Origin of the sequence: Thermosyntropha sp. (assembly GCF_017656155.1) — a bacterium.
Taxonomy (GTDB): domain Bacteria; phylum Bacillota; class Syntrophomonadia; order Syntrophomonadales; family Syntrophomonadaceae; genus Thermosyntropha.
The window spans coordinates 57,672-115,342 of the sequence record NZ_JACDOH010000003.1; the positions used below are offsets into that span (position 1 = coordinate 57,672).

General features: G+C 39.0%; 52 protein-coding genes, 1 tRNA gene and 1 other annotated feature (2 of these 54 cut by a window edge). Of the genes, 12 read left to right on the plus strand and 41 right to left on the minus strand.

What is annotated here, in order from left to right; translation table 11 throughout:
- The 11 genes from H0Z36_RS03850 to H0Z36_RS03900 all read right to left on the minus strand — a co-directional run.
- A protein-coding gene (locus H0Z36_RS03850; RefSeq protein ID WP_296863933.1) for a CoA protein activase crosses the window boundary here: on the minus strand, positions 1 to 940 show its 5' portion. Its footprint begins 170 nt before the window's first position; 940 of the gene's 1,110 nt are visible here — the first part of the coding sequence; it begins with the start codon at positions 938 to 940; its stop codon lies off the left edge, out of view.
- Complete coding sequence (locus tag H0Z36_RS03855) at positions 912 to 1,898, minus strand: acyl-CoA dehydratase activase-related protein (RefSeq protein ID WP_296863934.1); 987 nt, start codon at positions 1,896 to 1,898, stop codon at positions 912 to 914. The genes H0Z36_RS03850 and H0Z36_RS03855 overlap by 29 nt, the downstream gene beginning before the upstream one ends.
- Positions 1,895 to 3,400 carry a spore germination protein gene (locus tag H0Z36_RS03860; protein WP_296863935.1) on the minus strand — a complete coding sequence of 502 codons (1,506 nt, stop codon included), beginning with the start codon at positions 3,398 to 3,400 and terminating at the stop codon, positions 1,895 to 1,897. The genes H0Z36_RS03855 and H0Z36_RS03860 overlap by 4 nt, the downstream gene beginning before the upstream one ends.
- Positions 3,401 to 3,417: 17 nt before the next feature.
- Complete coding sequence (gene spoVAE / locus H0Z36_RS03865) at positions 3,418 to 3,762, minus strand: stage V sporulation protein AE (RefSeq protein ID WP_296864125.1); 345 nt, start codon at positions 3,760 to 3,762, stop codon at positions 3,418 to 3,420.
- A 28-nt stretch (positions 3,763 to 3,790) separates the two neighbouring features.
- Positions 3,791 to 4,804: a stage V sporulation protein AD gene (gene spoVAD / locus H0Z36_RS03870; protein ID WP_296863936.1), complete on the minus strand. Its 1,014-nt coding sequence runs from the start codon at positions 4,802 to 4,804 to the stop codon at positions 3,791 to 3,793.
- A gap of 32 nt (positions 4,805 to 4,836) precedes the next feature.
- Positions 4,837 to 5,298, minus strand: a complete 462-nt coding sequence (gene spoVAC, locus H0Z36_RS03875) for a stage V sporulation protein AC (protein WP_296863937.1) — start codon at positions 5,296 to 5,298, stop codon at positions 4,837 to 4,839.
- Between the two features lie 116 nt (positions 5,299 to 5,414).
- Positions 5,415 to 5,609, minus strand: a complete 195-nt coding sequence (locus H0Z36_RS03880; protein ID WP_296863938.1) for a dodecin family protein — start codon at positions 5,607 to 5,609, stop codon at positions 5,415 to 5,417.
- 52 nt (positions 5,610 to 5,661) lie between these two features.
- A complete protein-coding gene (locus H0Z36_RS03885) occupies positions 5,662 to 6,393 on the minus strand; it encodes a SigB/SigF/SigG family RNA polymerase sigma factor (RefSeq protein ID WP_296863939.1) in 732 nt (243 codons plus the stop codon).
- A 13-nt stretch (positions 6,394 to 6,406) separates the two neighbouring features.
- On the minus strand, positions 6,407 to 6,853 hold the full coding sequence (gene spoIIAB, locus H0Z36_RS03890) for an anti-sigma F factor (RefSeq protein ID WP_296863940.1): 447 nt from the start codon (positions 6,851 to 6,853) through the stop codon (positions 6,407 to 6,409).
- Between the two features lie 35 nt (positions 6,854 to 6,888).
- Positions 6,889 to 7,221, minus strand: a complete 333-nt coding sequence (locus H0Z36_RS03895) for an anti-sigma factor antagonist (protein WP_296863941.1) — start codon at positions 7,219 to 7,221, stop codon at positions 6,889 to 6,891.
- A gap of 76 nt (positions 7,222 to 7,297) precedes the next feature.
- Positions 7,298 to 8,452: a D-alanyl-D-alanine carboxypeptidase family protein gene (locus H0Z36_RS03900; protein ID WP_296863942.1), complete on the minus strand. Its 1,155-nt coding sequence runs from the start codon at positions 8,450 to 8,452 to the stop codon at positions 7,298 to 7,300.
- A 336-nt stretch (positions 8,453 to 8,788) separates the two neighbouring features.
- Between H0Z36_RS03900 and H0Z36_RS03905 the strand changes: the two genes are divergently transcribed.
- On the plus strand, positions 8,789 to 10,162 hold the full coding sequence (locus tag H0Z36_RS03905; protein ID WP_296863943.1) for an NAD(P)/FAD-dependent oxidoreductase: 1,374 nt from the start codon (positions 8,789 to 8,791) through the stop codon (positions 10,160 to 10,162).
- 48 nt (positions 10,163 to 10,210) lie between these two features.
- On the opposite strand, the gene H0Z36_RS03910 is transcribed toward H0Z36_RS03905, so the two are convergent.
- Positions 10,211 to 11,626: an MATE family efflux transporter gene (locus tag H0Z36_RS03910; protein WP_296863944.1), complete on the minus strand. Its 1,416-nt coding sequence runs from the start codon at positions 11,624 to 11,626 to the stop codon at positions 10,211 to 10,213.
- A 239-nt stretch (positions 11,627 to 11,865) separates the two neighbouring features.
- On the opposite strand from H0Z36_RS03910, the gene H0Z36_RS03915 reads away from it, so the two are divergent.
- Together H0Z36_RS03915 and H0Z36_RS03920 are read left to right on the plus strand one after the other, a co-directional pair.
- Positions 11,866 to 13,176 (plus strand): NCS2 family permease, encoded by a 1,311-nt coding sequence (locus H0Z36_RS03915; RefSeq protein ID WP_296864126.1) that lies wholly within the window; start codon positions 11,866 to 11,868, stop codon positions 13,174 to 13,176.
- Positions 13,177 to 13,225: 49 nt separating this feature from the next.
- The gene (locus tag H0Z36_RS03920) at positions 13,226 to 13,372 is read left to right on the plus strand and encodes a hypothetical protein (protein ID WP_296863945.1); all 147 of its coding nucleotides are present in this window, start codon (positions 13,226 to 13,228) and stop codon (positions 13,370 to 13,372) included.
- Here the strand turns inward: H0Z36_RS03920 and H0Z36_RS03925 are convergent.
- Together H0Z36_RS03925 and H0Z36_RS03930 are read right to left on the minus strand one after the other, a co-directional pair.
- Positions 13,369 to 15,654 carry a DNA internalization-related competence protein ComEC/Rec2 gene (locus tag H0Z36_RS03925; protein ID WP_296863946.1) on the minus strand — a complete coding sequence of 762 codons (2,286 nt, stop codon included), beginning with the start codon at positions 15,652 to 15,654 and terminating at the stop codon, positions 13,369 to 13,371. The genes H0Z36_RS03920 and H0Z36_RS03925 overlap by 4 nt on opposite strands.
- The gene (locus tag H0Z36_RS03930; protein WP_296863947.1) at positions 15,642 to 16,244 is read right to left on the minus strand and encodes a helix-hairpin-helix domain-containing protein; all 603 of its coding nucleotides are present in this window, start codon (positions 16,242 to 16,244) and stop codon (positions 15,642 to 15,644) included. The genes H0Z36_RS03925 and H0Z36_RS03930 overlap by 13 nt, the downstream gene beginning before the upstream one ends.
- A 277-nt stretch (positions 16,245 to 16,521) precedes the next feature.
- On the opposite strand from H0Z36_RS03930, the gene H0Z36_RS03935 reads away from it, so the two are divergent.
- Complete coding sequence (locus H0Z36_RS03935) at positions 16,522 to 17,808, plus strand: thiolase family protein (protein WP_296863948.1); 1,287 nt, start codon at positions 16,522 to 16,524, stop codon at positions 17,806 to 17,808.
- Positions 17,809 to 17,870: 62 nt separating this feature from the next.
- Here H0Z36_RS03935 and H0Z36_RS03940 read toward each other — a convergent pair whose 3' ends face one another.
- Positions 17,871 to 18,059 (minus strand): DUF1540 domain-containing protein, encoded by a 189-nt coding sequence (locus tag H0Z36_RS03940; protein ID WP_296863949.1) that lies wholly within the window; start codon positions 18,057 to 18,059, stop codon positions 17,871 to 17,873.
- A 285-nt stretch (positions 18,060 to 18,344) separates the two neighbouring features.
- On the opposite strand from H0Z36_RS03940, the gene H0Z36_RS03945 reads away from it, so the two are divergent.
- Positions 18,345 to 18,420, plus strand: a tRNA-Ala gene (locus H0Z36_RS03945).
- Positions 18,421 to 18,524: 104 nt separating this feature from the next.
- Positions 18,525 to 20,996, plus strand: coding sequence for a leucine--tRNA ligase (gene leuS / locus H0Z36_RS03950; protein ID WP_296864127.1), 2,472 nt, complete (start codon positions 18,525 to 18,527; stop codon positions 20,994 to 20,996).
- A gap of 120 nt (positions 20,997 to 21,116) precedes the next feature.
- Here the strand turns inward: leuS and rsfS are convergent, their stop codons facing one another.
- From rsfS to nadD, 3 genes are all read right to left on the minus strand, one after another.
- Positions 21,117 to 21,482 carry a ribosome silencing factor gene (gene rsfS / locus H0Z36_RS03955; RefSeq protein WP_296863950.1) on the minus strand — a complete coding sequence of 122 codons (366 nt, stop codon included), beginning with the start codon at positions 21,480 to 21,482 and terminating at the stop codon, positions 21,117 to 21,119.
- A gap of 112 nt (positions 21,483 to 21,594) precedes the next feature.
- Positions 21,595 to 22,164: a bis(5'-nucleosyl)-tetraphosphatase (symmetrical) YqeK gene (gene yqeK / locus H0Z36_RS03960; protein ID WP_296863951.1), complete on the minus strand. Its 570-nt coding sequence runs from the start codon at positions 22,162 to 22,164 to the stop codon at positions 21,595 to 21,597.
- Positions 22,164 to 22,784, minus strand: coding sequence for a nicotinate-nucleotide adenylyltransferase (nadD, locus tag H0Z36_RS03965; protein WP_366508856.1), 621 nt, complete (start codon positions 22,782 to 22,784; stop codon positions 22,164 to 22,166). The genes yqeK and nadD overlap by 1 nt, the downstream gene beginning before the upstream one ends.
- Before the next feature lie 180 nt (positions 22,785 to 22,964).
- On the opposite strand from nadD, the gene H0Z36_RS03970 reads away from it, so the two are divergent.
- Both H0Z36_RS03970 and cysK read left to right on the plus strand, forming a co-directional pair.
- Positions 22,965 to 23,585, plus strand: coding sequence for a hypothetical protein (locus tag H0Z36_RS03970; RefSeq protein ID WP_296863953.1), 621 nt, complete (start codon positions 22,965 to 22,967; stop codon positions 23,583 to 23,585).
- A 27-nt stretch (positions 23,586 to 23,612) separates the two neighbouring features.
- Positions 23,613 to 24,647, plus strand: a complete 1,035-nt coding sequence (cysK, locus tag H0Z36_RS03975; protein WP_296863954.1) for a cysteine synthase A — start codon at positions 23,613 to 23,615, stop codon at positions 24,645 to 24,647.
- A 26-nt stretch (positions 24,648 to 24,673) separates the two neighbouring features.
- Here cysK and H0Z36_RS03980 read toward each other — a convergent pair whose 3' ends face one another.
- The 12 genes from H0Z36_RS03980 to H0Z36_RS04035 all read right to left on the minus strand — a co-directional run bounded on the left by H0Z36_RS03980 (position 24,674) and on the right by H0Z36_RS04035 (position 37,746).
- A complete protein-coding gene (locus H0Z36_RS03980; protein ID WP_296864128.1) occupies positions 24,674 to 25,918 on the minus strand; it encodes a glutamate-5-semialdehyde dehydrogenase in 1,245 nt (414 codons plus the stop codon).
- 47 nt (positions 25,919 to 25,965) lie between these two features.
- Positions 25,966 to 27,093: a glutamate 5-kinase gene (proB, locus tag H0Z36_RS03985; protein ID WP_296863955.1), complete on the minus strand. Its 1,128-nt coding sequence runs from the start codon at positions 27,091 to 27,093 to the stop codon at positions 25,966 to 25,968.
- Between the two features lie 14 nt (positions 27,094 to 27,107).
- The gene (gene obgE / locus H0Z36_RS03990; RefSeq protein ID WP_296863956.1) at positions 27,108 to 28,370 is read right to left on the minus strand and encodes a GTPase ObgE; all 1,263 of its coding nucleotides are present in this window, start codon (positions 28,368 to 28,370) and stop codon (positions 27,108 to 27,110) included.
- 4 nt (positions 28,371 to 28,374) lie between these two features.
- Complete coding sequence (locus H0Z36_RS03995; RefSeq protein ID WP_366508857.1) at positions 28,375 to 28,818, minus strand: Spo0B domain-containing protein; 444 nt, start codon at positions 28,816 to 28,818, stop codon at positions 28,375 to 28,377.
- Positions 28,819 to 28,904: 86 nt separating this feature from the next.
- The gene (gene rpmA / locus H0Z36_RS04000) at positions 28,905 to 29,201 is read right to left on the minus strand and encodes a 50S ribosomal protein L27 (RefSeq protein WP_296864129.1); all 297 of its coding nucleotides are present in this window, start codon (positions 29,199 to 29,201) and stop codon (positions 28,905 to 28,907) included.
- 2 nt (positions 29,202 to 29,203) lie between these two features.
- Positions 29,204 to 29,533, minus strand: a complete 330-nt coding sequence (locus H0Z36_RS04005; protein WP_296863958.1) for a ribosomal-processing cysteine protease Prp — start codon at positions 29,531 to 29,533, stop codon at positions 29,204 to 29,206.
- On the minus strand, positions 29,533 to 29,847 hold the full coding sequence (rplU, locus tag H0Z36_RS04010) for a 50S ribosomal protein L21 (protein ID WP_296863959.1): 315 nt from the start codon (positions 29,845 to 29,847) through the stop codon (positions 29,533 to 29,535). Before rplU ends, H0Z36_RS04005 begins: the two co-directional genes overlap by 1 nt.
- An 11-nt stretch (positions 29,848 to 29,858) precedes the next feature.
- Positions 29,859 to 29,936, minus strand: a sequence feature (ribosomal protein L21 leader region).
- A gap of 74 nt (positions 29,937 to 30,010) precedes the next feature.
- On the minus strand, positions 30,011 to 31,438 hold the full coding sequence (locus H0Z36_RS04015) for an Rne/Rng family ribonuclease (RefSeq protein ID WP_296863960.1): 1,428 nt from the start codon (positions 31,436 to 31,438) through the stop codon (positions 30,011 to 30,013).
- Positions 31,439 to 32,119, minus strand: a complete 681-nt coding sequence (locus H0Z36_RS04020; RefSeq protein ID WP_296863961.1) for a TIGR03936 family radical SAM-associated protein — start codon at positions 32,117 to 32,119, stop codon at positions 31,439 to 31,441.
- Positions 32,097 to 33,956, minus strand: a complete 1,860-nt coding sequence (locus tag H0Z36_RS04025; RefSeq protein ID WP_296863962.1) for a TIGR03960 family B12-binding radical SAM protein — start codon at positions 33,954 to 33,956, stop codon at positions 32,097 to 32,099. Before H0Z36_RS04025 ends, H0Z36_RS04020 begins: the two co-directional genes overlap by 23 nt.
- Positions 33,957 to 34,057: 101 nt before the next feature.
- Positions 34,058 to 36,679, minus strand: a complete 2,622-nt coding sequence (locus tag H0Z36_RS04030) for an FAD-dependent oxidoreductase (protein ID WP_296863963.1) — start codon at positions 36,677 to 36,679, stop codon at positions 34,058 to 34,060.
- Positions 36,680 to 36,840: 161 nt separating this feature from the next.
- Positions 36,841 to 37,746 carry a diaminopimelate dehydrogenase gene (locus tag H0Z36_RS04035; protein WP_296863964.1) on the minus strand — a complete coding sequence of 302 codons (906 nt, stop codon included), beginning with the start codon at positions 37,744 to 37,746 and terminating at the stop codon, positions 36,841 to 36,843.
- A 250-nt stretch (positions 37,747 to 37,996) separates the two neighbouring features.
- On the opposite strand from H0Z36_RS04035, the gene H0Z36_RS10640 reads away from it, so the two are divergent.
- Positions 37,997 to 38,104 carry an IS3 family transposase gene (locus H0Z36_RS10640; RefSeq protein WP_366508858.1) on the plus strand — a complete coding sequence of 36 codons (108 nt, stop codon included), beginning with the start codon at positions 37,997 to 37,999 and terminating at the stop codon, positions 38,102 to 38,104.
- A 46-nt stretch (positions 38,105 to 38,150) separates the two neighbouring features.
- Here the strand turns inward: H0Z36_RS10640 and H0Z36_RS04040 are convergent, their stop codons facing one another.
- From H0Z36_RS04040 to H0Z36_RS04050, 3 genes are all read right to left on the minus strand, one after another.
- Positions 38,151 to 39,983, minus strand: a complete 1,833-nt coding sequence (locus H0Z36_RS04040) for an acyl-CoA dehydrogenase (RefSeq protein ID WP_296863965.1) — start codon at positions 39,981 to 39,983, stop codon at positions 38,151 to 38,153.
- Positions 39,984 to 40,177: 194 nt separating this feature from the next.
- Positions 40,178 to 42,067: an acyl-CoA dehydrogenase gene (locus H0Z36_RS04045; RefSeq protein ID WP_296863966.1), complete on the minus strand. Its 1,890-nt coding sequence runs from the start codon at positions 42,065 to 42,067 to the stop codon at positions 40,178 to 40,180.
- Positions 42,068 to 42,465: 398 nt separating this feature from the next.
- A complete protein-coding gene (locus H0Z36_RS04050; protein WP_296863967.1) occupies positions 42,466 to 44,301 on the minus strand; it encodes an acyl-CoA dehydrogenase in 1,836 nt (611 codons plus the stop codon).
- A gap of 398 nt (positions 44,302 to 44,699) precedes the next feature.
- Here H0Z36_RS04050 and H0Z36_RS04055 point away from each other — a divergent pair, with 398 nt between their 5' ends.
- Positions 44,700 to 45,356 (plus strand): acetate uptake transporter, encoded by a 657-nt coding sequence (locus tag H0Z36_RS04055; protein ID WP_296863968.1) that lies wholly within the window; start codon positions 44,700 to 44,702, stop codon positions 45,354 to 45,356.
- 60 nt (positions 45,357 to 45,416) lie between these two features.
- Here H0Z36_RS04055 and H0Z36_RS04060 read toward each other — a convergent pair whose 3' ends face one another.
- Positions 45,417 to 46,376, minus strand: coding sequence for a stalk domain-containing protein (locus H0Z36_RS04060; RefSeq protein WP_296863969.1), 960 nt, complete (start codon positions 46,374 to 46,376; stop codon positions 45,417 to 45,419).
- A gap of 569 nt (positions 46,377 to 46,945) precedes the next feature.
- On the opposite strand from H0Z36_RS04060, the gene H0Z36_RS04065 reads away from it, so the two are divergent.
- Both H0Z36_RS04065 and H0Z36_RS04070 read left to right on the plus strand, forming a co-directional pair.
- On the plus strand, positions 46,946 to 48,781 hold the full coding sequence (locus tag H0Z36_RS04065) for an ATP-binding protein (RefSeq protein ID WP_296863970.1): 1,836 nt from the start codon (positions 46,946 to 46,948) through the stop codon (positions 48,779 to 48,781).
- Positions 48,782 to 48,932: 151 nt separating this feature from the next.
- On the plus strand, positions 48,933 to 49,763 hold the full coding sequence (locus tag H0Z36_RS04070; RefSeq protein WP_296863971.1) for a DegV family protein: 831 nt from the start codon (positions 48,933 to 48,935) through the stop codon (positions 49,761 to 49,763).
- Positions 49,764 to 49,796: 33 nt separating this feature from the next.
- Here H0Z36_RS04070 and metF read toward each other — a convergent pair whose 3' ends face one another.
- The 7 genes from metF to gatA form a co-directional block, all read right to left on the minus strand.
- Entirely contained in the window at positions 49,797 to 50,666 is an 870-nt protein-coding gene (metF, locus tag H0Z36_RS04075; protein ID WP_296863972.1) for a methylenetetrahydrofolate reductase [NAD(P)H], read from the minus strand.
- A 111-nt stretch (positions 50,667 to 50,777) separates the two neighbouring features.
- A complete protein-coding gene (gene icd / locus H0Z36_RS04080; RefSeq protein WP_296863973.1) occupies positions 50,778 to 52,043 on the minus strand; it encodes an NADP-dependent isocitrate dehydrogenase in 1,266 nt (421 codons plus the stop codon).
- Between the two features lie 135 nt (positions 52,044 to 52,178).
- The gene (locus H0Z36_RS04085) at positions 52,179 to 52,679 is read right to left on the minus strand and encodes a 3-isopropylmalate dehydratase small subunit (protein ID WP_296863974.1); all 501 of its coding nucleotides are present in this window, start codon (positions 52,677 to 52,679) and stop codon (positions 52,179 to 52,181) included.
- A 21-nt stretch (positions 52,680 to 52,700) separates the two neighbouring features.
- Positions 52,701 to 53,954: a 3-isopropylmalate dehydratase large subunit gene (locus H0Z36_RS04090; RefSeq protein ID WP_296863975.1), complete on the minus strand. Its 1,254-nt coding sequence runs from the start codon at positions 53,952 to 53,954 to the stop codon at positions 52,701 to 52,703.
- Between the two features lie 3 nt (positions 53,955 to 53,957).
- On the minus strand, positions 53,958 to 55,127 hold the full coding sequence (nifV, locus tag H0Z36_RS04095; protein ID WP_296863976.1) for a homocitrate synthase: 1,170 nt from the start codon (positions 55,125 to 55,127) through the stop codon (positions 53,958 to 53,960).
- 4 nt (positions 55,128 to 55,131) lie between these two features.
- On the minus strand, positions 55,132 to 56,580 hold the full coding sequence (gatB, locus tag H0Z36_RS04100; RefSeq protein WP_296863977.1) for an Asp-tRNA(Asn)/Glu-tRNA(Gln) amidotransferase subunit GatB: 1,449 nt from the start codon (positions 56,578 to 56,580) through the stop codon (positions 55,132 to 55,134).
- Positions 56,580 to 57,671 carry the 3' portion of an Asp-tRNA(Asn)/Glu-tRNA(Gln) amidotransferase subunit GatA gene (gatA, locus tag H0Z36_RS04105; protein WP_296863978.1) on the minus strand. 360 nt of this gene lie beyond the right edge of the window, so 1,092 of the gene's 1,452 nt are visible here — the last part of the coding sequence; its start codon lies beyond the right edge, outside the window; its stop codon occupies positions 56,580 to 56,582. The genes gatB and gatA overlap by 1 nt, the downstream gene beginning before the upstream one ends.

Below are 57,671 nucleotides of genomic sequence, written 5' to 3' on the forward strand. Positions count from 1 at the left end.
ACTGAGCAACAATTTCTGGCATACAGGTTAAAGGGCCTATCTGAATTATCCCATCATAACCCCGGCGGGCAAAATCTACCGCACACCCTACTGTTTCCTGTCCATGCCCTCCTACCCAGGAACCTAAATAAGCATGAGCACACTGGACAATATGCTTGTGATTTGATTTTCCCAAAATGCCCCCCAGAAGATGGTCATTTATCCAGCTGCTGGTATATACCGCCCGGCAGACTTCCGCATTTAACCTGCCTAAATGCCGGACAATATCATAATTGGCGGCAGGCTCTAATATAGTATATATTTCTCCTAACAAACCTATTTTCAATATATTTTCTCCATGAAAATCCAAATTACAGAATGCATTTCTCGCTTCGGCTAATATATTATCAATCTTTTTTTTCGAATAAGCCTTATCTATAGATTCAAGGGCATAATCATATATGGACTCTGCCTTATCTTTTTCTTTTACCCTTGGTAAATAATACTCCAAGTCTTTCTCCATGACTTCTACGGCTTTAAGCTTATCCCAGGCAAATTTAACTGCCTTTAATGCCTCTAAAAAAGAAACATTTTCTGCTAAGTCCCTGATCTGAGTAAAAAGTTCTGATAACTTAAAATCTGGTGCTTCTAAAATAACCATTTTAAAATCATATCCTAAATCCTTTAAAATCTCACGTTCCACCTGGGCATAATAACCAAAGCGACAAGGTCCCCATCCCCCTGCCATAACAATGGTATCTGCTCCTTTTTCTATAGCTTCAATAAAATTTCCCACATTTATTTTGAGCGGCATACAGGCAAATTCGGGAGAGTACTTTACTCCCAATTCAATAGTTTTTTTGGTAATGGGAGGAGGAGGAATCACTTCAAGTCTCAGACCTTCCAGCAGGGCTTTTATAGCTATACGGGTATTACCCATAGCAGGAAATGTTACTTTCACTGAGTTTTCTCCTCCTTATTAGCATATCGCAAAATGCTTCCAGTCTGGTCACGATTCCTCCTTCTCCCGTATGTTCATCCACCGTAAGAAGCATAAAAGGTTTCTTAACCTTTCGTTCAATAACCTCTCCAATAAGCGAATCAGGTCCGCAGCCAAAGCAGGCTACATATATAATTCCGTCAATATCCGAATTTTTGTCCATATAAAAAGCGCTTCCCACCATTTTCCTTCCTAAAGTCCAGAAAACCCGCTTTGGTAAACTGGCAGCTTCTTTTTCAATATCTTCCCCTTTTATATGTTCAGGCAGATGCACCTTAGCCCCCATATCTCTTAGCCGTTTTACTATAGACATGCTTATAAAATCATCGTATAAAGAGTAGCCATGCCCTAATACCCCTATATTTAAATCAGCCTTCTCAGACAAGAAAACCTCCTCACCTTCCCATACTTTTATAGCTTCTTGCCTGGTATAGCCTTGTCTAACTAATTCCCCAAACCTTTTATATTCTTCCAAGGCATAATTATATGCCTCTTTTATCTTTTTTTTATTGTTGGTAAAAAAGCTGCCTGTTTTTAATATTTCCTGTTTAAATCCTTTATCTGTACGGCTTAAATCGACCGTCATATCGATAATTTCCGGCAGTTCTTTTATACCTGCCTTAATCATATCAGGAAGCCCCATAAATTTAGGGCATATATAGCTTCTCGTCTCTATGCTTATAAATCTGGGAACAAATATATAATCTACATCCTTTTTTAATAAGTCGCTTACATGTCCATAATAGACCTTGATAGGGAAACATGCTTCATCAACCGCAAGATTAACACCAATGTCAACCGTTTTCTTACTGGTAGGGGAAGATTTAACTACTTCTGCTCCTAAAAAAGTAAAAAAAACTTTCCAAAGCGGATAATAGTAATAGTAAAATAATCCCTGCGGAATCCCTACCCTCTTCATTTTTTACCACCTCTCTTTAATGCAGGCCCTGGCTGTCTTCTTATATCCCTAGTTTTCAAGGCTTCTGGCCTCACATCCTGGGTTAATACTGGTGACCGAATCAATATGCTCTTTAACGCACGGTAGTTAAAAGGTATCAAAGGCCAAAGATAAGGTACATTAAAAGATTTCGTAACTATTAAAATTAAAAGAACTAACCCTCCGGTAATCAAAAGACCAGGCAGTTTAAAAAAGCCTACTCCCAAAAGCAAAAATAAGCGCACCAAACGATTTGCCTGAGCGAGCTCATAACTGGGGGTAGAAAAACTTCCCACCGCTACTACAGCGGTATATATTATTACTTCCGGAATTAAAAGACCAATCTGTACCGCAACATCACCTATCAAAATGGCCGCAATAACCCCCAGAGCGGTAGCTAAAGGTGAAGGAGTATGAATAGCTGCCATGCGCATGAGATCTAATGCTGCTTCACCAATTAAAAACTGGACAAAAAGCGGGATTTCTCCAACTTTTTTAGGTCCGATAAAACTTAAAGCATCAGGCAAAAGCTCTGGAGAAAGAGCAAATAAGAGCCATAAAGGAGTAACAATAATAGAAGCTATTATCGCTAAAAACCTTATTAACCTTACATAAACTCCTATAGCCGGATTCTGGCGGTATTCCTCTACATGCTGGATATGATGAAAAAATGTAGCTGGTAAAATCATAACACTAGGTGAAGTGTCAACCATAACAAGAATATGTCCCTCAAAAAGGTGGGCTGCTGCTACATCAGGCCTTTCAGTATATCTCACCTTAGGAAAAGGATTCCATATATTACCCGGAACAATAATCTCTTCCAAGGACTTTTCTGCCATAGGAACAGCATCTATCTCAATTTCTTCAATTCTACTTATTATTTCTTTAACCAGCTCAGGATTAGCCACATCTTCTAGATATGATATGCAGATATCCGTTTTTGATCTGCGTCCTACATTAATCAGCCTATTCCTGAGTTTAGGATCTCTTACCCTTCTTCTTACAAGGGCTGTATTAAAAACAATTGTTTCTGTAAAACCATCCCGAGAACCGCGCACTACCCTTTCGATATCAGGTTCTTCAGGGCTTCTGGCTGGATAAGTTCTAGCATCTATCACAAAGGCTTGAGCCATACCATCAAGCAGAAAAACAATAGAACCTGAGAGAACCATCAATAATAATTGGTCAATTTTATTCTCTTTATCCATTTCTATATAAGGAATAAAATCTTCAATCTTATTTTCAAAATCCTCCTGCCAAAACTCCGATTCATACTCTATAATAGATAAACTCTGCATTATCTCAGTTAAAATATCATCTTTTACAAAACCGTCAATCGCTATAAATGCAGCTTTACGATCTGCAATTTTAAAGGGACGGATAATAACATCAAAACTTTCTTCAGCGCCTAATTCTTTTTCAAAAAAATCTAAATTCTTATCCAAATCTTTATCTATATAAATATGTTGATTTCTTTTGAACACAGTTAAACTCCCTTCTTTTAACCTTTAGGATTAAATATAACTGCTGCTATATATCCGAAAATAACAGCTGCTGCTATTCCTGCTGCTGCTGCCTCAATTCCTCCGCTAAAAGCTCCTAAAAGCCCTTTCTGTTCTACTGCCTTAAGGGTTCCCTGGGTTAAAAGATGGCCAAAACCGGAAAGGGGTATAGTAGCACCTGCTCCCCCTATTTCTACCAAAGGCTGATAAACTCCCAAGCCGCTCAAAATTGCCCCCGAAGTTATGTATCCCACCAAGATATGGCCGGGAGTAATCTGAACTTTAGTCAAATCCATAACAAGCTGTCCGATAAGGCATAAAGTCCCACCAATCAAAAAAGCCATATACCAAGGTACCAATACCGTCACTCCTCTACACCATTTCTATTGCTACCGCATGAGCTACTGCCGGAATGCTTTCTCCCTGAAAAATAGAAGTAGGACTCATCAAAGCTCCTGTAGCTATTAAAAGCAATTTTTGCATATTGCCTTCCTGCATTTTTTTTAAAAAGGGGCCACATAACATGCAGGCAGCACAGCCGCAGCCACTTCCTCCCGCATTCACATCCTGACTTTCTTCATAAAGCAAAACTCCGCAATCATTATAAGAAGGCTTAGGTACTATACCCTTTACAGCAAAAAGCTCTTCAAGAATAGCTTTCCCAATTTGCCCCAAGTCCCCTGTAACAACGAGATCATAATAATCAGGGCTTCTGCCGAGATCATCCATATGTGCCTTAATGGTATCTACTGCAGCTGGTGCCATCGCACTTCCCATATTAGACATATCCTTTTGTCCCATATCAATCACCCTGCCTACAGTAGCAGCAGTTATGCGGGGACCTTGTCCGGAAGCTTCAATAAGTACTGCTCCTGCTGCTGTAGCTGTCCATTGAGTAGTAATCGTAGGCTGAATTCCTTGCTCGGTGGGAAAACGAAACTGTCTTTCTGCGGTATGATGATGACTGCAAGTCCCAGCAATTACCCGGTTAAAAAAACCTCCATCAACGAGCATAGCTCCTAACAGCATAGACTCAGCCATAGTTGAACAAGCTCCATAAAGCCCTAATAAAGGGAGGTTTAAATCTCGGGCAGCATAATTAGCTGAAATAGTCTGATTAAGCAAATCCCCCGCCAGCATAACTTCTATTTCATTTTCCGTCAAACCAGCCTTATTCAAGGCAATTTTCACTGTTTCTTTTAGCATTTTGCTTTCTGCCTTTTCCCATGTTCTCTCACCAAACATATAATCAGGCAGAACCTGATCAAAATAATTGCCAAAAGGGCCTTGTCCCTCTTTTGGTCCTACAATACTGGCATAAGAAGTAATAACCGGGGGCCTTTCAAAAACAACTGTCTGTTTACCCCTTTTCTTTATATCTCTCATAAATTTATAACCACCTTCTGGTTCAAACTAAATCAGCTGCTAATAAAAACTTTAAGCAATCCTATAAAAAGTGCCACCGCAAAGCCAAAAACCAGAGTAGGTCCAGCCACGCTAAAAATCCTGGCTCCTACCCCGAAAATATAACCTTCTCTCTTAAATTCCATAGCTGAAGCTACTATAGCATTGGCAAAACCAGTAATAGGCACAATGGAACCGGCTCCTGCCCTTTTCCCCAGTTCGTCGTATATTCCTACCCCGGTAGCTAATGCCGCCAAAAAAATCATGACTATCGAGGTAGCACTTGATGCATCTTGTCGGCTCATGCCAATCCCCATAAAATAATTCTGGATAACCTGTCCCAAAGTACAGATAAGTCCTCCTACCACAAAAGCCCATATAGAGTTTTTGACAACTGGAGGTTTTGGTTTACACCTATTAGCCAGATCTTCATATTCTTCGATTTTCTTCAGTTTATGATTGTTCACTTCTGGCATTATCCATTCATCTCCTCACCAAAATATTATGAACATTAAACTGTCTGATTATTCCTGTCTAAAACAAAAGAATAATAAAAAACAACACCTTTTCAGGTGTTGTTCGAAATTTACAGTTATTCCACATAAGCAATACCTACATTAGCCTTATATTCTATAATCCGGTTATCTTTACAATCTGCCGTCATATTATAGACTTCTATTCCGGTAATATTGGGATAGGTCTTTGATGCTTCAGCCACAGCAGTTTCTATAGCATCCTGCCAGCTCTTCTTGGATTCAGCCACTATTTCAGCTACTTTTACATGCAAAATAGATCCCTCCTTTATCCTTTTGCCTTATTTTTTGCCGGATAAAGGAGTTTTATTCAAGTATACCTTTAAGTTTATTGATGGCTGCTTTTTCAATTCGTGAAACCTGAACCTGAGAAACTCCTAAATTCTGAGCTATAGCCGCCTGGGTTTCATCTTTAAAAAACCTTCTTATAAGAACCTCTCTTTCTCGGGGATCTAACTTACTCATTGCTTCACGCAGTGCTATATGCTCAAGCAAAACCAGATTGGTCTCATCATCAGCAATTTTATCAAGTAAAGAAATCTGTTCCTTTTCTTCAGTAGGCATTACATCATGAATATATGCAGGAGCCTGACAGGCTTCCAGCGCCATAACAATATCTTCCTTGTCTATTTCTAGAAACTTTGCCAATTCATTAACAGTAGGTTCCCTTCCTAAGTCACCCCTTAACTTGTCCTGAGCCCATCGAACTTTAGCATATATTTCCTTAATCCCTCTTTGTACTTTTACTATACCATCATCGCGTAAAAATTTTTTTATTTCTCCTATTATCATAGGCACAGCATAAGTTGAAAAACGGACACCATAACTAAAATCAAATTTGTCAATTGCTTTTAATAATCCTATGGAACCTACCTGAAAAAGATCTTCATATTCATAAGAGGTATTTCTAAATCTTTCCAAAACCATATATATTAATCCTTTATTAGCTTCATACAGGCGTGCTTTAGCCTCTACATCACCCTTTTGCGCTTTAAGGATCAGGTCTTCATTTTCCTCATACGGACTCAAAGAAGACATATCTGACCCCCCTTTAAGCATACGCTTCCTTATCAGCTGCCGCAAAATTTCTTCTTAACTTAACAGTTGTTCCCTTACCAGGCTTGCTTATAACATCGACCTCATCCATAAAAGATTTCATAAAAGTAAAACCTAGTCCCATGCGGGAAGGGTCAGTTGAATAAGTAGGCTCCATAGCCTTTTCTATATCTTCAATTCCTTTGCCATAATCTTCAATTATAATTTCCAGAGTATTATCATCCATTATAGATACAACAATAACTACCTTCTCATGTGGATTATTTTCATAACCGTGGATAATTGAGTTGGATACAGCTTCCGATACTACCAGTTTTATTTCTTCAATATCATCTAAAGTACAGTCAAGCTGCGATGCAAAAGCCCCTACACATGAACGGGCAAATGAAATATTTTCTGGTAAACTTTGAAATTCAAAACGCACATAATTCTTAACATTCATAACTTAACCAGCGGCCAGGCTGGTATTCACCTCCTTTAAATGCTGATTATCTCCTGTTCACTGTCATATATCGGAATAAGCTTGTTAACTCCAGACAATATAAGTATTTTCTTGACATTTGGCCTAGCCCCTGCCATATACATACGCCCATTAACTGCTGCTATCTTCCGGTAGCTGCTTATTATCACCCCTAAACCTGAACTATCAATAAAAGAAACCTTTTCTAAATTCAAAATAAGATTTTTAACTTCCCCTTTTTCCATCCTTTCATCAATTTCCCGGTGCATTTTTTCTGCTACTACCATATCTAATTCCCCATTTACGCGTACAACCAGAGTATTACGCACCATTTTAAGTTCTACATCCACTTTAATATCCCCTCCTTCATTGTTCCTACTACTAGTTTCTGCATAAAAAAGCTAAATCCCTTCCACAAAATTCCAATCACAATAGATAAGTTTCGGCAAACATCCTGAAAAATTCCTTTAATAAACTGGTGCGCGGGACTTCATGAGCTGCAATAAGATTTACGGTTTTAAGCAATTCTCCATTCCTATATACTTTAATTTCACCTAATTTCTGACCTTCAACTACTGGAGCATTTACATAATCCTGCAAAACCTTTTCACAGGTAATTGTCTTTTCCTGTCCTTTTAACACAATAGAGCCTGCATTTTCTTCCGCAACTACTCTCACGCTGTCTTCAAAACCTTTGCCCACTTTTACTTCTCCACATATACTTCCTTTGGAAAAAAAGGTCTTATATGAATACTTGGCAAAACCGTAATTCAAAAGCTGCATCGAATCCCTAAAATTATCATGTTTCTGGGGAGATGCCATAACTACTGCAATAAGCCGCAGTCCATCCCGTTTGGCAGTAGAAGTAAGGCAAAATCTGGCTTTATCAGTATATCCGGTCTTAAAACCGTCAGCCCCTTGATACCACCATAAAAGCTTATTGGTATTAAAAAGCTTAAATTCGCCCCCGCGCAGATTATATTCCTTTATTGATGTATATTCTAAAAGTTTTGGATATTTTAAAGCATTCTTGGCAATAACCGCCATATCGTAGGCAGTAGTATAATGATTTTCATCAGTAAGCCCATGAGAATTGGAAAAATGGGTATTTTTAAGCCTCATCTTTTTTGCTTCTTTATTCATACGGACAACAAAATTTTTTTCCGTCCCTTCCAGGTGTTCAGCTACTGCTATACAGGCATCATTAGCAGACCCGACAGCAATAGCAATAAGCATGTCTTCAAAAGTCATCTCTTCACCTGGTTCCAAATAAATTTGGGAACCTCCCATTTTCCAAGCATTTTCACTGGCAACCACCTTATCTTTAAGACCTACTTTCCCTTTTTCTAAATCCTGCATAGTCAGTATAAGTGTCATAAGTTTAGTCATACTCGCCGGATCTAATCTCTTATGCTCATTTTTGGCCAGCAAAACCTTACCTGAATCTGCATCCATTAAAATATAAGACTCGGCCTTAACATCAACTGTATCCGCCCCGGCATAAACCGGTAAAAATAAACTTGTCAGCATGAAAAACACTAAAATAAAAGCCATTTTTTTAAGCTTTTTCACCCTGTTCATATCTCTCTTCCCCCTTATTAACAATAACTTGTTAGATTATATTTAATAAACCATTTCATTATGATAACTAAACAGAGAAGTCATTCAGTTAATATTTTTCATTTTAATGGGGGTTTTTGCATAATTACGTTTCCTATATTTTGTTAGCTAATTAATATGCAAAATTCTCATTTAGCATAAACATTTTTTTATAATAACGTAAATAAATTACAAATATTTATTCGAAAACAGCTTTTATCTTATAGCTTATCAACACAAAAAATGTTACATTTACGGTAGATAATATAATAAGCTATCCTGTCTGTCAGGATTTGAACCACCGGGAGGGATTAAGTTATGAAAACAGATTATGATGTAATAATCGTGGGTGCAGGACCAGCAGGTATCTTCTCTGCTATGGAAATAAGCCAAAAAAGCAACCTTAAGGTGCTTTTAATCGAAAAAGGCAAAAGGGTAGAAAAAAGAAAATGTCCTATCGGCACTGAAACTGAAAGCTGCATAAACTGCAAGCCCTGTTCAATAATGAGCGGTTGGGGAGGGGCTGGGGCTTTCTCTGACGGTAAACTTACTTTAACAACAGAATTTGGCGGATGGCTGGACAGCTATATAGGTAAATCTACCCTGGAAAATCTGATTACTTATGTAGATGAAATATATGTCAAATTTGGTGCCCCTGATCGTATATTCGGCGAAAATAACGATATTGTAAAAGATTTACAGCTCAGGATTGCTCGGGCTGGACTCCGTCTGATACCTGCCAAAATTAGGCATATGGGAACTGAAAACACTTTAAATGTTCTAAAAAATATGTATAACTTTTTGTCAGAAAAGGTAACTATTAAGACCGATACAGTTGTAAAAGATATTGAAATTGAAACTGCAGGGGCTAAAAAAGTAAAAACCAGCAAAGGCACTTTTACCGCACCTTATATCATATTAGCTCCCGGTCGCGATGGTTCTCAGTGGTTCTCCGAACAGGCCAGAAAACTAGGAATTGAACTTAAAAATAACCAGGTTGATTTGGGAGTAAGAGTAGAAGTGCCGGCAGTTACCATGCAGGAATTTACTGATAACATATGGGAACCTAAAATTATTTATAATTCTAAAGAGTTTGACGATACTGTCCGGACATTCTGCGTAAATCCCAATGGACATGTAGTAATGGAAAATACCAACGGTATAATTACCGTAAATGGTCATTCTTTTGCTAACAGCAAAAGTAATAATACCAATTTTGCCCTGCTTTTGAGCCAGGAATTTACCGAACCTTTTGATAAGCCTATATTATACGGCAGATGTATTGCAAGTTTAGCTAATATGTTGAGCGGGAGCATAATAGTCCAGCGATACGGTGACCTTAAAAGAGGACGCCGTTCCACTTCAGCCCGTATTGATAGAGGCATGGTTGAGCCAACTTTAAAAGGAGCGGTTCCAGGTGATTTATCCTTAGTTCTACCTCACCGCTATATGGTTGGAATAAAAGAATCTTTGGAAGCATTGGACAAAGCTATTCCCGGCATAGCATCTGACCACACTTTACTTTACGGAATTGAAGCCAAGTTTTACTCTGCCCGTCCTAAACTTAACAATCATCTGGAAACACCCGTTCCCGGTATTTGGGCTATCGGAGACGGGGCCGGGGTAACCAGAGGACTTATTCAAGCCAGTGTATCTGGCATTATTGCAGCTCGGGATATACTTTCACGATAATTAAACTAAAGGGGCAAATTATTCTGCCCCTTTTTGCTTAACTCTTCTTTAATTTTTTATCCATGCCCAAAACCTTTTTAAAATATAATTCCACCTTAAAAATACAATTATTCCTGTTTTTCTCCCTTCCTGAAGCTCCCTCCATAATTTGAGAAAGAAAATAGCGGCGAGAAAAGCAGATATAATATCTGCCACGGAGAAAACAAGCCAAACTCCGTTTAAACCGTAAAAATGAGGCAGCATTAAAAGCAATGGCAGCATCAAACATATCTGTTTTGTTAAATAAAGAGACATGGCCATAGTTCCTTTTCCTACTGCCTGCATAATAGTAACGAGTATAAGAAAAACACCCACAGCAGGTATAAATATTGTTCCTAATTTTACACAGGTGACCCCTAATATAAACAAAGACGGATCATCAGCAAACAATCTCATAAGTGGATTAGGATAAAACTGGAGCAAAAACCAGCACAAAATCATGTAAAAAAGAACATAAAAAGATGCTTTCATTATAGTCTCTCTTACTCTTGGCAAATTGCCTGCTCCATATGCAAAAGAAGCTATCGGCATACTTCCCTGGGCAAGACCATATACAGGCATAAAAACCAGGGCCCTTATCCTTAAAAATACCCCTGAAGCCGCAACCGCAGTTGAGCTGTATCCTCCCAACAACCTGGTAAAACAAGTCATAGTAATAACCCCGGATATTTCCATTATAATAGCAGGCAGCCCTACTTTATATATATTTAACAATACTTTAATACTGGGATGAAAGTGCCTAAAAGACCAGGTTAAAAATCTTTTCCTTCTGCGTTTCATTAAGATTATTACTAATATACAAGATACAGCTTGAGATAAAACTGCTGCCACAGCTGCCCCGTTAAGCCCCATTCCATTAATCCCTTTTAACCCAAAAATAAAAAAAGGATCTAACAACACATTAATTCCCATCGCAATTAATGTTATTATTATAGACCATAAAGTATCCCCCTCCCCCTGAATAATATTGCCGATAGTCATGGGAATAAACGAAAAAACGCAGGCCCAGAGTATTATAAGCATATATTCCCTGACCAGATAAAAAGTTTGAACCGGAGTTCCCAGAATAACAAGTATGTCATCTATATATCTATTCACCAATAACCCAAAAATAATTCCATAAATAAGGCTTATAAATATCCCATGCCAGGCAATGTTATCTGCATGTTCAACTCTATTGCTGCCCAAAGCTCTGGCTATTCCAGAGGTTATTCCTGTACCAGTAGCTGAAACTATGGATATAATCAAATTTTGGATCGGGAGAGATATAGTCAAAGCAGCCAAAGCCTCAGACCCCAGTTTTGATATAAAAAAAGTATCAATTAAATCAAGAGCAGAACAAGCTATCATTCCCGCTGCAGCAGGAAACGAAAGCTTAAAAAGTAAAATTCCAACTTTTCCGTTAAGTATTTCATCATTTTTCAACTTATAATCTCCTCTCTCGCTTAAATTTATGAACGTTAAAAGTCCAATATTATTAATTCTGTAATTATTTCCTAATCGGAAAAATATTCACCTTATGTTTAATTAACAAAAAAAGAAAACATCCTATATTTAGAACCATTCACACGATGGCATAAATATTGCTAGTAGTATTTAATCGGCTTGCGCAAGACCAAATAAACTAACTAAAAATACAGGAGGTTTTAAGCTTGGAGTCTGGTATGTTAGATAGATTTTTTAAAATGAGTGAGCGCGGAACTGACCTGCGCACCGAAATAATTGCTGGATTTACAACCTTTGTTACTCTAGCTTATATCCTTTTCGTTAATCCCAATGTATTAAGCGAAGTAGGTATACCTAAAGAAGCAGCTATCACAGCAACTGTTTTAGCAACGGTCGGAACTACATTACTGGTAGGTTTTCTGGCTAATATGCCTATGGCAGCAGCTCCGGGATTAGGTCTTCAGGCCTTCTTTACCTATACTGTAGTTTTAGGCATGGGACTTCCCTGGCAGACTGCACTCGGCGCCGTATTTTTCTCCGGAGTATTCTTCTTTATTCTTACTGTAACCGGGGCCCTACAGTATATAGTCAAATCTATTCCTGAAGTACTTAAAATTTCAATGAGTGTTGGTGTAGGTTTATTTATCGCCTTTATTGGTTTAAGAGCGGCAGGAGTGGTTGTTGATAATCCCAATACCTTAGTAGGTATAGGACATATTACAAGTCCTCCGGTTATTTTAAGTATTTTAGGAGTATTTTTGGCAGGTGCCTTAATGGCTCGTCAGGTTAAAGGTGGGCTTTTAATTTCGATTTTGGCTACAACTATTGTAGGAATGATTCTGGGAGTATTCGACCGTCCTACTGCAATAAGCGACGTAATATCCTTTACTCCGCCTGATATCAGTCCTACTTTTGGGAAACTGGATCTGATGGCAGCAGTAAAATACGGTCTTTTCTCCATAGTCTTCAGCTTTACGATTGTAGAGATGTTTGATAATATCGGCACTTTAATAGGGCTCAGCCGTCGCGCCAATTTAATTGATGAAAACGGTGATATTCCCAATCTTAACAAGTTTCTTTTGGCACAATCTCTGGGAACTATGTGGAGCTCTATAGTAGGTACCTGTACGGTAACCACCTATGTTGAAAACGCAGCAGGTATAACTGAGGGTGGAAGAACCGGACTTACAGCTATAGTAGTAGGTATCCTCTTTGCTCTGGCTATATTTTTTGCACCTCTGGTAGGATTAGTACCGGCATATGCTACGGCTCCTGCCCTCATAATAATTGGAGCTCTTATGATCCAGGGCATCAAGGACATCGACTTCAGCGATTTCACCGATGCCTTACCTGCTTTTTTAACTATTATTGTTATGCCTTTAACTTACAGCATCGCACAGGGTATAGCCTTTGGATTTATTTCTTATGCGGTTGTAAAGACTATAAGCGGCAAAGCCAAAGAAGTTCACTGGCTAGTTTATTTAATTGCAATCGCATTTATTGTTAATTTTGCTTTAAGACTGGCATAAATGAACAGGTTTTCATCTCTACAGTCAGGAATAAAATCCTGACTGTAGAGTGAGAATACATACCATAAACCACACTATTGTTGATGGTAAGCTGGTAATGATTGACGGTCAAATGCTCACTATTGACGAAAAACAGGTAAAAGCTGAAGCAGCTGAATCTTTAAATCGTGTGCATGAAAGAGTAGGACTTAGCTAAAGTTTAAAAGTTGATATTCTTAATTCGGAGCCATTGCTGAACAAAGTAATGGCTCCTTTTTTATCTGTACGCAGGATTTCTATATTTTCCTTTGTTAATTCTTTTATAACTTCCGGATGGGGATGACCAAAATTATTTTTCCCCACCGATAAGACAGCAATTTCAGGACTAATCGTTTTATAAAACTCCGGAATTAATGAACCTCTGCTTCCATGATGAGGAACTTTTACTACCACAGCCTTTTTTAAAAGATTTTCATTCAACATAAATTCAATCCCTTCCCGCTCAATATCTCCAGGAAGCAAAAGGGAGAAATTTTTATACTTTAAATAAATTACCAATGAAAAATTATTATACTTTTCTTCCGGACTAAAATCTCCTTCCGGATATAAAACTTCCAACCTGAAATCATTTTCCGATTCGATAACATCTCCTTTCTTTAGCCACACGAGATTCCTTGCCGATTTTTTCATAAAACTGTATTCCGGACAATCCTTAAAAACTTCCGGTAGAGCTACATATTGAACTTTTCGTTCTTTTAACACCAATTCCAATCCCTGCAGATGATCTATATCAGGGTGCGAATTTATTACCATAAAAATATGATTTATCCCCCTGCAGGAAATATAAGGCATAAGTTTTCTTTCTACAACGGAGCTAAATCTGCTGCCTCCTCCATCTATAAGAATAAACTTGCCTTGCGGGGTTTTTATAAGTATGCTGTCTCCATGCCCCACATCTATAAAAACAACTTCAACTAGCCCACGGTTATAGACAGAGGGAGGTAAGCAAAGAACAATTATAAAACTGCACACCATAAGAATCCCAAGCAAGAAATATTTCCTACTCCTGTCGGCAAAATTTAGGGAAAAGCAGATTATCAAAATCCCTGCATAGTAAATCATAACTAGCCATATTGAAGGCATTTTAACCCATATATAAGCCCCGGGCAGCTTAATAACCATTTTAGAAATTAAAACTATAATTTCAGTTAAAAATCCAGCGGGATATAAAAAGAGAGGACTTAAAAAAGGAAACATAAAACTGCTGAATAACCCTAAAAATCCTGAAATTATCGCTCCTCCAGCCAAATAAGAAACTAAAATATTGGTTACTATAGAGACCGGATTAAAAAGATAAAAATAGTAAGCAATAAGAGGAAGGACAGCTAGCTGGGCTGAAAAAGGGACTAAAATTAAATCTGATAGCCATGAGTTACATCTTATTTTCTTTTTTAAGCAGGGATAAAGATAAACCAGCCCCCAGGTTGCAGCAAAAGAAAGCTGAAAACCCATTTTAAACAGAGTATAAGGATCGATAAGAAGAATTATAAAACCGGAAAGCCCTAAGCTATTTAAAAGCCCGTTTTCACGTTTTAAATAAAAAGCAGCCATACCCAGGACTGCCATTATAATTGCCCGCATAACCGAAACAGGCCATCCAATTATGCTACCGTATATAATTAAAACTGCTGAAGAAATAACAATTTTTTCCCGGGATGAGAAAGAAAAAAAAGACAAAATCCAGGTTATGAGAATAACCAAAAAGCCGACATGAAGTCCTGAAACAGCAAAAAGATGAGCAATTCCAGCTCGTCTGAATTCTTTATAACTTTCCGGAGATATCTCTTCTTTTTTGCCAAGGAGCATCCCTGAAAGAACTGCTGCTTCTTTTTTCGGCAAATTCTCCTTTACAGTTTTCCCGGCTTTTTCCCGCCAATTATTGAGAAAAAAATTTATTCCTTTTGCCTTATCTGTTACCTTTAAATCACTTTCCTTTTTGACCGTAAGAATATAATAAATCCGCTCTTTCTTTAGAAAAGACGGATAATCAAATTCCCCTGGATTACCCGGCTTTGAAGGCAGAGAAATCCTCCCTTTTACAATAACCTCGTCTCCCTTTTTTATATCTGGCAAAAAATAGGCAAAAACCTGCATTCTTTGCTGATAATCCGGAACATCTTCTGCCTTCAAAATAAAGCTGCACTTTTCCTCATAAAACCGGGGATATGATATTACCTTTCCTCTAACCTCTACATTTTGCACGGCAGGGGCAGAAAGAGGAAAAGGAATTGCAAATAAATTAAGATACAAAGTGCCAGCAAGCAATATAAGACCTGCAATAAAGAGATGTTTGGGCAAATGCGGGAATATAAGGAACAATAACAAAAGAAGGCTTGTAAAAGCAAAAGCTAAGAAATCCAGCCCGTAGTAGGCCAGAGTTATACCAAAAGCAAATGTTAAAAAAAATTCTATCCATAAAGGCACAACTATTTTATACATATCTGGTCCTTTAGCTGTTCAAATCTTTTCTCTCCAATCCCGCTTACATTTTTTATGTCTTCAACGCTTTTAAACTTTCCGTTTTGAGTTCGATAATCTACTATTCGCTGAGCCAAAGCCGGTCCTATTCCGTTTAATTTTTCAGCCAGCTCCTCAACCGAAGCAGTATTTATATTGACCAGATTAGAATTGAAACCAGGATAATTATAGGAAGGAGTGTCCTTTATCGCAGCAGTTTCATCATAAGAAGGTATCCAAACAGTTTCTTCATCTTCCAGTTTCTTGGCCATAGGAATATATTTAAGGTCAGCAGTTTCAAGGACTCCTCCCGCCTCTTCTACCGCCTCATATACCCTCGCCCCATATAAAAGCTTATAGACCCCGGGCTTTACCACCTGTCCTCCTACATAAACCTGTATATATTTATTCTCTTCTTTATTATTCAAGCTGTCTTTTAAATCTGCGTTTTCATTCAATTTAATTACCTCACTGACATTTTGGAACTTAAGATCTGCATATTTAATTCCGCCCCAGAAAGCAAATAAAAGAGTTACAAAAAAAACTGTCAAAAACCGCCTGTTAATCTGCATTACTTTCATCACCTTATTTTAATATTCTATAAAAAATGTAAAATTCCTCTATCATATGTCAATTTTTTCTTGTTTCAGTACTACTAAATATATATTTTATCTATGGGATAAAAAAGTTTAATACACTTTAAAATAATTTAGAAAATTTAAATTTTATTTTTTTAGGAAAAAGTTATGGATTAATTATTAATTTTATGGAATACTTTAAGTAGAGTGGTTGGCTGATAAGCAGCCGCAGTGCAGACCGCAAAAAATATACTTAAGGGGGAATTATTTAATGAAGGAAGTATTTGTAGTAGAAGCTGCGCGTACTCCTGTTGCCCGTGCAGGCAAACAGTCCTGGTTTACCAATGTCCGCGCTGATGAATTAACTGCTATCGTTTACAAAGAACTCAGAAAAAGATGTGGCTTAGAAGATAAGAAAAAACAAGCTGAAATAATCGACGATGTAGTTTGGGCAACCTGTGCCAATGCTTTCATGGAACAGGGTCTCAATATCGGTCGTTTAGCATGGATCCTCTCTGACGGTGCTTATGATGTTCCTGGATGTACTGTTGACCGCTTCTGCGCATCAGGAATACAATCCATCCAGTATGCAGTATCTACCATGATGTGCGGTTGGGGCGGAGATGTTCAGTTTGCCGGCGGTGTACAGCACATGACCCACATCCCGATGGGCGCCGGAGCAGACGTTCATCCTGATTTGGGTAAATACATGGATATTGGGGCTATCAGCATGGGCTACACCGCAGAAATAGTAGCACGCCGTTTCAACATATCCCGTGAAGAACAGGACAAGTTTGCATATGAATCCCATATGAAATGCGCCAAAGCTCAAGAAAAAGATAAATGGAAAGATGTTATCATTCCTATAAAAGCAAAGGTTCCCGCAAAGAGCGCAAAGAACAATCCCAATCCCTTCAACAAAGAAGCCGCTTATGTAGCTACCGATCACTTGGCAAAAGCCAGAGCTGAAAAAGGCGAAGAAGACGTTGAAGTAGTAGTAGCCCGCGACCAGGGTGTTCGTCCTGAAACCACTTTGGAAACACTGGCTGCTATGCCAACCGTTTTCATGCAGGATGAAAAAGCTACCGTAACTGCCGGAAACTCTTCCCAGATAAATGATGCTGCTGCCGGCGTAGTTTTAGCTACCGAAGAAGGGGCAAAGAAACTTGGTCTGAAACCTAAGATGAAACTGGTTTCCTATGCAGTAATCGGCTTAGAACCTGAAATCATGGGTATTGGACCTGCATTAGCTATACCGAAGGTATTAAAGAGAGCCGGCATGACCATGGATCAGATTGATCTTTGGGAAGTTAACGAAGCCTTTGCTTCCCAGTCCGTATATGTCAAGAATACCCTCAAACTGCCTGAAGACCGTCTGAATATATGGGGTTCCGGAATTTCCATTGGACATCCTCTGGCATGTACCGGTGCCAGAATTGCATGCGATATAACCGCTATCCTGTCCGATCCCGACTACGCTGATGTAGAATATGTAATGGAATCCATGTGTATCGGACATGGTCACGGTGCAGCTGCTATCTGGCAGAGAGTAAAATAATAACTAAATGTATCGAAAGAGGAAGAGCTTCAACTCTTCCTCTTATTTTTTAAATCTCATCTCTACTTTTTCTCATAGCTGGCACAGTAATTTTCATCTTCTGCGCATCCACTGTTTACATTGCTTATAGGACTGATCTGGATCTGCTGCAGACTGCAGTAATTATTAGAATAATGTTTGCAGCTGGAAACATCACATCTTATAGTCTGCTTTCCATTCATATTAACTAAAATCCCCCTTTCTTTTAGCATCAGTATTATTTTTTACTTTCGGGTCTTCTTTATGCCTGAAATTTATTCCCCATTTTGAAAAAATTTTTTTATTTTATTGTTGACTTCAGGCTACAATTATCATATAATTTCTTTTGTCAATCGAATATTGAAAAGCGGTGAACCGGAGTAGTAAGCCAAATCTTCAGAGAGCTGCCGGCTGGTGCGAGGCAGTGGATGATGCTGAACTCGCCGGGGAGCTTTGCAGGTGAAACAAGTAGCCTGTAACGGTAACTTCCGTTAAGGTTAATGAGCGGACAAAGATGTGGGGCTATAGCGCAGTTGGGAGCGCGCTTGAATGGCATTCAAGAGGTCGAGGGTTCGAATCCCTCTAGCTCCACCATTATTTTATTTGTCAATAAGGGTGGTACCGCGGGAAACTCTCGTCCCTTGTTCGGGAATGAGAGTTTTTTTATTTATCTTTTGAGGAGGAAGGTGTAAATGGACATCAAATACGATTTTAAATCCATTGAAGCAAAATGGCAAAAATACTGGGAAGAAAATAATTTTTACCAGGTTAATGAAGATAAAACCAAGCCTAAGTTCTACAATCTAGAAATGTTTCCCTACCCTTCAGGAAATCTTCATATGGGTCATGTACGCAATTACGCCATAGGCGATGTGGTTGCCCGTTTTAAAACTATGAACGGCTACAATGTCCTACATCCTATGGGATGGGACGCTTTTGGACTTCCTGCTGAAAATGCTGCCATCAAACACGGCCATCATCCTGCAAAATGGACCTACGATAATATTGCCAATATGAAAAGACAGCTTAAAAGCCTGGGAATTAGCTATGACTGGAGACGAGAAATCGCTACATGCAAACCGGATTACTACAAGTTTACCCAATGGATGTTTTTAAAGCTTTATGAAAAAGGTCTGGCTTATAAAAAACATTCAGCAGTAAACTGGTGTCCTTCATGTCAAACAGTCCTCGCCAATGAACAGGTGGTAGAAGGAAAATGTGAAAGATGTGATGCCATAGTTGAAAAGAAACAGCTTGAACAGTGGTTTTTCAAGATAACCGCCTATGCCGACCGTCTGCTCAATGATCTTGAACTTCTTACCGGATGGCCGGAAAAAGTTAAAATTATGCAGAAGAACTGGATAGGCCGCAGTGAGGGCTGTGAATTTTCGATGACAGTAGAAGAAACCGGGGACAAAATCCCTGTTTTCACCACCCGTCCTGATACTATTTTTGGCGTAACTTACATGGTTTTAGCTCCTGAACATCCTTTAGTTGAAAAAATATCTAAAGGGAAACCTCAGGAAAAAGAAGTACGCGAATTTATAGACCGTATGAAATACTTAAACGAAATCACCCGTACTTCCACCGAAACAGAAAAAGAAGGAGTATTCACCGGCGCCCATGCTGTAAACCCAATAAATGGCGAAAAAATCCCGATCTGGATTGCCAATTATGTTTTAATGGAATACGGTACCGGTGCTGTAATGGCGGTGCCTGCTCATGACCAACGCGACTATGAGTTCGCACGTAAATATAATCTTCCTATAAAAGTAGTCATAAAAGGCGAAAATTCTCCAGCTTCAGCTGAAGAAATGACCGAAGCCTATACCGGAGACGGTATAATGATAAATTCCGGAAAATTTGACGGCCTCCGCGTTGAAGAAGGCAAGAAAAAGGTAATAAGCTTTATGGAAGAAAACGGCATAGGTAAAAGAGCAGTTCATTTCCGCCTGCGCGACTGGCTTATTTCCCGTCAGCGCTACTGGGGAGCACCTATTCCCATAATTTACTGTGAAGATTGCGGAATCGTTCCAGTTCCCGAAAAAGATCTGCCGGTACTCCTGCCGGAAGACGTAGAGTTTAAGCCTAATGGAGAATCTCCTTTAAAATATGTTGAAGAATTTTATAAAACTACATGTCCTAAATGCGGAAAAGAAGCAAGGCGGGAAACTGATACCATGGATACTTTCGTATGCTCTTCATGGTACTTTAATCGCTACTGCAGCCCGCACAGTACAGATGTGCCCTTTACCAAAGAAGCAGTTGACTATTGGATGCCGGTTGACCAGTACATAGGAGGAGTGGAGCATGCCATCCTCCACCTTATGTACGCCCGTTTCTTCACCAAATTCTTATATGATATAAACATGATTTCATGTAAAGAACCTTTTACCAACCTGCTAACCCAGGGGATGGTTCTTAAAGACGGCTCCAAGATGTCTAAATCAAAAGGCAATGTTGTAAGTCCGGAGGAAATCATAAACAAATACGGTGCAGATACCGCCCGCCTCTTTATACTTTTTGCTTCTCCTCCAGAAAGAGATTTAGAGTGGAGCAACCAGGGTGTAGAAGGATGTTATCGTTTCTTGAACCGGGTATGGCGCACAGTAACCTCCTGTGCTGAAAATATTGCTGGAGTAAATTTGCCCGAAAAAAATGAAGCTTTAGATAGAGATGCCAAAGCACTGCATTTTAAAACTCATGCTACAATTAAGAAAGTAACCGAGGATATTGATGAAAGATTTAATTTCAATACTGCTGTAAGTGCTATTATGGAGCTTTCCAATGCACTCAATGATTATCTTAATAAAGAAAATAAGAATATGGGCATCGTAAAAGAGGCTATTGATGCAATGCTCTTGCTTTTAAGCCCGTTCTGTCCTCACATTTGCGAAGAACTGTGGCACTTAATCGGCAATACCGAAAGCATTCATCTCCAGCCCTGGCCTAAGTATGATCCGGATGCCTTAGTTCAGGACGAAATTGAAATCGTTGTACAAATAAATGGAAAGGTCAGAGACAAAATAAAGGTATCTCCTGAAATAAGTGAAGATGAATTAAAACAAGCAGCTACTCAAAATCCTCGCATAATTGAGTTGACAAAAGATAAAAAAATAGTGAAAATTATAATAGTGCCACAAAAATTGGTAAATATTGTAGTTAAATAAAGTAATATGTCGCATTTGACATATATTTTACACCCCAGGGGTAGGTGCTGTACTCTACCCCTCCCCCTTTTTCAATTTAAATATAAATAAAAATAAGGGGAACCAATCCCCTTATTTTTATTATTTAATTATTGAAATTTCCTTTGCTGTTAACCTCTTGGCATTTCCCCACAGGCTTTCAAGATTATAATATTCCCTCTCCTGTTCACGAAATACATGCAGAATAATGAATCCATAGTCTAAAACTACCCATGCTCCCTGCTGAAAACCTTCCCTGCGCAAAGGTTTTATTTCAAATTCCTCTAATTCCTTGATAACATTTTCAGCTATACTGCGTACATGCAAATGGCTTCTGCCACTGGCAATTATAAAATAATCAGCCAGTATAGTGAGATCTTTTACCTCAAGTATCGATATATCAAATGCTTTTTCATCAAGACAGGCTTCTACCATGGTTCTAAGTATTTCAATTCTACTGTCTGACAATCACATTTCCTCCTTAAAACTTTTTAATATTTTGCGTCTCGGGTTCAGTAATTATATTAGCATAAATTGCAGTTCCAGGTATTAATTAGATTAAATTTTTATGTAAATTATTCTACTTTAAAATCTTTAAAAAGTGATTTCTTACTTTTACAGTTTGGGGATGAATTATCCTTCCCGTATCCATACAATAACGCAAAGTAGATTCAAGTGCAAAAAGCATAGCTTCATCAAGATTTCTTTCCACCAAACACCTGAGCCTCTCTATCCCCGGGAAATCACGCCCTGGCTCCACCATATCTGCCAGAAAAATAATTTTATCAAAAAGACCCATATCTAAATCCCCCAGGGTATGTTTGCGAACAGCACTGAGTATTTCTTTATCATCTATTCCCAACTCTTTCTCTATCAAAAATGCTCCTACCGGAGCATGCAGCAGATCCGGCACTTCGCGGTAAACTTCATCATCAATAAGTCCATTTTCTTTGGCTATATTCAAAAGTTCACTTCCTGCGATACCTTTTGCATAATCATGGACAATTCCAGCCAAATAAGCCTTTTCTTCATCTATGCCAAACCTTTCCGCAAGCCTTCTAGCTTTATCCGCTACCCCCAGCGAATGCCTAAAACGCAAAGGGGAAAGCCTTTTTTCAACTATTTTGGTTATTTTCCCAATTTCACTCATTACTTTGCCTCCTGGTACAGCCTGTGTTCATAGATATATTCTTCCAGCTCTCGCGGTAAGAGATACTTTATCGGCTTATTCTGCTTAATTCTTTTCCTTATTTCACTCGATGATATATCCATCCCTGGTATTTCAATAAATTTGATCTTTTCTTTCGCAATAGGTGGCAAACCGCTTTTTTCCCAAAAATCAGGTTCTATTACATATCCCGGTCTGGTTACCACCACAAACCTGCACATATCAATCAGCTGATCTATATTTTTCCAGGTATTAAAGGTTAAAAGCGAATCCGCACCCATAATAAAAAATATTTCAGCCCCATTATAAACAGATTTAAAATAAGCTATGGTATCAATCGTATAAGATTTTCCCCCCCGTTCCTTTTCTACAGGAGAGACATCAAAATAAGGGTTATCTTTTATCGCCATTTCTACCATACGGTAGCGATGTTCTGCCCCGGTTATCTCCCTGCCTGCCTTATGTGGCGGGTTGCCTGCCGGAACAAAGATAACTTTATCCAGAGCAAATTCAAATCTTACCCATTCGGCAGCAACTAAATGCCCAAAATGTATAGGATCAAAAGTACCTCCCATAATCCCTATTCTCTGCAATAAAACCACCTTTTTAAAATTTTTTCCTATCTCATAGTAAATGATAACATCCTCCTGCTAAAATGCAAATCCTTTGCATAAATTAAATAAAATATTGTTTTTGTTTTAAATTTTACAAAATTAAAATCATCCTTTCTTTTATCTCCTAAAGGCTCTATAATATTGATATTAAGGGGGGAGAGGAATAATATGCTTAAAGACATTATCCTCACTTTCCACAATCGAGGACTTCGCAGTTTTATTGAAGTAGATCTTTGTCCAGAATGTCCCAGACAAGACCATAAAGGCTGCTGCGGCTATTATTCTCCAGTTTTTTACCCTACCGATTTTGCTTATATCATGCAAAACAAACCGAAACTTTTAAATTACATATTTTCAATACCTAATCTTACTATCTTAGATTCTTCAGTCACTGTAAACAGCACAATCGACAAAAACGGCTACCTCTGCCATTTTCATGATCTCCAAAAAGGCTGTACATTGCCGCAAGATCTGCGCGAAACTATATGTCGCCATTTTGTATGTCCCGGAATAGGATGGGAAAAAGAACCAGAACTTAAACACTGGAAAGAATTCTTTCAAAACCTCTTTGATTATGAAATCTATCTTAACAACTTAATTGCCGATAAACTTAAAGCTAAAGGATTAAGTCTGCGCGATCATAAGAATCGAAGGCTCTTTTTTCAGGAACTTCTGACAATATTTATTGATGAAACCAGGAATTTGCCTGATTTTTTTAATCGATGTCCCCCTCTGGAAAAGTTTACTCTTACCCGATCCATAAAATTTGGCACAGACTGGCCTTTATAATTTATATTGAATGGAGGATTGCCGAAAATGAATTGGGCAAGAAACAGATATATAGCAGATAATGTTTTAGAAGCCATAGGACTCACACCTTTAATAAGATTAAAAAATATAGCCAAAGATGTCCAGCCAGAAATACTAGGCAAGCTTGAATATGTTAACCCCAGCGGAAGCTTAAAAGACCGAGTAGTTCATGCCATAGTAGAAAAGGCCGAAGAGCGCGGAGAACTTAAACCGGGCATGATTCTTCTCGAAGGCACTACCGGCAATACAGGCATAGCTACCGCTATGGTAGGCGCAGCTAAAGGCTACAAAGTCATAATTGTAATGCCGGAAGGGATGAGTGAAGAACGTAAAAAAACCATCCGAGCATACGGCGCAGAATTAATATTGACCCCCGGTGCTGAAACTGATGTCGACCTGGTATTAGAAGAAGTAAATAGAATAAAAGAAGAATATAAAGATAAAATTTTTCATATCGACCAGTTCTGCCGTATAGACAATGTAGACAGCCATTTCGAAAGGACCGGCCCTGAAATCTGGGAACAAACTGAAGGCAAAATTGATATCTTCGTCATGTGCCAGGGAACAGGAGGAACCGTAACCGGAACTGCTAAATTCTTAAAAAGCCAAAATCCTGATATAAAGGTTTATATAGCTGAGCCAAAGGACTCTCCCATCCTTGCCTACGGCAAAATCGGACCCCATAAAGTTCAAGGAATCGCTGATGGACTTATACCGGAAATTCTGGATTTACAGTATGTGGACGGCATTGTCCTGGTAAGCTCTGAAGAAGCCATAAGGACCGCGAGGGAAATGGCTCAAAAAGAAGGCATCTTTTGCGGGATATCTTCCGGCTGCAATGTAGCAGCAGCCAAAAAGATTGCCCTCAAACATCCTGACAGAAAATGCATTGTTACCATGATAAATGATAACGGACTGCGCTATCTTTCCACTGAGCTATGCGGCACCCAATGTGAACGTAAACTTCTAGACCGGGAATATCAGCTTAAACCGGAAGATAAGGCTAAACTGGCCCAGTATAAATTTGAAATAATTGAATAAGGTGGGAATTTGCTCCCACCTTATTCTTATTCTCTTATCTGTCCATCACCATAGATAACAAATTTAGTAGTGGTAAGTTCCTTAAGCCCCATAGGCCCTCTGGCATGAAGCTTTTGGGTGCTTATCCCCATTTCTGCTCCAAAACCAAATACTCCACCATCAGTAAAACGGGTAGAGGCATTTGTATAAACTGCAGCAGCATCCACTGCTGCCATGAACAAACGGGAATTAGTGTAATTTTCCGTAACAATAGCCTCACTATGTCCAGTTCCGTAAGTGTTTATGTGATCAATAGCTTCATCTATCGATTGTACCACTTTAACTGCAATAATAAGATCAAGATATTCTTCTTCCCAGTCAGCTTCTGTCGCCGGTTTAATGCCATCGGCTATTATCTCTCTTACTTTTTCACAACCCCTGATTTCAACGCTTGCTTCTTTATATTTCTCTACAATTAAAGGCAAAAACCGGGAAGCAATCTTTTCATGCACCAACAGGGTTTCACAGGCATTGCATACCGAAGGCCTCTGCACCTTGGCATTAAAAGCAATTCTTACTGCTTTGTCTAAATCAGCAAATTCATCAATATAAACATGGCAGTTGCCCATACCAGTCATTATTACCGGAACACTGGCATTTTCCTGAACCGCTTTTTTAAGCCCTTTGCCTCCGCGGGGAATTAAAACATCTAAATAATCATGCATCTTCATCATAAATAAAGCAGCTTCACGATCGACACTATCTACCAGTTGAATAGCTCCTTCAGGTATTCCACAGCTTTCAGCAGCATGAGAAAGAGTCCGGGCAATTACCCGGTTGGAATTCAAAGCTTCTTCTCCACCCCTTAATATTATAGCATTACCCGACTTCAAGCATAAACCTGCTGCATCGGCTGTTACATTTGGTCTTGATTCATAGATTATACCTATAACTCCTATCGGGGTCCTAATTCTTCCTATATCAAGCCCATTAGGCCTTTTTACCATACCCAAAACTTCGCCTACAGGGTCAGGAAGAAGGGCTATTTCTCTTAAACCTTCAGCCATGGCCTCTATACGGGATGGATTCAGTGTAAGTCTCTCAAGCATAGCAGAGGTTAACCCCATTTTTTCCCCTGCCTCCAGATCCAATCGGTTATTCTTGATAATCTCCTCCTGATTGGCCTCCAGGGCATCTGCCATAGCGTTTAACGCCTTGTTCTTAATATCAGTTGACGCAGTAGCTAAAAAGCGAGCTGCCTTTCTAGCTTTTTTTCCTTGCTCCATGAGCATATTTCTCAGATTTGCATCCACCTTGTCCTTCCCCCTAACATATGTAATTAAACTTCTACCCACAGGTTATTACGGTGAATTACTTCATCATAATCTTTATAACCTAATATTTTTTCAATATAACGGGTATTTTTTCCTGCAATAAGCCTTATTTCCTCTGCACTATAATTAGTTAATCCCCGCGCAATTTCTTTTCCTCCTGCAGTCACTACCTTAACTACTTCTCCTGGTTGAAAATCACCTGAAACGCCTATGATACCTGACGGCAAAAGGCTTTTACCCTGGTTAAGAAGAGCTTCTTTAGCACCTTCATCAACCATAATCTCACCTTGAGGCAAACGTCCAAACGCTATCCATTTTTTGCGGGCCTGCATTTTTTCAGCCCGGGGGATAAAAAGGGTTCCCAACTCTTCCCCGTCCATAAGACGGGCTATAACATTATGTTCGTCACTATTGGCTATAATCATGGGAACACCTGCTGCCATACACATACGGGCTGCTTTTAGTTTGGTATACATCCCTCCGCTAGAAAACTTGCTGCCCCGGCTTCTTGATCTTTCTTCTATCTCCTCTGTTATCTCATCAACTTCGCTTAAAAGAGAAGCATCCTGGTTTAATCGCGGATCACAGTCATAAAGTCCATCCACATCAGATAAAATAATCAAAAGATCTGCATTTACCACCCCTGCTACTAAAGCAGACAGGGTATCATTGTCACCAAACCTGATTTCCTCTACTACTACGGTATCATTTTCATTTATGATAGGGATTACTCCCATGTTAAGAATGGCAAGCAACGCATTAGCAGCATTGAGATAGCGTATTCTTTCATCAAAATCTCCACGGGTAAGTAAAACCTGAGCTACTATTTTTCCATATTCAGCAAAAATCTTCTCATAAATGTGGAGAAGGGAGCCCTGTCCTATAGCAGCTAAAGCTTGTTTTTCCGGCATAGTTGACGGAACTTTCTTAAACCCCATACGGTTCGCTCCTACCCCAATGGCTCCGGAACTAACCAGCAGGACTTCTTTACCCTGATTATGCAGATCTGCTATCTGCCGTACCAAATGATCTATACGCTGCAGATTAAGCTGGCCATTTTTATAAGTTAAAGTACTGGTTCCTACTTTTATCACTATACGATGACATTTCTTCAAATCTTTACGCTCTATCATTTTTATCACCTAAACTATTCAGTATATTCAAATTCAAAATCTTTTATGCGTACGATATCTCCTTCTTTTATTCCCATTTCCTTTAAAGCGTCTTCTAAGCCCATCTTTATAACTGCATTCTGAAAACGCCTGAGCCCTTCATCAGTATTAAAATTAGTCATCATCACTAACTTCTCAATTCTCGCGCCTGTAACCTCATATACTCCATCTACTTTGTTGATTATAAAAGGGGGTTCTTCTTTTTTATATCTGTGTACCACCCTTTCCTCTTCTGTCCAAACATCCTCAGGAACACTCTTCAACAGTTCATAAGTTTTCTCAATAAGTTCTTCTATTCCTTCTCCGGTAACTGCTGATATCGGATGAACTTTCCCCGGCTCTAACTTTTTGAGTTTCTCTAAATTTTCTTTAGCTTCTGGTATATCCATCTTGTTGGCCACAATAAGATAAGGTCTTAAAAGAAGTTCAGGCTTATATTTTTCAAGCTCCCTGCGCAAAACCTGATAATCTTCTAAAACATCTCTTCCTTCGGTTTGGGCAGTATCAAGCACAAAGAGCAAGACCTTAGTCCGCTCGATATGTCGTAAAAAATCATACCCTAAACCTGCACCTTCCGCAGCATTCTCAATCAAACCGGGAATATCAGCAACTACAAAGGTATCTTTATTTTTAGTTTCCACTACCCCCAAGTTGGGAACTAACGTAGTAAACGGATAATCAGCTATTTTAGGTTTTGCAGCAGAAATCCTGGAAATTAGAGTTGACTTACCCGCATTTGGGAATCCTACCAGTCCTACATCCGCCAGCAGTTTAAGCTCTAAACGAATCCATCTTTCTTCTCCTGGTTCGCCATTTTCAGATATGGTAGGAGCCCGGTTTACAGAGGTAGCAAAGCGAGCATTACCCCGTCCGCCTCTGCCTCCCTTAGCTACTATAACTTCTTGTCCATGTTCGGCAAGGTCTGCTATTATTTCTCCTGTTCCGTCATCCTTTATTACCGTTCCCACTGGTACTTTTACAATTAAATCTTCTCCCGACCTTCCATGCATCTTTTTACCCTGTCCATGTTCTCCCCGTCCAGCTTTAAAATGTTTTTTATATTTAAAATCCATTAAAGTTTTAAGCCCTTCATCAGCTACAAAAATCACATTTCCGCCTCTTCCCCCATCTCCACCAGATGGGCCACCCATAGGCACATATTTTTCTCGTCTGAAAGCAACTATTCCGTTGCCTCCATCACCACCTTTAACATAAATCTTAGCATAATCCACAAACATAGGATCACCCCTTAATCATACGGACTACCTCTTCTCCGGTATCCCTGTTTAAAACCATTTTCACTCCATCTGTTTCTTGATAAAAAGACGCTTCAAAAAACAAATCACCCTCTAAGCCCTCTTTCCGGCAAACTGCTGCTATGCTAGCATAAGGCTCATCAGCCTTTATAATTAATTCAAGATTATCAACCTTTATATCCTTATATCTTAGTATTACTCCTAAATCTCGTATCGATAACATCTGATGGTAAAAATACAACGCACTTTCCGGCTCTAAACTTGCAAAAAGCATTTTTTCATATGTCATGTATTCAATTACTTTATCTATGTAATTCTTCGCTTCTTCACTCCACCCTAGCTCAAGATACCCGTTTATTACCTGTAAATGGTTTCCAAAATCATGTCTTACCCTCCGCAAAATATCAACCATTTTAAAAGCTTCCATCACCAAATCCTCCCTCTCCTAATCATCTCACAACAATAGCAAAAACCCCTGAAAAACTCCAGGGGTTTCATTATTATCATAAAATATCGTTACATAGTTAAGGTTTCTTCAAGCGGATATACGCTTACCTGCTTTTTATCGCGACCTTTTCTTTCAAATTTAACTACTCCGTCAACAACAGCAAATAAAGTATCATCTCCGCCCCGCATTACATTTTTACCAGGATGAAATTTGGTTCCTCTTTGTCTTACTAATATATTGCCGGCTCTCACTACCTGACCATCATATCTTTTTATCCCCAATCTCTTTGATTCGCTGTCACGACCGTTTTTAGAGCTTCCTACACCTTTCTTATGAGCAAAAAGCTGAAGATCAAAACTAAACATCATCAGCACCTCCTTCTTTCCAAAGAAAAATAGTGTTTATAGGCATCTTCAAGTGAAACTAGTCCTGCTTCCATAGTTGAAAGTATGATCTGAGCTTTGTCCCTGTCTTCTTCATCCAAGACAGTCGGTAGTTTTACCTTTAGATCACCTTTTTCAATAGTATACTCAGGTTTAACTTTAAGGTGTTTCAAAAGTCCTATCAAAGCTGTTTGAGTAATAGCCGAAATGCCTGCACAGTATATATCATATCCTTCATCTGCATAACCAGCATGACCTTCGACATTAAAGCCTGTAATATATCCACCCTTATAAAATATAACCGCCTTAATCATTACCCTTCAATCTTTTCAATTTTAATCTTGGTAAAAGGCTGTCTGTGTCCTTGTTTTCTGCGATAATTTTTTCTGCGCTTATATTTCATAACATAAATCTTTTTGCCTTTTCCCTGTTCTAAAACTTCAGCAATAACCTTGGCTCCTTCTATCACTGGTTTACCTACCTTAATGGTACCATTTTCATCATTTATAAGCAGTACTTCTTCCAGAGTAACCTTTTCACCAGGTTCTGCCGGCAGTTTTTCTACCTTAACAATATCGCCTTCACTTACCTTGTACTGCTTGCCACCTGTTTTTATTACTGCGTACACTGTAACACCTCCATGTTTTTTAGACTCGCCAATCCCAGGCAGGCACTTTTAGCCATTTGAAAACCCGGACTGTGCGGTTGCAAAAACACGCAACCCATTTAAGAGCATAGCATAAAAAAAAACTTAAGTCAACCAGAACCAAAATTTAACACTATGAACACGCTTATATCGTCCCTGGGTATATCTTATACTCATGAAAATTCATATCCTGGTTTGACACCAGTTTTATCTTTTTTCCGCTCTTTTTTTCTATATAAGCTAAATTAGCTTCATCATTAGCTACAAACTGCAAAAGCTGAGGATGGGCTTCACATATTATTTCCTGACTCTCAAGATATCCCATATTCGCCAGTTTGCGTTTAATTTCACAGGATAACGCAAAATCATTTATCCTCCTGCCTCTGCCACCACAGGTTCCACATTCCTGAGTAAAAAATTCCGATATACCATAGCGCGACTTTTTGCGGGTCATTTCCAAAAAACCCAATCCCGTCATGCCTATAATCCGGGTGTGTGCTTTATCTTTGGCCAGTTCATTTTTTAAGACTTCTATAACAGAGGCCTGATTCTTTTTATTTTTCATATCAATAAAATCAATTAATATTATACCACCTATGCTTCTAAGCCTGAGCTGCCTTGGTATCTCTACGGCTGCTTCTAGGTTAAGCTTATAAACAGTATCTTCAAAATTATCTTTTCCCGTATATTTGCCGCTGTTGACATCTATAACGGTCATGGCTTCAGTCTCATCAATTATGAGATAGCCCCCGCTTTTAAGCCATACCTTCCTCTTCAAAGCTTTCCTTATATCTTTTTCCAGTCCATATTTTTCAAAAAGATCTCCTTCTTCATACTGAACCATAAAACTAACATTTGCCCTATTGAGAATAAACTCAGCTGCCTTTTCTTTTAACCTGCGATTATTTATAACAACCCGGCTGGTATTGCCATCTAAATAATCGCGCAAAGTCCGCTCTAAAACATCCATATCTTCATATATAAGGCTTGGAGCTTTAGATTCTTTATATTTTTTCTTTATTTTTTCCCATATATGGTAAAGATGCTGCATTTCCGCAGTTATTTCTTCTTCCTCTGCATCAAGGCATGCAGTACGCACAATAACCCCCATATTTTGAGGATTATTAGCTTCTACTATACTTTTAAGTTTTTTTCTTATTTCATCATCAGTGATTTTACGGGAGATAGATATGCCGGTTTGAAAAGGAAGAAGCACTAACAAATGTCCTGGAATACTCACATCACAGGTAACCCTTGCCCCTTTTTCAGAAAAAGCCTCTTTCTTAACCTGTACTAGAACATCCTGACCCGTTTTTAAAAGATTTAAAACATTAACCCCAGGCTTTTTCTCTTCCATTACTATATCACCGGCATACAGAAAAGCATTTTTCCCAAGGCCGATATCAACAAAAACACATGATAATCCAGGCAAAATATCTTTTATTCTTCCCTTATAGATATTGCCTACCTTCTCATCTTCATTGGCCCAAAACACCTCAGCCAATCGTCCATCTTCCACTATTCCCACCCGGGATTCCCAAGGATATACTTCCACAATAATCTCCCGTTTCATCTAAATCACCTTTTCTAAAGGGGTATAAAAAAACTCCCCTTCTTTTATATAATTTCCATTCCGGCAAATATCAGTTATCTTCTCCTCTGAAATCCCATATCTTAATAACAAGTCATTCAGTTCATCATACCGCACATTAACCGGTTCACCGACAGATACAAAAAAAGTAATATAAGATTGCCCTTTTTCATATTTCACCTCAGCTTTATAGATTCCTGCCTTGAGGTCTTTTTCTACATTCTTTTTCTTACCCCGGCTTTTTATTTTCAAAGACTCTGCCTTTAAAATCTCTTCTTTCAACCGGACTATTTTTTCTTCAGGTTCATTTAACGCAAAAGTATAAGATGCTGAATTTATAATCTTCATAAGAGAAGCTGCTTTTTCTGGAATAACCTGCGCCTCATTTACTCTGACCCCTTCAGGCAAAACCTGATTTATCCGATACATAAACTCTTCCGGCTTCATATCTTCATTCAAATCCAGGTCAAAATATTCTCTTGTCCCCCATACCCCTACAGGCAGAACAGTTCCTAAAGAAAGCTTAATATGAGGATTAAAACCTTCGGTTAAAGCATAAGGAAGAGAAGCCCGTCTAAGGCTTCTTTCTATAAGCCTCATCATTTCCAGGTTGGAAAGAAACCTTAAATCAGGGCTCACGCTATATTCTGCACGAATGCGCATTTTTATCTCCCTCCCTTATATCAATATCAACTCCAAAACGCGGACATATGCCACATCCGGTACATTTGTCATGTCGACAGTCAGGAGTCGTCATCTCTTTTAAAGCTTTCTCATTCTCACTTTTAAGAAATGCTTTGGTCACGCCAATATCTATAAAATCCCAGGGGAAAATTTCTTCATATGAAGGCTTACGCACAGTCCAGAAATCGGGATCAATATCTGTCTCTCTGAAAGCTTCCATCCACCGGTCAAAATGGAAATACTCAGTCCAACCGTCGAATTTACATCCTTTTTTATAAGCACTGTATATAGCTTTAGAAAGCTTCCGATTACCTCTGGACATTACTCCTTCCAAATAGCTGGTTCTACTATCATGGAAACTGAGTTTTATATTCTTTCCCTTTTTGCTGTTCATGTACTTTATTTTAGCCTCCAGTTCAGTAATGCTTGCCTGTGGCTGCCACTGAAAAGGAGTATGAGCTTTAGGAACAAAACAGGCCAAGCTAGCCCTTACTTCCACTGCCCTCTTAGAATACCGGCGTCCAATATTACGCACTTTATCTAAAAGTTCAATAATACCGTCCAAATCTTCCTCGGTTTCTTCAGGAAGCCCAATCATAAAGTAAAGCTTTACCGAATTCCAGCCTGATTTAAAAGCAGCTTCTACCGCTTCTAAGAGCTGTTCCTCGGTTACATTTTTATTTATAATATTCCGCATCCTCTGGGTTCCTGCTTCCGGAGCCAGAGTTAAAGTTGTTTTCCGGACCTTTTGTATTTCATTGGCCAGATCGATAGAAAACGCATCAACCCTCAATGAGGGAAGTGATATGCCTATTCCTCGCGCACCAAACTCAGCCACCAGCTCCCGGGCAAGTTTTTCTACCCCGGAATAGTCGAGAGTGCTGAGTGAGGTAAGAGATATTTCTTCATACCCGGTATTCTTTATCTGTGCTTCTGCCTGCTTCTTTAAGGTATCAATACTCCTCTCCCTGACCGGACGATATACTATACCGGCATGGCAAAAACGACAGCCTCGCTGACAGCCGCGCATTACTTCCAAAACTGCCCGGTCATGAACTACATTCATGTAAGGTAAAATAGGTTTTTCCGGAAAATAAGCCGAATCTAAGTCTTTTACAACTCTTTTCTTTACCTTTTCCGGCACACCCGGTATTTTAGGAAACATCTTTTTTACAGTTCCATCCTCGTTATACTCCACCTCATAAAAACGCGGCACATATACCCCTTCAATTTTTGTCATCTTCAAAAGCCTTTCTGCCTTAGGCAAATCCTTGGTAGCATAAACCGCATCCAGGAATTCAGGCAAAAGCTCTTCTCCATCGCCGATTAAAAATACATCTATAAAATCAGCATATGGTTCAGGATTGAATACCACCGGTCCTCCTACAACAACCAGGGGGGACTTTTCATCCCTCTCATTGCTCCATAAAGGAATCCCAGCTAAATCGAGCATATTAAGAATATTCGTTATAGAAAGCTCATACTGCATAGTAAATCCTATGACATCAAAATCTCTCAAAGGACGATAAGACTCTAAAGTATATAGTGGTATATTTTCCCTCCGCATCACTTCTTCCATATCCGGCCAGGGAGCAAAAGTCCTCTCTAAAAGATGCTCGGTAGTTTCATTTATCAAGCCATAAAGTATTTTGCCTCCTACATGTGACATACCTACTTCATAAACATCAGGAAAGGCAAAAGCCATTCTAGTTTTGGCTTTATTCCAGTCTTTCCTTATTATGTTAAGTTCGTTCCCCATATAACGCACAGGTTTAGAAACCTTAGGCAATATATCTTTAAAAAGCTTCTCTTTCATTTTTTGCCTCCATCTAATAAATTCACTACGCATATATCTTACCACAAAATACAAAAAAATAAGCCAGCCTTAAAAGCTGGCATTATTACATTATCTTTTCATTATCCTTCCACCAGATCAAACATATCTTTAGGAGCCCCACATACCGGACATTCATCCGGCGGTTCAGGTCCTTCATGAATATACCCGCAAACGCGGCATTCCCATTTGTTATATTTCTTATTTCCGCTTTCATCTCTGCCCAACCTGCCAACCGTCTGAGTAGTATCAACTTTAGCAGCTATAACTATTTCTCCTACCAACACCCCATCTTTAATAAAGCTCTTTTTATAGAAATCATTTACCGGGTCATTTACTTCTACTATCCTGCACTCTTTAGGATCTAAGTTAACTTCTCCTACGGAAAAGATTTCTTTCCCAAAGGCCATGAGCATAGTAGATATAAGAGGCTGCTTATACTCCAGCCAGTCGCCGGCCGCGACTGCTCCAGCCACCCTTCCCATTTCCATAGATACCGGCCATAAACCTATAACCCTTTCTCCAAACTGGGCAACATCTCCCGCCGCATATACATCAGAAACACTTGTGCGCATCTTTTCATCCACGATTATACCCTGTCCTACTTCTATCCCAGCCTCCTTGGCTAACGCAACATTAGGCCTTACCCCTGTTGAAAGTAAAACTAAATCAGCTTCAAGAACTATGCCATCTTTAAGCTTTACCCCGCTGACCCTATCATTTTCACCTGTTATAGTTTCAACGCCAACTCCTAAATAAAGTTCAATTTCATAAGACTTTATCATCTCTTCCAGTCTTCTTGAAGCATCAACATCCAGCTGTCTCGGCATAATGCGATCAAATCCTTCTATCACTGCTACCTTAAGCCCGGCTGAAACCATTTCCCATACAGCTTCCAGGCCTAAAACCCCTCCACCGATTACGACTGCTTTTTTAGCATCTTTCATCGCCTCTTTAAGTTTAAGGGCATCTTCCAAACTACGCATAGTATAAACACCCTTTAAATCTGCTCCTGGAATGGGCGGAACATTGCTGCTTGCCCCAGTGGCAATTATTAGTTTGTTATAAGAAAATTCTTCTCCATTTTCAGCTATGACTTTCTTAGAGCTTGCATCTATCCCTGAAACCCTTATCCCCAGTTTCACCTCAATATTTCTCTCCCGGTACCATTCCTCATCATGAATATAAATCTTTTTTTCCGGCAAATCTTCACTGAGCAGGTCTGACAACACCGGACGATAATAAGGAAGATATTTTTCTTCTGTAAGCATAATTATAGAAGCTGTCCGGTTACGCTTGCGAATATTTTCAGCCGCAGTCAAAGCAGCGATTCCGCTTCCTATAATAACAAACTTCTCATTGGTATCATTTATAAACTCATCTTCCATCTCTACCAGTACAAAGTTTTCTTTTCCTACACCACAGGCCGGACATACTTCAGGAGGCTCTGCCCCTTCATGTTCATATCCACATACAACGCATCGCCATTTATTTTTAGAGCTGTCCTGCTTATTATTCAAGATTGCCTTGCCAAATTCCATCCCCATAGTAAAAGCCTCCTCCTCTTCCCGCATTGAAGGTTTAAAGTTTACCTTAAGCCCGGGTAAAACCTTCATCCTCAAAGCCTTGAGCCGGTTTTCTATGGCAGGAACTGCCTCTCCGCTCCAGCCATAAGCGCCAAAAGCCGCTGCCACTTTGCCGGCATGCACAATCGGAGAAAGCTTAATTAAAAGCTCCCATATAGGCGGAAGTGCATCGCCATTTATAGTAGGCGATCCAATAAGAATACCATCTGCCAAGTTAATTTCTCTTAATACCTCTTCTTTATCTGCATAAATCAGGTCATACATCTTAACTTCAAACTCGCCAACTGTTAAAATGCCTTCCGCAATATTTTTAGCCAGAGTTTCAGTATATCCATAGGCACTCACATATGCTATGACAATAAGAGGCTTGTCACTTTCACGGACTTCAGGCTGTGCCCATGTTTTATATAAATCTATGTAATAGCCAAGGTTAGTGCGCAAAACCGGCCCATGTCCAGGACAAATAATTTTTAAGTTCAAATCCTTTATCTTTTCCAGGGCTTCAAGGACATAAGATTTAAAAGGTCCCATTATAACATCAAAATAGTATTTATAGGCATCATAAAAGTCACCTTCAATAAGGTCATTAAAAACCTTATTATCAGCATAATGGCAACCAAAAGAATCACAAGTAAACAAAATTCCGTCTTCCTTGAGATAGGTGTAGCCTGAATCAGGCCAGTGCAAAAAAGGTGCACTTATAAAATTTAAGGTTTTTCCTCCTAAATCAATTTCTTCTCCATCATTCAGCGATCGTTCGGAAAAATTCTTGTTGGTAATCGCCTTAAGAAAAGTCAATGCTGTCGCGCTGCCTAAAATAGTAAGGTTGGGGATCTTTTCCAAAAGCCTTTCTACCGAACCTGCATGATCCGGTTCAGTATGATTCATTATAAGATAGTCTATCGATGACAAATCGATGATTTCCTGCAAGTTATTAATATACTGGTCAAAAAACTTGACCTTTACTGTTTCTATAAGCGCAGTCTTTTCTCTGCCTTTAACAAGATAAGCATTGTAGCTGGTGCCGTATTCCGTGGACATTACAATATCAAAAACTCGAAGATTCGGATCCTGCACCCCAACATAATATACTCCATCACTAACAGGTAAAATTGCCATTCTACCCCTCCTTCATTCATATATTCCCATATTAACTTATAATTATCTCAAAAACAACATTTTCCATCTATTTGAAACAATCTTCTGATAAGTCAAAAAAAAAAGCAAAGGAAGTTTGACCAACCCCTTTGCTGTCTATCCTTCACTTATTTTACTTCATTTTATACAAACCTGCGGATAATATCATCAAGATCGCCGTATATATAATCTATAATCGGAATCTGAATCATGGTATAGGCTCCTGGCTTCTGTTTTACGCTAGCCCTAGCTGATGCCACCATTATTTGAGCAGTTAATGCCGGGTTATTTATACGCATGGAGAAGCTTAAAAGCTGATTATGAGTTGCACCCGACACACCTTTTCTTTCCATCAAAACCCCATGTCCCATGTCGATAAGCTCATCAACATTTGCTACCTGAATAACATGGGTTTCATCCTTTACAAAATATGGATCTGTCTTTATAGCATTTTCTACGGTTTTGAAATCTGCTCCTTCTTCCAACTCCACATAAACCATGCGACGGTGAACGCTGGTTCCTAAAGGAATAGTCATAGAAAGAGCATTTTTAACTCCGGGAACTGCCTTAACAGCAACCGAATGGCCCATGCTCATGCCCGGACCAAAATTAGTGTAGGTTATGCCTTTAGGTGCCATAAATTCAAACATGCAACGCACCATAGAGTCGGTTCCCGGATCCCATCCAGCTGATATTACAGCTACTGAATTATGTTCTTTTGCCACCTTATCCAAATCCTTGCGCAAATCAGCCAGTTCACCGTGAATATCATAACTGTCTACCGTATTAATTCCTAAAGCTAAAATTTCTTTGGCATATTCCGGTACAGAACGGGTAGGAGTACATAATAAAGCTACCTTGACTCCATCTAATTCTTTAATTGAACCTACCACCGGAATATCAGCCAATTCTGCCGGCTTTTCACCCAAAGAGGAAGCACGGCGTACTATCCCTGCAAGTTCCATGTCAGGAGCAGCTTTTACTGCTTCTAAAGCAAACTTTCCTATATTACCATAACCAACAATAGCTACCTTTATCTTTTCGCTCATACAACTCCTCCTGTTTTTTTAATTTTATTTTATAAGTATACATACGAAAAAATAAGTCCACAAGATTTAGAAAAGCGATGTACAGTATACATACCTTTTGGGTATTATAAACGTCAATTTATCTTTTCCTACAATAATCTTTAAACTTCTTCTCCATAAAGTGGACATATAAAGGTAAAATAAAAGGTAAATATCTATTTACAAAACTTATAAAACGAAATAAAGGCGAAGGATAAACTTCTCTTTTATCATGCAAAACCTATTTTACAACACAAAAAGATTACAGAAAAAATTAAAAGGTCTAGCTCCTATGGAATTTAGAAGCCAGACCTCCATAGCTTTTTTTCTGTTTACTTAACAAGGAAAGTTCACCAAAAAAAGCAAGGCTGCCTCTTCATTCACTTTTAATATTCAAAAATCTCCACCGGTGCATCAATTACAGAGGTATCTCCGGATTTCATAATTTCAGCTAAAGACCATACATAAGGAACTGTGTTCATAAGATAATATCTTGCAGCAGTAACCTTACCAGCATAAAAACTGTAATCATAATGATCTGATCCTAATTCTTTCATCTTGGCATCTGCCAGGAGAGCCTGAGATAAAATCAGCATACCGCAGTATAAATAAGAAGTTGCAGTCAAAATCCGGCGCGCAAAAGTAGGCACCAAACCAAACTGTTTATTGGCAAAGGCCTGTCCCACTGCCATTTGAATTTCTCCATAAGCATTAAGGGCTTTTTCGAGATTGGCAAATTCTTTTTCAAAACCAGGGGTATTCTTGTTTGCTTCTACGAAATCTCTTATTTCCTGAATAAAGCTTGCAAAAGGCTGTCCTTTTTTCATAGTCCATTTTCTTCCGATTAGGTCCATTGACTGAATATAGTTGGTTCCTTCCCAAATTGAATAAATCTTGACATCACGAGCTGCCTGAGCAACCGGATACTCTTCACAATACCCATAACCACCATAAGTCTGGATACATTCCGCAATTATTGGCCACGCCTCATCAGATGCATGAGCCTTTACCAAGGGAGTCAAAATAGCGACCATATCTGCCGCCTTTTCGCGGACTGCCGGATCTGGATCATGTTCTTTCATATCTACATAGTAAAAAGCCTTAAATATCATAGCCCTTATTGCTTCAGTATGAGCTTTGGCATAAAGTAACATCCTCCGGACATCTTCATGTTCAATAATGCGAACCCGGTCACCTTTTGGATTAGTAAGAGGTCTTCCCTGGATTCTTTCTTTTGCATATTCAGCAGCATTAAAGTAGGCATTGGCTGCAACGGCAAGAGCGGCATGTCCCGTCCCTAAACGCTCTTCATTCATCATCTTGAACATCTGAGCCATGCCTTCGCCTCTACCTTCATTTTCCAATGGATTAGCACCCAAGAGCCAGCCCCGACAATTGCCGTTTTCGCCAAAGCTTAAAGCTGCTGTACTCGAGCCATGCTGCCCCATTTTATGTTCTATACCTACACACTGAACATCATTATCTTCCAAAGTTCCATCTTCATTTACCCAATATTTCGGAACAACAAAAAGTGAAATGCCTTTAGTTCCAGGAAGAGCTCCCTCTACCCGGGCTAAGAAGAGGTGGACAATATTCTCAGTCATATTATGTTCTCCACCAGTTATAAAAATCTTGGAGCCTTTTATTTTGAAAATACGCGGATGTTCGGTAGGATAAGCCTTTGATAAAATATCTCCAACATCAGAACCAGCTGTAGGTTCAGTTAAGCACATGGTACCTGCCCATTCGCCGGAAAACATCTTGGGCAAGAACATTTCTTTAAGCTTTTCATCTCCAAAAGCCTGAATAAGCCCTGCTGCTCCGGTAGTTAAAGCGAGATAAGCAGCCCAGGTCGGATTGGCTGAAGCTATCATTTCCTGAAGAGCTGCATAGACTACATAAGGTATAGTTCCTTCTGCATTTTCATCAATATTAGCAGTGCCATAGCCGTTTTCCTGAATATACTTGAAGTTCTTAGCAAAAGATTCCGGCACATATACCTTACCGTTTTCATATCTTGCAGGTTCCTTCTCCCCATCATCGTTGCTAGGTGCTATCATGTCTCGGCATATTTTATAGACTGGATCAATTATCATGTCAATATCATCTTTGGTGTAATAATCTTTAAATTTGTCATAAGCAAAAATCTTTTCTGTATCCAGCCATTCTTTCAGGACAAACATAACATCCCTGGTCTTATAAGCCCAATTAAATGCCATCAAAAACCCTCCCCAGTTTATTTTTATGCTGTATTGATATATTTTCTAGAATATTATCATAAACCCTTTTAAATTCTGAAATTTAAATTTTCTAAATTTTTTATTTACAGTCGGTAATTTTAACTGATTACTGTTTTTCGCATAAAAAAACCCCTCAAAGGGGCATCTAAAGGAATGTATACTCTTGAATTTATTTAATATTCAAAAGCCTCTAAAGGAATATCAACGGCTGAACTATCTCCATCTTCTACAATATCCGCAACCGCCCAGACATTTGGCACAACATTACGCAAATAATATTTAGCAGCCATGACTTTTCCTATATAGAAGTTATAATCATAATGTTCAGGGCCAACTTCAAGCGCCTTTTTAGCAGCTACCAGTGCCTGATCCAATATACATCTTCCTGCATAAAGTTGTGAAGTAGCGGTAAGTATCCTTCTTGCATATAAAGGCATCATGCCATACTTCTTTTCCGAAAAATATTTTCCTATGGCTGCTTGAATCCTGCCATAAGCTTCTATTGCCCTGCCTAAAATGATAAACTCTTTATCCAGGCTTAAGTCAATTCCTCCGTTGTTTTCCTTAGCAGCAGCTATTTCTTTTACTACTTCGCTTTCTTTATTAACCTCATAGAAATCACGAATTTCTTTAATAAATTCGGCAAAAGCCTGCCCTTTCTTCATCATCCATTTGCGTCCGATAAGATCCATAGATTGTATATAGTTGGTTCCTTCCCAAATGGAATAAATCTTAACATCTCGGGCAATCTGAGCTACCGGATACTCTTCGCAATAACCATATCCACCATAAGCCTGGATAGCTTCTCCAATAAGCCACCATGCCTCATCAGAGGGATAAGCTTTACAAAGCGGAGTAGTAATCTCAATAAGGTCACTGGCCTTTGCTCTCTTTTCCGGATCAGGATCATGCGCTTTTACATCTAGAGCAAAAAAGGTTCTGTACATCATAGCTCTCATAGCTTCAACATGCGCTTTGCCCATCAGCAAGGTTCGCCGTATATCTTCATGATTTATAATTGCAACTCTGTCTCCCTTGGGATTAGTTATAGGTCTTCCCTGGACTCTTTCTTTACAATAATCTCTGGCATTGTAAAAAGCATTGGCTATACAAGATAAAGCCATATGTCCTGTTTCCAATCTTGCTTCATTCATCATATTAAACATCTGGGCCATGCCTTCACCCAATCCGTTATTATTTAACGGATTTGCTCCTATGAGCCAGCCGCGGCAGTTTCCGTTTTCACCAAAGCTCAATGCAGCAGTACATGAACCGTGTTGGCCAAGCTTGTGCTCTACACCAGTAGTTTGCACATCATTATCCTCCAAGGTTCCATCAGGATGGACCCAGTATTTCGGAACTATGAAAAGGGAAATCCCCTTGGTTCCTTCAACCGCCCCATCAACCCGGGCTAAAACCATATGAACTATATTTTCGGTAAAATCATTATCCCCACCGGTTATAAATATTTTATTGCCTTTGATTTTGAAAATGCGCGGATTATCAGTAGGATAAGCTTTAGATAAAATATCCCCTACATCAGAGCCGGCAGTAGGTTCTGTCAAACACATCGTTCCTGACCATCTTCCATCCATCATTTTAGGTAAAAACATTTCCTTTAAATCGTCATCGGCAAATTTCTGGATAAGCCTTGCAGCACCAGTAGTTAAAAGTATATAAGGAGCAAAAGTAGGATTGGCGGCATTAAACATTTCCCATACCACTGAATGGATTATGTGCGGCAGTATCATAGAATCTTCTGATTCATCAACATTACTGGTTCCCCAGCCTTCCTTTTGCAGCTTTTTGAAAAGCGGCCCAAAAGATTTGGGAAGAATAACTTTACCGTTCTCAAATCTCACCGGATTTTGGTCTCCATCTTCGTTTGTGGGACCAATTAATTCTTTTGCCATTTTTAAACAAGGTTCTAAAATCGAATCTACCTCTTCTTTTGAATAATAATCACGAAACTTTTCATAAGAAAAAATTTGTTCAGTAGGAAGCCATTCTTTAACTATAAATTTCAAATCCCGCGTATTACTGTACGCAAAATTAGCCGCCATATTTTACACCCCTCTTTAGAATAATATGACTACCCCATTAATCCCCCCAATAAATTAAACAGCACTATTATCTTCTAAATCTCTTCTGTTGATAAACTTTTTTACTTTTTTATCTCCCCCCTTTCAAATAATTCAAATTTTTTAATTTTTCTCACAACTATTCTATGAAATACAATTTAATTATAATTCATATTATTCTATATTTTCTTCTTATTTCCTGCCATTTTTTTAACATAATTTTTGTGCAACAAATTATCTTATAATCCTATTAGATTTATTTTGTTTTAAAATAATTCCACTTTTATAAAAGTTTGAATTTTCATAACTTTATAGAAAATAACAAGGGCAGGTTCTAAAAAACCTGCCCCAAATAGTATTTTTTCAATTAATCACCTGGCCTAGTAAATAGTAAGGGCTCCTTCCTCTACTTCGATAACTGAAATATCTCCATCTTTTATAATATCTCTTATCATAAACAGATGCGGCAGTATATTATGAATAAAGTATTTAGCAGCCATTACTTTACCCTGGTAGAATGCATAGTCATAGTGATCTTTGCCGTATTCTTCAATTTTCTTCTGAGCCACCAAAGCCTGACTTAAAATTACATGAGAACATGCCAGATCGCCAGTTGCCCTTAAAATTCTGGTGGCATATAAAGGCATCATATATGCTTTGCCTTCACCAAAATATTTGCCAATAGCAGATTGAATTTCACGATATGCATTTACTGCATCTTTTAAGACAGCCATTTCTTTTTCCAAACCAGCTGCATTGGCATTTTCTTCAGCAAATTTTTCAATATCAGCCAGCCATGCAGCAAATACTGCACCTTTGCCCATCATCCATTTGCGCCCTACCAAGTCCATGGACTGGATATAGTTGGTTCCTTCCCAGATGGAATAAATCTTAACATCGCGGCAAAGCTCAGCAATGGGGTATTCTTCAGAATAACCATTACCACCAAATACCTGCATAGCTTCAGCACAAAGTTCCCATGCCCTATCAGAACAATAAGCTTTAATAATGGGAGTGGCAATATCAATCACGCCTTGAGTTCGCTTTCTCTCTTCTTCATCTTTAGTATTATGAAGGACATCAAAGTACCAATAAGTCCTGAAAATCAAAGCGCGCATTGCTTCTACATAGGCTTTGAGATCCAGCAGCATTCTTCGGACATCTTCATGTTTAATAATCGGAACCCGATCAGACTTAGGATTAGTGAAAGGACGTCCCTGAATTCTTTCAGTAGCATAATTAGCTGCATTGTGGAATGCAACTGCCGTTTCAGAAAGAGCAGCATGTCCTGTCTCCATACGGGCACCATTCATCATCTGGAACATCTGAGCCATTCCTTCGGCATTACCTTCAGCATCAGGCGGATTACCCAAAAGCCAGCCGCGGCACTCATTATTTTCACCGAAAGACATGACACAGGTAGCCGACCCTTTTATTCCCATCTTATGCTCAATACCTACACACTGAACATCATTAGGTCCCACAATATTTCCGTCATCATCCACCCACATCTTGGGAACAACAAAAAGTGATATCCCTTTAGTTCCCTTTTTAGCTCCTTCCACACGGGCTAGAACCAGATGAACTATGTTTTCAGTAATATCCTGTTCTCCACCGGTTATAAAACATTTGGTTCCCTTTATCTTATAAACCCCTTCCTGCTCGGTAGGAATTGCCTTGGTTAAAAGGTCTCCCACATCCGAACCTGCATTAGGCTCGGTCAAACACATGGTTCCAGCCCACTCACCGGTAAACATTTTTTCTGCAAAAAGCTTTTTAACCTTTTCACTTCCAAAGTTTTGTATCAGTTTTGCTGCACCAGCTGTTGCAAGAACATAAGGCATAAGAGCTGCATTGGCTCCTGCAAAATACTCTCCACATGCACGGAATAAAGGTTCTGGAAGTCTTCCTTCATATTCCACCCATTCATTGGTAGCGCCCCATCCATTTTGCTGCAAGAACCAGTAGGCATCTTTAAATGACTGCGGAACTGTAACCTTGCCATCTTTAAATACTGCCTGGACAGCATCATTATCGTCTCGGCTGGGAGCTACTACTTCCTTTGCCACCTTGAGAGCCTGTTCTAAAATCATGTCAATATCATCGATGCTGTAATAATCTTTATAAGCATCAAAAGATAAAATTTTTTCCATATCAAGCCATTCTTTTAAAATAAACTTATGATCCCTGGTCGAATATAAAAAATTAGATGCCACCTTTATACCCCCTCCAAATTAAGCAGTCATAGTCTAGAAAATACTCATTTTTTTGACAAACAGCCTTTTCCATCACCCCCAGCCAGCTGTTTCTCCTGCAATTACTCAATTACTAACCTTTGTCAAATTATCTACTTATTTTATTATAGTAATTTCAAAGATAATTTTAAACCCTGAAGGTTATAGTAAAAAAATTCTTAATATAACAATATTTCAATATCGTTTTTTCGGTGTAAAAATTTCAAAACATGATAGGATTTAATCGTAAAATGTTGAATATATACGTGGAATATTAATATAAATTATTTTTATGATGTAAAAAAATATCATTTAGGGGGGTGATCACTAAAAATTTTTAATCATATCCTATTTTTTATAAATAAAAGGAGGTAAAATTTATGTCCAACCTGCAAGAGGTGAAGGTCCACGGACACATTCAAAACGTAGTAGCCAACCCATCTCCCCTTGGACTATTTGGTTTGGCAATTGTAACTCTTGTGGCATCATCTGCCAAGCTTGGATTCACTCAAGGTACTGCTTTTATTATTCCCTGGGCTATTTTTTTAGGAGCATGTGCTCAACTAACCGCAGGCTTGCTCGATTACAAACATAATAATACCTTTGGCGCTACCGCTTTTTGTGCTTATGGATTTTTCTGGCTGGGTATGGCGTTAAGCTGGACTGTCTCAAACTGGTGGGCAAATGGAATTATAATTGATCCTCATCAAATGGGATATGCCTTCCTCGGATATTTCATCTTTACACTCTACATGACAATAGGCGCTATGGGAACCAATAAAGTTTTATTCATTATTTTCTTCCTTATAGACCTGCTTTTCCTGGGATTATTTATGAGCACCCTCGGTTGGGGCGGTCATCTGTGGCACCAACTGGCGGCATGGTCTGAACTGGGTATTTCTATAATGGCTTTTTACGGTTCTGCCGCTACTGTCCTTAACAGCCATTATGGAATTACAGTGCTTCCCGTAGGATCCCCATTTGGTTCTTTAGCTAGAGCAGCAGAATCTGTCCAGTCACGCAACATTGCATCTTAATAAAAAACATTTTGAAAACAGCCGTTTGCAATCAAAGCTGTTGCAAACGGCTGTTACACATTAAAACCCATTGCTGGCTTGCAGTTCTGCTTTTAAGCGTGCAATTTCTATTTTTAACTGTTCATTTTCTATCTCAAGAGCCCGTAAACGGCTATCCTGCTCATAACCTGTTCCATTTATCTCCGTTTTTTTGATACTTAAGGCTTTTTTATAATAATCATTTAATATACTTTCTCCATAACCATTACCAGGAACTGCCCATCTGCCGTTTAAATCACTCCAGGTTTTAGCCGTTCCTCTCTTAACTAAAATAAAGCGCGGATCAACTAGTTTTTTCCCCGATGGCAATGGAGCATCAGTTGCATAAGCATAAAGATGCTGAATATGGGCTTCTACCCCCACTGCAGGCGAAGCAAAAAAAGCTCCATGCTTACCAGGTTCATACCATACCAATGAAGGGTCGGCTCCATTTAAACTCTCTTCACCCGTTGCCGGTCTTCCCGTAGCAGCAAGGCCGCAGTAGTTGTTTTGAACAGGTTCTACCAGCCCTCCAAACTGCCACCACCCGGTTTCTTTGGCTGCCTGACAAAAGGCTATATCTCCCCGGATACCGTATTCTTTTCCTATTTGTAAATATAAATCAACCAGATCCGGGGCAGAAGGATTATTCTGTTTTAAAAGCTGACGCAACTGATCAGCTGTAGCTACCGATTCCCCCATTATAGGTATATCTGCCTCAATAACAGCAGGAGGATAAATCTCATTTTGCCCTCCGGTTATGTAAACTCTGTAATTTTCACCATCCCATTCCACATTAAATCCTAAAGTCTCAGCTATTGCCCTTACAGGAAGCATAGTCCTTCCGCTTATTATCTGGGCAGGAACATCTGACTCTACCTTTTGGCCATTAACAAAAACCTCCAGGACATTTTCCGCATTGACAGGATATGAACTCAAAAAAAACATCAACGACAGCACTATCCCCAATCCTGTTCCGATTAAAAAACGACTGTCCTTCACTATCTTGGCACCTCCGATTTAATCTGACTTTTTATTTAATTCATCATCACCTCCGTTAATCCTTTGTAAGAAAATGGTCATTTTAAAATTTGTCTTAATTTTTATATGCTTTAAACCTTAAATTTCTTTCAAATTAAGTTTCGCCTTATTTTGCACATTCAAGAGCAAAATGAACCTTAAAATCTTTTAATTCAACATGTTTATGCAAAAATTTTCCATGTATCACATCAAGATAGGACAAGTTTTTTAAGTTTTATGTTGTATCTTATATTTACCGCCTATTTTAGCTGTTTTGTAGTCTTTTTTCGGGGAGGACTAAGATAATGTCAAAAAAAATTATATATTTTTTGCGCAAATACTGGTTAATAACTTTTTTATTAACAACTTTAACTTTAATAATTGTTGATACTCAAACACTCTTCTTACACCACAAAACCTTAATTCATATTTTAGAGATTATTATATCTGTTACATCAATTTGCATAATTTTATTATTTCTCTTACATTTGATAGTTTCGATTTTAAGGCATAAAAAAAATGAACTTTACATTAAACTAAAAACCAGATTCATGCCTATAATATATCAGGATCATATATTGGAAAATGTTCAGGAAAGCATCATCGCCGTTGCACTAAATAAAAACAATGATATAGTCTATATGAATGAACAGGCCAAAAAAATCTATGGCAACCTGAAAAAAGGCGATTTAGAAGTGCTGCAAACTAAACTCTCCCTATCTGAGGAAGAATTAAAGGAAATAAAAAAGCAAATAACTTCCGGGCAAAAATGGCAGGGACAAAAATGGCTTAACACAGAAACGAAAAAAAGGTTGTTACTTCATAAAATAAGTCCATTATACAGCTCTTCTCATCTGGAAGGTTTTTTAATAGTTTCCAGCGACATAACAGAATTTATTGAAAAACATACAGAAGCAGAAACAGCTAATATCAGCAAAAGTTTATTTTTAGCCAATATGAGCCATGAAATAAGAACCCCCCTTATCGGTGTTTTAGGAGCGGCAGAACTTTTAGCTAAAACCGATTTGGATGTCAGGCAGCAGGAACACCTTTCAATTATTCGCCGTTGTGGAGAAGAAGTTTTGAATATAATAACTGAGATTCTAGATGTTGCCAAAATTGAAATAGGTCTGCTGCAGCTCAATAATAAACCCTGCAATCTGTATAACCTCTTTGAAAATATAATTTCTATTGTTAAGCCTTTAACTGCTGAAAAAGGCCTTAAACTAGAATTTAACCTTAATTTCTCTTCCTGTACTGATGCGCTTGTAGACCAATTAAAACTGCGCCAGGTTTTATCACACATTCTTTTTAACGCAGTAAAGTTTACTCATAAGGGCAAAATAAGCATCCATGCTGAAACAAAAATACGCGATAATTATAAAATCTTTTTGTATGTAGCCGTATCGGATACCGGAATTGGCATACCTGAAAATGAACTTAAAGACATTTTTAATCCTTTTACTCAGGTCGATAATTCGAGTACGCGCAATTATGGAGGAACCGGTCTCGGTCTTTATATATGCCATAAATTGATTGAAATCATGGGGGGAAATGTTGATATTCAAAGTTCAATAGGCCACGGCACCACTGTAAGTTTCACTATTCCACTAACTCCGGCAAACACCCGAACATCCATTACATCTTTTGAGGGATTAAAAACCGACAATATCATGGAAACAGACAATCAAATAGAATTTTTTCCACCTACTGTTCTTTTAGTAGAAGACAACAATCTAAACCAAAAAATTGTTGCTGAAATACTTTTGAATTATGGATTCGAAGTGGTAACTGCCTCTAATGGTTTAGAATGCCTTAACCTTCTGCAAAAAGAAGATTTTGATATTATTCTTATGGACATGCAAATGCCCTTGATGGATGGCTATGAAGCAACCCGACTTATTCGTCAGGATGAAAAATGGAAAAATATACCCGTTATTGCTATGACTGCTCATGCTATAACCGGTGACCGCGAAAAATGTCTGGCGTGCGGGTGTACTTCATATATAGCCAAACCTTTTAAATCAGAAGATCTGATTTCTGAAATTAAAAAACACCTTAAAACGCCAGTTACTGATAGAAAAAAACGTCCGGTTCGCCTCAACCTGTTTATGAACGAACTTATGCCCGAGTTTTTTGCAACTTTAGGAGAAATGTTAGAAGAATTAGACGCATGTATAGCAATAAAAGATATTGAAAAAGTCCAAAGTATAAGCCATGATATAAAAGGAACAGCAGGAATGTATGATTTCAATCAAATTTCTGAAACAGCAGCACAAATGGAGCAAGCTGCACGCAGGCATATATGGGAAGATATATATATCCTGCAACAAAGGCTATATAATCTTTATCAGGATAGTAAAGCTAATTTCTCTGAAGTTTCCTGATTTTAATGCTGGCTTATATCTAGACAGCAAAATAATATAATTGTAAACTTATTAAGTATAATTTTTTAAAAGATTTACACTAAAATTTTTAACCTATATTTAAGGGCATAATACACAATAAAGAACTAATACGAATTACAGGTGTGATGTTATGAAGCTTATAATTACTGACAGTACAGCCAGCCTTCCTCCTGGTTTTGCAGAAAAAAACAATGTAGTAATTGTCCCTTTAAAAGTTAACATAGAAGATAAATCACTGCGCGAAGGAATAGACATATCTAACCGGGAATATTATAGACTTTTGCGCAGCAAGCCGATTTTCCCTCAGACTTCTCAGCCGGCAGCCGGAGATTTTTTAGATATATTTCGCACTTTAAAACCAGGAGACGAAGCTTTAGCTATTTTAATTTCTTCCCAAATTTCCGGAACCGTCCAGGCTGCAACCATTGCCAAAGATATGCTTAAAAACAATAAAGCACGCATAGAAATATTTGATTCACTTTCTACTGTTGTAGGACTTGGTTTTCAGGTTATGAAAGCCTGTGAATTAGTTAAAGAAGATTTTCCATTAGATAAAATAATTGAAGAATTAAAACTTATTCGCCATAAAACTAAAATCCTTTTCATAGTAGATAATCTAGAGTACCTAGCACGTGGAGGCAGGATAAGCCATGCAGTCAAAACCTTAGGTAATCTCCTCCAGATTAAACCTGTGCTTTCTATAATTCAAACTGGAAAAATAGAGGTTTATGACAAAGTAAGAACCAAAAAGAAAGCTGTAAAAAAAATAATAGAAGAATTCAAAAAAGAAGCTGATACTGCCGAACTCCTGTCGGTAGTACATGTTGACAATCCACAGGAAGCAGAAGAAATATATAAAGAAATAAGAAACTTTTATTCCGGTCCTAGTATAATAACCGAACCTGGTCCAGTAATAGGATCGCATGTAGGACCAGGAGCAGTAGGGCTGGCATGGCATTAAAAAAGCTGAACCTACAGAAGGTTCAGCTTTTTTTTAGGCTAATCCCACATTTTTGACAATCTGGGCAATTTGTTTTGACTTATTCATAGTATACAGATGAACTCCACATACTTTATTTTCCAGTAAATCACTTATCTGTTCACTCGCATAATCAATGCCTGCCTTTTCCATATCGTCAGTTTTACGGCTGTATTTTTCCACCAAAGCCAAAAGCTTTGACGGAATCGAAGCTCCCCCCGACAAATAAATCATCCGCCTTACCTGTTTGGAATTCAGCACCGGCATAATTCCTGGAACAATAGGGCAGCTAATATTCAGAGCCGCAGCTTTATCCATAAAATCGTAAAAAAGGCGATTGTCAAAAAACATCTGGGTTATTAAAAAATCCACCCCTTCATCTACCTTTTGTTTTAAATACTTTAAATCCTCACTAAGCCTTTTACATTCCCGATGCCCTTCAGGATAAGCCGCTGCTGCAATCCCGAAATCATACACTCTTTTAGCATCCCTGATAAGTTCATAAGCATAGCGGTATTCCTGATTGCTGTAGTCAAAGTCGGGATCATCGTCGGGAGGATCCCCCCTTAAAGCTAAAATATTATGAATATCTTCCTTAATTAACTGATTTAAAATCTCTTCTACTTCTTTTCTGGTATGGCTTACACAGGTAAGATGCGCTAAAGGCTCAATCTTATAATCTTTTTTAATTCGGGAAGCAATCTCTACGGTTCTTCCCCGGCTGCTCCCCCCTGCTCCATAAGTTACGCTTATAAATTTGGGATTTAAAACGCGCAGTTCTCCAATCGTTTCGAAAACCGTATCTAAAGGATAATTTTTCTTGGGGGGAAAAATCTCCAAAGAAAGAACCGGCGCATCCTCTTTATAAAATTCACATATCTTCAATTTTCCCCACCCCTGTATTTTAAATTATTCAGCTTTACTGGTTGCTTATTTAAAATAAAACTCCTCTACCTCTAAAAAATCAATCTGTATTTTGCAACAAGAACAAAATCCCTACATATTAGCTATCAAGGCATCAGCAAACTGAGAACATTTGACTTCTGTTGCCCCTTCCATCAAGCGGGCAAAATCATAAGTAACTATCTTCTGGGCAATAGTCTTTTCCATAGCGGATATAATAAGATCTGCAGCTTCATTCCAGCCTAAATGACGGAACATCATTTCTCCGGAAAGGATTACCGAAGATGGATTTACCTTGTCTAAACCTGCATACTTGGGAGCAGTGCCATGAGTAGCTTCAAAAATTGCATGACCACTTACATAGTTTATATTAGCTCCGGGAGCTATTCCTATACCTCCTACCTGTGCCGCCAACGCATCGGAAATATAATCTCCATTTAAATTCATGGTAGCAATAACATCAAATTCGCGCGGCCTGGTTAATATCTGCTGCAGGAATATATCGGCAATAGTGTCTTTAATTATAATCTTGCCAAGGGCTTCTGCTTCTTTCTGGGCCTCGTCTGCCGCTTTGCTTCCTTTTTCTTCTTTTATGCGGTCATATTCATTCCAGGTAAACACCTTTTCTTTATACTCCCGTTCAGCCAATTCATAGCCCCAGTTTTTAAAAGCACCTTCCGTAAACTTCATAATATTGCCTTTATGCACTAAAGTTACGCTCTTGCGGTTATATTTAATAGCATATTCAATAGCTGCTCTTACCAATCGTTCTGTTCCTTCCTTAGAAATTGGTTTTATACCAATGCCCGAAGTTTCCGGGAAGCGGATTTTATTAACTCCCATCTCCTCCTGTAAAAACTTTATAAGCTTTTTAACTTCCTCTGAGCCCATGGGATATTCTATACCGGCATAAATATCTTCCGTATTTTCCCGGAAAATAACCATATCTACATCTTCCGGCCTTTTTACTGGTGAAGGAACCCCGTTAAAATAGCGCACTGGACGCAGGCAAACATAAAGGTCTAACTCCTGGCGCAAAGCTACATTAAGAGATCTTATGCCTCCTCCAACCGGAGTAGTAAGGGGACCCTTAATTGCAATTATATATTCCCTTATTACATCTAAAGTTTCTTTAGGAAGCCATTCTCCAGTGGTATTAAAAGCCTTCTCCCCTGCTAAAACTTCTTTCCAGACTATTTTTTTCTTTCCACTATATGCCTTTTCCACTGCTGCATCTAAAACCCTCGAAGCTGCTGCCCATATATCAGGGCCGGTTCCATCCCCTTCAATAAACGGAATAATTGGATTATTAGGAACATTCAATACCCCATTCTGCACTGTAATTTTTTCGCCCATCATCAACACTGCTCCTCCTTTTTATAAAATTTTATATTCTTAAATTTTATAATTCAACTTTTTTTGGTTGTAAAACCGTTTACTTGCATACAATATTCATACTCCTTATAACACAAACAGGGGGTAAAATCCCCCTGTTTAATCAAATTTAAAAGTGCCGTATTTCTTGAAATGTTCAACTAAACCGCCGTCAGACAGTATTTTTAGCATTACCTTAGGTAGTGGAGTAATTTTAAGTTCAATTCCTTTGGTCAAATTGTATAAAACTCCCTTTTCCAAGTCAATAGAAAGCTCATCTCCCGGATTAATCTGATCAGTATCGCACTCAATTACCGGAAGCCCGGTATTTATGCAGTTACGATAGAATATGCGGGCAAAAGATTTGGCCACTACCGCGCTTATTCCTGCATTGATAATAGCTAAAGGAGCCTGTTCCCTTGAAGATCCGCAGCCAAAATTTTTTCCTGCTACAATAAAATCGCCCGGAGTAATTTTAGAATAAAAATCCGGATCTAAATCTTCCATTACATGTTTGGCCAATTCTTTCATATCCAAAGTTTTGAACTTATAGCGCCCTGATATAATATAATCGGTATTTACATCATCACCAAATTTATGTGCTCTTCCTCTTAAATCCATCTTTCTTCTTCTAAGCCTCCCTTATAAAAATTCCCGCGGGTCTGTAATCTTACCGGTTAAAACTGATGCTGCTACTGTAGCCGGAGATGCCAGATAAATAAAGGCCTTATTATTGCCCATTCTTCCCTTAAAGTTGCGGTTGGCAGTAGAAATTACATTTTCTCCATCTGAAGGCACCCCATTATGGGTTCCAACACAAGGCCCGCACCCCGGAGTTACAACTGCTGCTCCTGCTTCAACAAATATTTCCAAAATTCCTTCCTTTATTGCCTGCAACATAACCTGACGGGAAGCAGGAGCTACTACCAATCGAGTATTTTTGTCAATTTTACGACCTTTAAGTATCTTAGCCGCAATCCTTAAATCTTCCATTCTGCCGTTGGTACAGGTTCCTATAACTCCCTGCTGGATAGAAGTTCCTGCTACCTCTCTTACCGGGCAGACATTATCTACTGTATGAGGTCTAGCAACCTGCGGCTCCAAATTGGAAACATCATATTCCTTTACTTTGGCATAAACTGCATCTGGATCGGCTTTAACCGGCTCAAATGGTTTATCGGTGTGTTGTTTAACCCATTCAATAACCTTATCATCAGCTTCCATCAGCCCGCACTTGGCACCCATTTCTATAGCCATATTGCTTATTGTGAAACGGGCTTCTACGGATAAATCACGGATAGCTTCTCCGGTATATTCAGCTGCCATATAAGTTGCCCCATCCGCAGTAACATCACCGATAAGATAAAGGATTAAATCCTTAGAAAAGACACCATGCGGAAGCTTACCGTTTAATACAAACTTGAAAGTCTCTGGAACTTTAAACCAAAGTTTTCCTGATATAAGGCCGGCTGCCAGATCGGTTGACCCAACCCCGGTAGAAAACACATTTATAGCTCCATAAGTGCAGGTATGAGAATCAGCACCAATTACCAAATCACCTGGAGCAACATGTCCCTGCTCAGGAAGGAGCTGATGACATACCCCATCTCCTATATCATAAAGATGAATCCCCTGTTCGCGAGCAAATTCACGCATCTGATGGTGCAATTCAGATACTCCCTGCAGTGGGCTGGGAGCACTGTGGTCGATAACCATGGCAATCTTTTCAGGATTAAAAACCTTTTTGGCCAGCATTTCACGAAAAGCCTTAATTGCTAAAGGTGAAGTTCCATCTTGTCCCATCACAAAATCAAGATCTGCTACTACTATATCATTAGCTTTCGCATCCTGACCGCTTTTAACCGATAAGATTTTTTCTGCAATTGTTTTACCCAAAATTTATCCCCTCTCTTTTCTGTAGTCTTCATATATTAAGCGCAGCTCTTTATCAAACAAAGGCCGCTTAAGCTCAATAGACATTTCCCGAACCCGGGCTAAAATATCCCTGGCTTCTTCTTCAGTAAGTTCAATACCATATTCCATAAACTTTGCTTTTACCGCTGCAGTTCCGGAATGTTTGCCTATTACTATCTGTCTTTCTAATCCTACTTCTTCCGGACTAAATACCTCATAGTTAAGCGGGTTCTTAAGAACTCCATCTCCATGAATCCCCGATTCATGAGCAAAAATATTGGAACCAACTATCGGTTTGCTTACCGGCAAAGTCCTTCCGGAAGCATTAGCTACATACTCAGCTACTTCACGGAACAACTTAGTATCCTGTGGCATATCAACTCGCATAAGATATTTAAGTCCCATTATTACTTCCTGCAGACAGGCATTACCTGCCCTCTCCCCCAGACCGTTGACTGTAACTCCCACATAATTGGCCCCGGCATATACACCGGCTAAAGCGTTGGCCGTAGCCATACCAAAATCATTGTGGGTATGCATTTCAATATCTATACCAACTGCATCCTTTAGAGTCCTTATATAACGAAAAGTAGAAAGAGGAGTAAGTATTCCTACTGTATCGCAAAAACGCAGACGGTCGGCTCCGGCATGTTTCGCTACCAGGGCAAACTCAGTCAAAAAATCAATATCCGACCTGGAAGCATCTTCTGCATTTACGGAAACATATACCCCATTATCTTTAGCAAATTTAACGGCATCAGCCATACGCCTCAAGACATCTTCCCGGGTAGTCTGCAGTTTATACTGAATATGAATATCAGAAGTTGAAATAGAAATAGCTACTGCATCAACCCCACAGGATAACGATTCTTTTATATCGCTTATCACTGCCCGGTTCCAAGCCATTATGCTGACCTTTAATCCCAGGTCTACGATTTCCCGTATGCAGTCTTTCTCAAAACCGCCCATTACCGGTATACCTGCCTCAATCTGATCTACCCCGATTTGATCAAGGTAACGGGCAATCTGTATTTTTTCCGCGTTGGAAAATACTACCCCTGCCGTCTGCTCGCCATCGCGCAGAGTAGTATCTACTATATGGACCTTAGCCCCTTCTTTATTAAACCAATCTAAATTCATCATTTCCCATTTCATACCATCACTCCTTATTCAAATACTCGCGCAGAAGCTCATTGACTAAAGCCGGATTAGCCTGGCCTTTTGTCTCCTTCATCACCTGTCCAACTAAAAAGCCAAGGGCTTTTTTCTTACCACTCTTATAATCTTCAACCACCTTGGGGTTATTTTTTATAACTTCTTCAATTATTGCCTTCAAAGCACCTGTATCCGAAATCTGTTCCATGCCTTTTTCTTTAATAATAACTTCCGGTTCCTTACCGGTATTAAACATTTCTTCAAAAACAGTTTTGGCCATCTTTCCGCTTATAGTTCCGTTATCAATAAGCTTTAGCATTGCTACCAGATGAGCCGGTTTAAACTTAATTTCGTTTATTTCCATGTTGTTCTGATTAAGATATTTATTAAGCTCTCCCATCATCCAGTTGGCTACTGTTTTAGCATCTGGATAAAAACGGACACACTCATCAAAAAAGGCTAAATAATCCGGAGTCAATGTTATAATATCAGCATCATAGGCAGAAAGTCCGTAATTCTCCATAAGCCTTCTTTTTGCCTGTTCAGGAAGTTCAGGCATATTCCTTCTTATCTCTTCTACCCATTCCCGGCTTATTCTGAGCGGCGGAAGGTCGGGATCCGGAAAATATCTATAATCATGAGCTTCTTCCTTGGATCGCATAGAGCGGGTAACCTGTTTTTCTTCATCCCAGGTTCTGGTTTCCTGAACTATTTCTTCTCCGTCTTCAATCGCTTCAATCTGTCTTCTAGCTTCATATTCAATAGCTTTTTCTAAAGCCTTAAACGAGTTAAGGTTTTTAATTTCTGTTCTTACTCCAAACTCTTTTTGTCCTTTCGGCCTTACTGAAACATTGGCATCACATCGCAAGGAACCTTCCTGCATTTTACAGTCTGATACTCCGGCAAAGAGCAGAATGGAGCGGAGTTTTTCCATATATGCCCTGGCTTCCTGTGCACTCCTGAGGTCAGGAGCTGAAACTATCTCTAAAAGAGGCACTCCGGAACGGTTGAGGTCAACCAGTGAGAAAGGAGTAGAAGTTATAGTCCCCTGATGCACCAGCTTTCCGGCATCTTCTTCCATATGGGCACGGATTATTCCTATGCGCTTCTTTTCGCCATTTACCTCTATCTCTACATATCCGTTTTTGCATATTGGCAGGTCATACTGGGATATCTGATAAGCCTTGGGCAAGTCGGGGTAAAAATAATTCTTACGGTCAAATTTGCAGAATTCAGCAATCTCACAATTCAAGGCTAAACCAGCCCGGATAGCATATTCCACCACCTTGCGGTTTAATACTGGAAGCATACCGGGAAATCCCGAGCATACCGGACAAACCTGGGTATTAGGCTCGGCTCCAAATTCGGTGGAACAGGAACAAAATATTTTGGTTTTAGTTTTAAGTTCTACATGCACTTCCAGTCCTATAACTACTTCAAAATCGCTGTTCATTATTTCACCTCCAGTGCCGGTTTAACCTTGTGATAATCAGTAGTCTGTTCAAAAGCATAAGCGGCTTTGAGCATAGTTCCTTCATCAAACGCCTTTCCGATAATCTGCATTCCTATTGGCAGCCCATCCTTGAATCCACATGGAATAGACATGCCGGGAAGTCCTGCCATATTAACCGGAACCGTCAATATATCATTCATATAAAGGGTTAAAGGATCACTCTGTTCGCCCAGCTTAAAAGCAACCGTCGGGGTAGTAGGTGAAATTATGATGTCAAAATTTTTAAAAACTCTGGCAAAATCTTCATATATAAGCCTTCGAACCTTTAAAGCCTTAAGGTAATAAGCATCATAATATCCGGAACTTAAAGCATAAGTCCCCAGCATTATTCTTCTTTTTACTTCCGGTCCAAATCCTTTGGCCCGGGTAGAAGAAAACATATCCACCACATTTTCCGCTTCAAAATCGCGAAATCCGTATCTTACCCCATCAAAGCGAGCCAAGTTGGCACTTGCCTCTGCAGGAGCAATAAGATAGTAAGCAGGCAGGGCATATTCACTATGAGGCAAAGATACCTCTTCAACTATCGCTCCCATGCTTTCATAATGCTTTAAAGCCTTTTTAACCGCTTTCTTAATATCTTCATCTACCCCTTCCCCAAAATATTCCTTAGGGTAGGCTATCCTCATGCCTTTTATATTATCATCCAGAAAAGAAGTAAAATCAGGTACATCAACATCTACACTGGTAGAATCCAAAGGATCTTTTCCACAGATAACATTTAAAACTTCTGCACAGTCCCGAACATCTTTGCTAAAAACCCCTACCTGGTCAAGAGAAGAGGCAAAAGCAACTACTCCCCATCGGGAAACCCTGCCATATGTAGGTTTAATTCCTACTATACCACAGAAAGACGCTGGCTGGCGAATAGACCCTCCCGTATCAGTCCCCAGGGTAAAAAACACCTCATCAGCAGCTACCGCTGAGGCTGAACCTCCGGAAGAACCTCCAGGCACCCGGTTTAAATCCCATGGATTATGGGTAGGAAAAAACGCTGACTGCTCAGTTGATGATCCCATGGCAAACTCATC

Coding starts and splice junctions, on each gene's coding strand:
- H0Z36_RS03855 (WP_296863934.1), bottom strand. CDS start 1,898: ATGAAGAGGGTAGGGATTCCGCAGGGATTATTTTACTATTACTATTAT.
- spoVAE (WP_296864125.1), bottom strand. CDS start 3,762: ATGGCTTTTTTGATTGGTGGGACTTTATGCCTTATCGGACAGCTTGTT.
- spoVAD (WP_296863936.1), bottom strand. CDS start 4,804: ATGAGAGATATAAAGAAAAGGGGTAAACAGACAGTTGTTTTTGAAAGG.
- spoVAC (WP_296863937.1), bottom strand. CDS start 5,298: ATGCCAGAAGTGAACAATCATAAACTGAAGAAAATCGAAGAATATGAA.
- H0Z36_RS03885 (WP_296863939.1), bottom strand. CDS start 6,393: ATGTCTTCTTTGAGTCCGTATGAGGAAAATGAAGACCTGATCCTTAAA.
- spoIIAB (WP_296863940.1), bottom strand. CDS start 6,853: ATGAATGTTAAGAATTATGTGCGTTTTGAATTTCAAAGTTTACCAGAA.
- H0Z36_RS03900 (WP_296863942.1), bottom strand. CDS start 8,452: ATGAACAGGGTGAAAAAGCTTAAAAAAATGGCTTTTATTTTAGTGTTT.
- H0Z36_RS03905 (WP_296863943.1), top strand. CDS start 8,789: ATGAAAACAGATTATGATGTAATAATCGTGGGTGCAGGACCAGCAGGT.
- H0Z36_RS03915 (WP_296864126.1), top strand. CDS start 11,866: ATGTTAGATAGATTTTTTAAAATGAGTGAGCGCGGAACTGACCTGCGC.
- H0Z36_RS03925 (WP_296863946.1), bottom strand. CDS start 15,654: ATGTATAAAATAGTTGTGCCTTTATGGATAGAATTTTTTTTAACATTT.
- H0Z36_RS03930 (WP_296863947.1), bottom strand. CDS start 16,244: ATGCAGATTAACAGGCGGTTTTTGACAGTTTTTTTTGTAACTCTTTTA.
- H0Z36_RS03935 (WP_296863948.1), top strand. CDS start 16,522: ATGAAGGAAGTATTTGTAGTAGAAGCTGCGCGTACTCCTGTTGCCCGT.
- H0Z36_RS03940 (WP_296863949.1), bottom strand. CDS start 18,059: ATGCTAAAAGAAAGGGGGATTTTAGTTAATATGAATGGAAAGCAGACT.
- yqeK (WP_296863951.1), bottom strand. CDS start 22,164: ATGAGTGAAATTGGGAAAATAACCAAAATAGTTGAAAAAAGGCTTTCC.
- H0Z36_RS03970 (WP_296863953.1), top strand. CDS start 22,965: ATGCTTAAAGACATTATCCTCACTTTCCACAATCGAGGACTTCGCAGT.
- cysK (WP_296863954.1), top strand. CDS start 23,613: ATGAATTGGGCAAGAAACAGATATATAGCAGATAATGTTTTAGAAGCC.
- H0Z36_RS03980 (WP_296864128.1), bottom strand. CDS start 25,918: ATGCTCATGGAGCAAGGAAAAAAAGCTAGAAAGGCAGCTCGCTTTTTA.
- proB (WP_296863955.1), bottom strand. CDS start 27,093: ATGATAGAGCGTAAAGATTTGAAGAAATGTCATCGTATAGTGATAAAA.
- obgE (WP_296863956.1), bottom strand. CDS start 28,370: ATGTTTGTGGATTATGCTAAGATTTATGTTAAAGGTGGTGATGGAGGC.
- rpmA (WP_296864129.1), bottom strand. CDS start 29,201: ATGTTTAGTTTTGATCTTCAGCTTTTTGCTCATAAGAAAGGTGTAGGA.
- H0Z36_RS04005 (WP_296863958.1), bottom strand. CDS start 29,533: ATGATTAAGGCGGTTATATTTTATAAGGGTGGATATATTACAGGCTTT.
- H0Z36_RS04015 (WP_296863960.1), bottom strand. CDS start 31,438: ATGAAACGGGAGATTATTGTGGAAGTATATCCTTGGGAATCCCGGGTG.
- H0Z36_RS04020 (WP_296863961.1), bottom strand. CDS start 32,119: ATGCGCATTCGTGCAGAATATAGCGTGAGCCCTGATTTAAGGTTTCTT.
- H0Z36_RS04025 (WP_296863962.1), bottom strand. CDS start 33,956: ATGAAAGAGAAGCTTTTTAAAGATATATTGCCTAAGGTTTCTAAACCT.
- H0Z36_RS04030 (WP_296863963.1), bottom strand. CDS start 36,679: ATGGCAATTTTACCTGTTAGTGATGGAGTATATTATGTTGGGGTGCAG.
- H0Z36_RS04035 (WP_296863964.1), bottom strand. CDS start 37,746: ATGAGCGAAAAGATAAAGGTAGCTATTGTTGGTTATGGTAATATAGGA.
- H0Z36_RS10640 (WP_366508858.1), top strand. CDS start 37,997: ATGCAAAACCTATTTTACAACACAAAAAGATTACAGAAAAAATTAAAA.
- H0Z36_RS04040 (WP_296863965.1), bottom strand. CDS start 39,983: ATGGCATTTAATTGGGCTTATAAGACCAGGGATGTTATGTTTGTCCTG.
- H0Z36_RS04045 (WP_296863966.1), bottom strand. CDS start 42,067: ATGGCGGCTAATTTTGCGTACAGTAATACGCGGGATTTGAAATTTATA.
- H0Z36_RS04055 (WP_296863968.1), top strand. CDS start 44,700: ATGTCCAACCTGCAAGAGGTGAAGGTCCACGGACACATTCAAAACGTA.
- H0Z36_RS04065 (WP_296863970.1), top strand. CDS start 46,946: ATGCCTATAATATATCAGGATCATATATTGGAAAATGTTCAGGAAAGC.
- H0Z36_RS04070 (WP_296863971.1), top strand. CDS start 48,933: ATGAAGCTTATAATTACTGACAGTACAGCCAGCCTTCCTCCTGGTTTT.
- icd (WP_296863973.1), bottom strand. CDS start 52,043: ATGATGGGCGAAAAAATTACAGTGCAGAATGGGGTATTGAATGTTCCT.
- H0Z36_RS04085 (WP_296863974.1), bottom strand. CDS start 52,679: ATGGATTTAAGAGGAAGAGCACATAAATTTGGTGATGATGTAAATACC.
- nifV (WP_296863976.1), bottom strand. CDS start 55,127: ATGAAATGGGAAATGATGAATTTAGATTGGTTTAATAAAGAAGGGGCT.
- gatB (WP_296863977.1), bottom strand. CDS start 56,580: ATGAACAGCGATTTTGAAGTAGTTATAGGACTGGAAGTGCATGTAGAA.